This window comes from Flavobacterium xizangense, from assembly GCF_054075145.1.
This window is the reverse complement of record NZ_JBSIPG010000002.1, coordinates 978,655-1,036,325: the sequence shown is the minus strand read 5'-3', so window position 1 is coordinate 1,036,325 and position 57,671 is coordinate 978,655. Positions and strand designations below refer to the sequence as shown.

Sequence of the window (57,671 nt, the reverse complement as noted above, 5' to 3'; positions counted from 1 at the left end):
TTTGTTTTGGCTTTTTCATTTCAGGTTGATGTTTTTTGAAGTATAAATTTTATTGTTGTCATCGATAACGATACAGTATAGATCGGGTATTTGATCTATTAAAAACAAACCTGCTTTGATTCCCATAACCGCTATTGGAGTTGCCATTGCATCTGCAAATTCTGCGTTTGGAGCGATAATGGTAACACTTTTTATTCCGGTTATAGGTAGTCCTGTTTTTGGGTCAATGGTATGTGAATATTTTCTTCCGTTAATAGTTACGAATTTTTCATAGTTGCCAGAGGTTGCAACCGCTTTATTGGAGATCTCCATATACGAAAACGCCGCATTTGGGACATCAGGATTAGCCACACCGATAGTCCATTTTTTGCCATCTGGTTGTAGTCCCCACGTACAAAGATCACCACTGGCATTAATAATACCACTTTGTACATTATGTTTTATAAGAATTTGTTTTGCCATTTCTGCAGCATATCCTTTTCCGATACCTCCAAAACCAATTCGCATTCCTTTTTCTTTTAAAAATATGGTCGTATTCTCTCTGTCAAGAAGAATATTTGTGTAATCAATAAGATGCACCATTTTGAGCGCCGTTGCTGCATCAGGAAGGCTGGTCATGGATTTGTCAAAATTCCAAAGACTCTTGTCGATGCTTCCATAAGAAATATCAAACGCTCCTTGTGTAATTCTTGAGATTCCGATAGATCTTTCGATAAGATTAAAAACTTCCAAATCTACTTTGACAGGTTTAATTCCTGCATTCTGGTTGATTAGATTCGTCTGGCTGTCCTCTTTATAGGTGGTCAAAAGTTTTTCAATCCGTCTTATTTCTTCAATGGCCAGATTGATATATTCATTTCCTGTTTTTTCATTTCCGGCAACAACTGTTATAGTAAAGTTGTTCCCCATGAGTTTTAGGGATTGTGAAAATTTTTGATCTTTTAGTATGTTATTTTTTGCTATCACAGATTACTTTTATTTCGGCAGTCCATTGTTCAGGTGTAGTTTCGGGTTTGCCGTGCCATGTTTTTAGCACTTTGCCCTCAGCATCCAGAAGAAGAGTTAGTGGAAAACTTCCTTCTTTGTTGTATAATTCAGCCAAATCTTCATTTCTTTTAACCTGCTCTGGAGTTCCAATATTTTTCTTTTTTCGGGGAAAATCAGCATTTACCAGTACTAAATTGGTATTTGCCATTTCTGTGAAAACAGGATTTTCAAGATAGTCTCTGCGTAACACTATACAAGGACCGCACCAGTCAGATCCGGAGAAGTTCAATAAAATAAATTCGTGTTTTTCCTTAGCAATTTTTTTTGCATTATTAAAATCAGGTTCCCAGTTTATAGGAAACATTGTTAATAAGAGGAACAATGTAATGAGTTTCATTTCAGAGTTTTGTTTTTAGATATTTACGAAATAACGAAATGTTAGGTTTGTTATTTTTTTTAATTGCTTAAGATTCGGTTAATTTTTTATTGGAATAAAAACAAATTGTTTTTGGTATTTAATTCATTTTTAATATTGTGTAATTTCTTTTAAATAAATCAGTTTTTTTTCTCAAATATTTCTGTTAAATAGTAAATTTTTTAATTCGTGATAATGATCTAGATTACTTTTGATATTGATGAGAATCATGTGTTTTTCAATCTGTTTTTCCAATTTACTTCACTATAAGAAAACATAATGCTTTGTGTATTATGAGTTAGGATATAATTTTTTAATTTTTTTGCCATGAAAAAATGTAATGATGTTTTGCGTAAAGAAGTAATAGAGGCTATCCAATGGGAGCCTATTTTAAGTTCTAACGAAATAGATGTTAGCGTTGATGATGGTATTGTTACCTTAAGAGGAACGGTTGATAATTATACTCAGAAAAAAGAGGCAGAGCAAGCTGTTAAAAATATTGCAGGTGTAAAGGCAGTAGTAGACGATATAAAAGTTGATCTGTATTTCTCAGCTATTAAGAGCGATACTGATATAGCTGCTTCAGTTATTAAGGTATTACAAGAGAACTGAGCTGTTCCTGATCATAGGTTGAAAGTAACTGTCGAGAATGGATTGCTTACTATTGAATAGTTTTTCCATTAGAATTAAAAAGAACCAATAAGTTTAAAAAATAGCATATGGATAAAATTATTATTAATTGCTAGATTTCTTTGGCTAATCTAGTGTCTGATATTACTTCGTTTCAATAATGTTTCCTGATTCAGCCAAGCCAGATTTTACTTTTTGAAATGTTTTTCCAATTACTAGATTAATATTCGAAAAATAGGATGGAAGACCTTCAGCAGCATTAGTTATATCAGTTCTAATCTCAAAATGTAGATGTGGAAAAAAGGAGCTGCCCGAAACACCAATTTGTGCAATTTCCTCCCCAGCTTTTACCAAATCTCCCTTTTTGTACTTTAAACTATTTTCTTTTAAATGGCCATAAATACTAACTGAACCATCTTTATGTTCAATTGCAATGCAGTTTCCATATAGTTCTAAAGGATTTTCTTTAAGCTTAGGGATGTTAAAATTTTTATCGTCTTTGTGATTGCCTGTCGCATAAAGTATTTTTCCATCAGCAGCTGCATAGACTAAATTTCCAAAACCAAAATAATCAGAATTGTTTTCTCCGTTGTTTTTAAATTGATTGTTGCTAGAATCAAGTATGACAAAATCATAGGCATAACGCATGAAATTTGATTTTAAATCCAGCAATTTGATAGGCTCGAAATTGTAGTCGAATCTTCTATGATGTGAATTATAATCATGCGCATCATATACAAGGACACGACCTTTTAATGGTAATTTATAATTTATTTTTTGTTGATATTTTTTAGGTATAATAATAGTTTTTACAACAGTTTCATTCTCTTTCGGATTACTGAAAATCCATTCGAATTCTAATTTTGCCAAAGTAAATGAATTATCAAATTCTGAAAAAGGATTAAATACCAAATGGCTTTGCTTACCATTCCAGTTGCGAGTAGGTAGTAATAAAATGCTGGGAGCAGTTCCATTATTATCAAGAAATTTTGTGTGAATCAAATGATTTTGATCGTCAAAAACTAAAACTTTAATACGTTCTAAAGTCAGTGTATCTGCAGATTGATTTGAAATTAAAAAATCAAAATTTAGGATTTGTTTAGTGTCGCTTTGCTCAATAAAAATTGAGGATGGTTTTGAATCAATCAAAATTTTATTTTGAGCATAAATTGGAATTCCGAAAAAAAATAATAGAAATGCAATGTAATAAACTGTTCTCATCTTTGATAGTTTTGGTGGTTGTCTAATTTAAGACGATTATTTTTTTTTAAAGTTACATTAGATCGTACATTTACAATTAAAATATTAGATAAGAAAGTTTTAATAACTGTGTCAAACTTCTGGCATATACCAGTATCATCCAGAACCCATGCTTTAACCGCTTTATTTATGGAGGATCGCAAACTCACTAACAAAAGGGTAGCGTATAGGTTCACTTAGGAAATTTATGTTCAGTTAATAGATTTGAAACTACATCTTTTAGCACTTGATTTGCTTGCGATTTTATTTTTGCATAAAAGCTTGTGCCATGATTATGCCTCAAAACATTGCCTGGTGAGATGTTTTTAAAAACGGTCTTAAGTTTTCGCGGCACTTTTGGAGGCAACTCCACTCTTTTTTTTAGTCGTAATTTGCTCCTTAAATTCTATTTTAGTTTTTGGAACGATTTTGGCTTTATTCCGATATGTTCTTCAAAAGCTTTGGCAAAATGACTTAAATTAGAAAATCCCATCTTAAAGCCAACCTCTGAAACAGTCATTTTATTTTCTTTTAACAATCGTGAAGCTTCCTTCATTCTGAACTTTTGGTAATAGCTAAACAAACTGTCCCCAAAAATTTGTTTAAATAATCTTTTAAACTTTGATTCGCTCATCCCTACTTCTGAAGCCAGGTGTTTTATAACTGGAGGCGCAGCAATGTTATTTAAGATTGTATCTCGCACTTTATAAATTTTTTGAACATCGATTTGATTTAGTGCGTGCGTAGTTGGATTTTCTCTTTTAAAAAGCTCTTTTAAAGTCAGGCATATTAATTCCTCGGCTTTGATTTTAAAAAAGAAATCAGTCAGGGAATCCGGAACGTCAGCCTGAATAATTTCTATTGCCACCTGCTGAATTTTTGGTGAAAGCAGCTCTTCAAATAAAATCGACTGTTCGCTGGTAATAATATTTCTGAAAATTTCATTGTCAACATTCACTCCTAGAGTTTTTGCTAATTTATCAGAATCAATTCCAATGAAAATAGAATTGAACTTAGTTCTACCTGGATAGAATGTTTCAATATTAAGTTTTCCTTTAAAAATCTGAATTGAAGGGAGATTCCCTGAATATTTGTTTTTTGAATCAGCATCAGGAAAAATATTATTGAAAGAAAATAGTATTCGATTCATTGCATTTTGACCACCAAGCCTTTTCGCAAGTACATTCTCATTAAACTCATAAAAGCTGAGCAGCATATTTATGGAATTGCCTAATCGAAATCCTCTTAAGTAACCTTTTCCTTTATTATCGGGTATCACTAATATTCCATTTTTTACTTCTGTGCCTAATAAATCGGCAAAACCCGCTAAGAAACCGAATTCTTCCCTTATATGTAATTTCATTAAAATGACCTTTTAGAGCTATTATTGTACCAAATGTAGCTATTTTAATCATTATTGACTATATAACTTTGTCTGAAAATTAATTTAAATGATTCAAAATGACTAATACTAAAAGTAAAGCCATCATCAATGCCAATGTATTTGATGGCAAAAATGTAATTGGTAAAAAAACAGTTGTCTTTATTGGCGGAGTAATTACTTCAATTTTAAATGACTTACCAGCTGATATAGATGATGTGATTGACGGAGCAGGCTGTACTCTGCTGCCTGGTTTAATAGATGCCCATGTGCATACCTCTGTAGAATTTTTAAAAGATGCATTAAAATTTGGTATAACTACCGAATTGGAAATGATGGGAGGATTTACAAGTAAAGGACGGGAAAGCCAATTAAAAGGAGTTATCGGTGCTGCCGATGTACGTTCTGCTGGTATGGGCCTAACAGCTCCCGGAGGTCATCCTGACGAACTTATTCCTAAAGGTGATGGTATTCCTGAATTTGTCTTAAAAGAAATGGAGAAAATGAGTGAAGAAGAAAAGGCCATTTTTGTAGCTGCCCACCAGGCTCAAAAAGAAGAAGAAGAATTAAGTGCAGATGTTACTTCGCTTGACGGAGCGATAGATTTTGTGCGTCGTCAGGTAAATAATGGCGCAGATTATTTTAAAATAATGATTGAGGAAGGAACTGTAATGAATGCACCGGGATTACCTGTCATTGAAACTCCTGTATTAAAAGCAGCGGTAGATGAAGCCCATAAATTAGGCAAAATTGCCATAGCCCACGTTTTAACAGCAGAGGCAGCAAAAACAGCGGTTGAAATTGGTGTTGATGGTTTGGCACATTTGTTTATTGATAGACCAGATTGGACTCAAGATCTTATTGAATCCATCGCCAGTAAAGGAATTTTCGTAACACCTTGTCTGGTATTGAATTCATCGATTATAGGGAATTCTGCCTGTCATGTTGCACATGATGAAAGAGTTGAAAATAAATTGAATGAAGACTGGAAAATGACAATGTGTTCTTGTTTCAATACTTTTCCAGAAGGTAGTATGGAAGATAACTTTAATAATGTGAAGGATTTGCATGATGCTGGAGTAGATATACTTGTTGGAACAGATGTTTCAGTACCGATGCCTCATTTAGGAGGTCTTGCACATGGTGTGAGCGTTCATCATGAAATGCAGCTGTTGGTAGAAGCCGGATTAACCCCAATTGAGGCATTACGATCTGCAACATCAGTAACTTCCAAAAGATTTAATTTATCTGACAGGGGATTAATTGCTGAAGGAATGAGAGCTGATTTGTTATTAGTTAAAGGTGATCCTACTAAAAATATTTCAGATTCTCTGTCTATAATGGGTATATGGAAAGAAGGAGAATCTTATTACAGCTAGTCTTACAGGATTGCTTTATTCATAATAATCATAACGCCACTTTTGTCCACTTCATTTCTCAGTTTGTCCATCTGGACTATATTATCATTTCAATGCAAGTAATGCCATGGTACTTTTGACAAGGAAATTAATAAAACAAATAAATAAAATTAAACAATATGAAAACTTTAAATTTTGCATCAAACGCAGTTTCTGCTCTTAGCTTTTTAGCATTGATTCTTACAAGTACTGTTTCTGCCCAGCAATCAGGAATAAAACGTACAGATTTACAACGTTACGATCTTAGTGTACCCGGATACGAAACGGTTCAGGCACGCATCGATTTTGAAGCTCATACCGCTTTTGGAAAACACTCTCACCCAGGTGAGGAGGTTATTTATGTCCTTGATGGTGTATTAGAGTATGAAGTTGAAGGTCAGTCCCCTGTTACTTTAAAGGCTGGAGAAGTACTTTTTATTCCGGCTGGCGTAGTTCACTCAGCAAGAAATAACAGCCATGCAAAAGCTTCGGAACTGGCGACATATATAGTAGAAAAAGGAAAACCTGTTTTGGTAATGAAAAAGTAAAGAAATGATTATAATTAAAATTTATAACAAATTAAAATTATTAATTTGATTTATAATTAAAGAAACCGCAATTTTGTCCTGTCAATAAGAAATAAAAAAAAAACTTTAAATAATAATTAAAACACAAAAGAAATGAAAACCAATTTAAAAACAATCTTAACAACAAGCTTCGCCATTTTTTTATTAGCAGTAACAACTGCATTCTCTCAAAGCCAAAGAAAACCGGCAAGCCTTGGAAGAGAAGAATATATTGAAGTAGAAAAAAATGTAAAACTTCATGTTACTGATTTAGGAGAAGGAAAACCAGTAGTACTAATTCACGGATGGCCATTGAGCGATGCGATGTACGAATACCAATATGCAGAACTTATCCAGAAAGGATATCGCGTTATAGGAATCACCTTAAGAGGTTTTGGATTATCAGACAAACCGGGTGGTGCATACAACTATGATGTTTATGCAGATGATATCAAAGTGATTCTTGACAAACTTAAAATTGAAGATGCAACTATCGGAGGATTCTCTATGGGAGGTGCGACAGTTATTCACTATGTAGCAAAATACAATGCAGCCCACGTTTCAAAACTGGCTTTGTTTGGTGCGGCGGCTCCTTTATGGACAAAAAGAGCTGACTTTAACTTTGGTTTCTGGACAAAAGAAGATGTAAACGGTCTTATTGTACTTAATAATACCAACAGACCACAATTGTTTGAGAATTTCGGAAAAATTTTCCCGGCCAATGAAACAAGTGTATCTGCAGGACAAGGTGCATGGCTGGGAACTATTCAGGCACAGGCTTCTCCCTATGCAATGGCTGAATCTATGAAAGCACTTCGTGATACAGATTTAAGAGAAGATTTGAAAAAAATCAAAATTCCAACTCTTATTCTTCACGGAACACAGGACAAAATTTGTTCTTACGAATTGGCTGAGCAAATGCATAAATCAATTACCAATTCTACTTTGATTCCATTTGAGAAAAGCGGTCATGCCTTGTTTATTGAAGAGCTTCCAAAATTTAATGCCGAATTGATCAAATTCATAAAATAAGTAAAAACAAAAATCAGGAAAGCTGTCTTTTAAGATGGCTTTCTTTTTTTAGATAATTATAAGAGGAAAATGATGAAAAATATAGTAATGCTTGCATTAGTGCTATTGAGTTTTAATTTGTCTGCACAGACTCCAGAGAAAAAATTAAGTCAGTTAGAAATTCAATTGCCACAAATACCAGAATCCTTAGGAAGTTATGTGGATATGGTACAAGTTGGAAATCTGGTATTCCTTTCGGGAAGAGGACCGCTTAAAGCAGATGGGAAATACATTGTCGGCAAAGTAGGACAGGAACTCACTACTGATGACGGTTACCGAGCCGCCAGATTAACGGCTATAAATCAGCTAGCGATAGTTAAACGTGCTTTTGGAAGCCTCGATAAAATAAAAAGAATTGTAAAAGTAAACGGTTATGTAAATACTGCCGATTTGTTTACTGAGCAGTCAAAAGTAATGAATGGCTTTTCAGATTTATTAATTGAAGTGTTTGGTGAGCAGGGCAGGCATGCGCGTACTTCCGTTGGGGTGTATAACCTTCCACAGAACATGGCGGTTGAAGCAGAAATGATTATAGAAATGAAATAACTGCTTAAGCATAATTAATTCATATTGAAGAAATGAAGAAAGCGTTCGATCGATATAATATTAAAGCGCTTATTGTGAAAGTTTACAGATTTGAAGATGTTATTGAAGCGTATCACCATTCAGCAAAAGGAGTATCTTAGAAATAACACTTTGAAAAATAAGAGTTTAATATTTCCAAAATAGTTTTTTATTGTACCAAACTCGTCGAATATGTTGATAAAAAATTTCAAACTTAAGCTTCTTATTGTTTTTATTATTTTGAAAACAGGTATAAAAAAACCTGCAAATGGTTTGATTTGCAGGTTTTACCGAGTTTTTTTACTTTAAAAACCCTTTTTTTAAGGCTTAAGCGGAGAATTGAGAAGTTTGTCATTTATATATGGGCATGAAAAATCACCTCATTTCATAAAAACTATTCAACGAAAATTTTTTGGATTCTTGTTCTTACTGAATTTGTAGTCCTAAGGAAGTAGACTCCTTTATTTAAATTAGAAATTGGAATAGTAGTCAAGTTATCATTATTATTCAATTTAGATAATATAGTTTCACCATTCATATTGATGATATAGGCATCAAATGGGATTCCATCATTTGAAGAAATGCTGATGGAAAATCCTAATTTGACAGGATTAGGATAAGCAACAAAATTTTCTGTTGAAGCATTCACTACCTCTGAATTTGAGGTTTTTGCCTTTTTTAGAGTTAAGGTGTTTGCAGATCCAGCTGACGTCAAATAAAATTCCACATCATCATAATCCAACCATTTGTCTGCAGCACCCGTATATTGATAAAAGCCTAATTCGCAGCTGTTGTTGGTTACAAGAATATTATTGATCTGCACTTGGGTCCAATTAGGAATGCTTGTGTTCAGATTGTAATTCAATGGATTTCCCCCATAATTTTTTGCATACATAAGAGCTGTGCTTTGGCCTCCAGAACTGCGTACCCATGCTTTCATGGTATAATTTCCGTTTACAATGTAAGTCAGTGACTGAAAAACGGCAACTTCAAAAGCAGTGGCTGACGACTGAGTTCCCTTGTAAGTTCCAGAATGTGGTGAAGTTGTTGAAGTTTGCGCATTAGCGGATCCAGTGCCATATTCAGTCCAGCCTGTTGGCGTTTGCGTGACAGACGTGTTTGCTTCAAAATTCCCATTGTTCAATTTGTTAAAATTTACTAAGTCTTGCACAGATACATTACAATTAGCAGTTTTTCCGTCGGATGCAGTTGCTGTAATTGTAACCGTTCCGACACTTACTGCAGTAATTATTCCTAAATTATTTACTGTAGCTATTGCATTGTTACTGGAGGTCCATACTACATTTTGATCAGTAGCATTAACCGGAGTGAAAACGGTATTAAGAGCTCTGTTGGTCCCAATAGGCATTGTCATACTGTTTTGTGAAACTCCAAATGCTGTAATGGCAACTGGTGACAAATAAAATTCGACATCATCATAATCCAACCAATTGTTGGCTTTTGCCGATTGATAAAAGCCTACCTCGCATGTGTTATTGGTAACTTTGATATTGTTGATTTGTATCTGTGTCCAATTAGGGATACTGGCAGCAACAGAATAGTTCTGGTCTGTACCGCCGTAACCTTTTGCATACATAGTGGCCCAAGTCTGCCCGCCTGAACTTCTTACCCAGGCCTTCATTGTATAATTTCCATTTGCTATTCCTGTTAATGTTTGGGATACGGCAACTTCATAAGCCGTGGTTCCCCATTGAATGCCTTTATATGCTGGAGAGTGAGGCGTGGCTGCCGTAGTTTGTGCATTTGCAACGCTGCCCCATTCATTCCATCCTGTTGGGGTTTGGGTTGCTGTCGTGTTGGCGTCAAAATTCCCGTTTACTAATTTGTTTACGTTCGCTAGATTCTGAACAGAAACACTGCATGTAGTCGCGCTTCCATCAGATGCTGTTGCCGTTATTGCTGCCGTACCAATACCTGTTCCGGTAACCAGTCCCCAGTTGTTTACAATTGCAACAGAACTGTTGCTTGATGTCCATGATACAATCTGATTTGTTGTGTTTGCAGGCGTAAAAGTTGTATTTATTACCTGTTTACCGCCTTGGTTTAAAGTAAGCGTATTTGGAGATATTGAAAAACCTGTTGCTGGAATTTGAGTGTTATCAGTATCTTTATAAACTTTTATATAATCGCAATACATGGTGGCAGGGAGAACAGTTGTTGCATCAGGCGATCCTGGCCATGTTCCTCCAATAGGGAGATTTATAAGTATATAATGAGGTTTATGAAATTCGCCTGTAAAATTATATCCGTCTGTGAGTCTGAATTGTTTGTACAAAACATCATCAACATACCATTTTATATAGTTGGCATCCCATGTTATGGAATAAACATGCCATTGTGTGACATCAACATTGTAAGTAGAACCGTCTTGTACATGTATTTCATTTGCTCCTGCCCAATGTGTTGTTCCATGAACCATAGTTTCACTATTTAGATGCTCAAAAATGTCTATTTCACCACATTTTGGCCAACCAATCTGTGGAAAATTGGAGCCCAATGTCCAAAAACAGGCCCATAATCCTTTTCCGTTCGGCATTTTAAAACGCCCTTCAATTTTACCGTATGTTAGTGAAAATTTATTTAGAGAAATAACACTTCCAGAAGTATATTGTTTACCACCAAAGTCTTCTTTTATAACAGTAATTTCTAAGCTTCCATTGTTTTGTTTTACATTGTTGAGGCTGTTGGTATAATACTGCAACTCGCTGTTTCGGATATTACCGCCAAGTTCGTATCCCCATTTATTAGAATCTGGAGCTCCAGTCCCGTTAAAATCATCAGACCATACTAATTGATAATTCTGTGACCAAGCACTAAAATTAAAAAGTAAAAACAGCAATGAACTGTAAAATAATGCCGGATACGGCAGTGAGGTTTTAATGTTTTTCATAATAATTTGGTTTTAGTTAGTAATGATTATGCAACTTTTAATTTATTTATTGATTCGTTTATGACTTGATTTGTTTTATTTAAAAAGCAATTAATTGGTCGTAAAACAGTAAAAATGAAATTATTAATCAGCTGTAAAACAGTCAAAACTATTATAAAAAATGTTATAATTTGTGAGAATAAATGAATTTTTTTGCGCAAACGAAATTGAAATTTGCGCAAATCATTATATTTGTGAAATGAAGAAGAAAATGATTACAATAAAAGATATTTCTGAGAAAACAGGATTTTCAATTTCTACTGTTTCAAGGTCTTTAAAAGATCATTCTGATATTACAGAAAAAACAAAACAAATTATCAGAGATACAGCAAAAGATCTTGGCTATCAGCCTAATTTTTTTGCTCAGAATTTTAAAAGCAATAGAAGCAATATTATAGGAGTTCTCGTTCCCGATATTGAACGAGGTTATTATGCTTCAATTATTAGCGGTATGCAGGAAAGGGCAATTGAACAGAAGTTTTTTATTGTTACCTGCCAGTCAAAAGATTCTTTCATGGATGAGATCAAAGGAATCCAGACGCTCATTGGGCTCAATGTTGACGGCATAGCAATTGTGCATTCTAAAGAAACCAGCAATTTTGCAGAACATCATAGTATTGTCAAAAATAATATTCCGCTATTAGCTATTGACAGGGAGTTGTTAGGTCTTGATACTCATTTTGTTTCAAACGATCAATTTGTTGCCGGTTTTATGATCGGGGAGCATCTAGCGCAGGAAGGATATAAAAACATTGCCATTATTGCCGGTCCGGAACATCTTATGATGAGCAGACAACGTGTTGAAGGCTGTGTCGCCGGCGCAGATTCGGCAGGTATAAAAATTAAGAATGAAAATATTCTTTACTGTGATTTGCAGCGAGAACGAGAAATTTTTGCAGTTTCACAATTACTACATAAAAAAGAAAAACCAGATGCTGTTTTTTGTATTTATGACAAAGGAGCAATCGAAATAATACATTATTTAAACCAGCAGAAGATTAACGTGCCTAATGAACTGGCTGTAGCGGGATGTGGGAATGATTCTTTCTCGCATTATCTGAATCCTTCTTTAACAACGATAGATTTAAATCCTCATAAACTTGGAGAACTTGCGGCTGAAATACTAATTAATGATATTATTATGGATACACCTGGCCGTAAAATTAAGAATTCATTTAGGCCGAAATTGATTATTAGAGAATCTACAAGAAAGTGATTTAATGACTTTCTACTTATTGATTTTTTCGCTTAAGGCTTGATTCTCTAATTAAAAGTTCTCCGTCTATTGTCTGAATCTTTGTTTCTGTGTCAGAATCATTATTATACTGATGTAAAAACATTTGCATTGTAGTTTCGCCAATCACTGAAGTTTGTATATTATAGGTAGTAAGCGGCGGATCTATTAATTCCCCCATGAGATCATTTCCAAAACCGGCAACAGCTATATCCGCAGGCACTTTAACCTTTCTTTTTTTAAGATGTTTGATTACATATATGGCAGATCGGTCTGAAATACAGAAAATTGCATCGGGCCTTTGATCTAGATTCAGCCAGTCATCTACCACTCCGTTAATGCTTATATTCGAATAATCTGTATAAGCAATAAGTTCTTTGTCTATTTTAATTTTATTCTTTTTTAAGACATTCAAATAGCCAAGCAAACGTTCTTCTGTAATGGATAAAGATTTAGGGCCTAATATGATTCCTATACGGTTACATCCCTGCTCTAAAAGGTGATTGGTGATTTTTTCTGCTCCTTCTGTATTTTTTGCTAAAATTTTTGAAATGCTTTTTATAGGATTGATGCGGTAGAAATTGACAATAGGAATGCCTCTTTTGCTGTATGATTCGATATAATCAAATTGAGTAGTGCTGGAGGAGTGACAGATTAGAAGACCGTCAACTCGACTGTCCATCAGTACTTGTACATTTTCTAATTCGGTGTCATAATCTTCATTTGACTGGCATATGATGACCTTAAAGCCGTTTTTTGAAGCAATTTTCTGAATCCCTCCAAGCATCGAAGAAAAAAAAGTAGACTGCAAATGCGGGATAATAACACCAATTGTCTGTGATTGCTTATTTGCAAAATTTCGTGCAAGAAGGTTGGGGCGGTATTCCATTTCTATGGCTACCTGTTTTACGGCTAAAATAGTTGCAGGACTGATGTCAGGATGATTCCTTAATGCACGGCTGACAGTTGTAGCTGAGATACCCATTGCATTTCCAATATCCAGAATAGTGGTTTGATAATTTTTACGTGTCTTATTTTTGGCTTTTCTGCTCTCATGATTTAGTGTAAAGTTGTAGTTGCATTCCTTGCAATAGTACCTCTGTTTCTGTCTGATAAAGCCAGATTTTAAAACGGTTTCTACCTTGCTGCATTTTGGACATTTGACTCTAGGCATGATTTTTCTTATTTTATTTTCAAAGGTAGAAATTTTCTATCTATCGAAAACGATACTGCAAACGTTTGAGATAGAAAAAATGATTTTGCGATGACACAATACTTTGTTATGAAAGGCTTTAAATTCTACATTTGGAGCATAACTTTTAATATTAGGGCCTAATAATACAATATTGAAAATTTACTAACCAATCTAAACCAAAAGAAAACATGTACGAATTATTTCTCAAAATTCGCTGCATTTTGTGTATCATGGGACTATTGTTCTGTATGAACACTTTTGCACAAAATTCCACCATAAAAGGAATTATTAAAGATGAAGCTGGACTTATTATTCCAGGTGTAACGATCCAGATCAAAGGAACAAAAGTTGGTGCCACGACCGATTTTGATGGAAAATTTGAAATTAAGGCTGAAAAAGGAAATGTTCTGACGGTTTCGTTTATGGGATTCGAAACACAGAATATCGTATTAAGCGGACAAACTAATCTTAATATAATATTGAAAGTTTCCAGTAAAGAATTACAGGAAATTGTAGTAATTGGATATGGCTCTTCCAAAAAGAAAGATTTGACAGGTGCAATTGCATCAGTCAAGTCCCAAGAGATTACTGGAAGAAGAACAGTCCAGGTTTCTGATGCTTTGCAGGGTGCTATGGCGGGAGTAACGGTTTCCAGAAATGGTGCTGCGCCTGGTGCTCAATCAAAAATACGCTTTCGCGGGGTAACAACCTTAGGAGACACAGGCGGGAATGATCCTTTAATTATAGTAGACGGTGTGCCTTCCGGAAATATCGATTACCTAAATCCGGATGATATAGAATCGATAACTGCCTTAAAAGATGCCGCATCTACTGCAATCTATGGTTCAAGAGCAGCTGCCGGAGTACTACTGGTAACTACAAAACGAGCAAAGTCAGGAAAAGCGAGCTTGGATTATAGTTATGAATACGCGGAAGCCATGCCTGTAAACCAACCAGGTACAACTGGCGCAGTAAGATATATGCAGCTCTATAATGAATATCTAGCAAATGATGGAGCCGCTCCTTTATACTCACAGGCGACCATTAATAATTATATGGCTAATAATGCAGCGAACCCTGATTTATATCCTAATACCGATTGGCAATCTGCCATTATAAAAAATAATGCTCCAAGAATGATTCACAATCTGTCGTTTTCAGCAGGTTCAGAAAATATTAAAAGTAGAGCTACTTTAGGCTACTCTTCAAGCGAAGCATTATATGATAATCGTGGCTTTAAAAAGTTAAATGCTGGAGTTTATAATGATTTTAAATTCAACGGAAAATTGACAGCCAATTTTGATATGAGCTTTGTGAGAACTGAAAACAAAGACGTCAATATCTTCAACAATAATATTTTTCTTGATGCCAGAATAATGCCAGCTATCTATGATGATTATTATTCTGATGGAAGATATGCGCTGGGTAAGGACGGTAGAAATGCATTGGCACAAATCGGTGAAGGCGGATTTAAAAAGGATGTTGTAAATAATTTAACGGGGCGTATTGCGGTAAATTACAAGCCTTTTAAGGGACTTACATTAACGGCTCAGGCGGCACCAACGATAATTTTTTCACCAAGTAAACAATTTATTAAAGTAGTTGAATTCACAGATGTTCTAGATCCTTCAAAGAAAGTCGCAGTAGGACAGCAGCCGGCTTCTTCTTCCTTGAGAGAAGACAGACCTTACTTTTACAGATTTAATGGACAATTTGTTGCCAATTATTCTAATAGTTTTGGTGAGAAGCATAATTTGGACGCTACTGCAGGTTACGAAAGCAATTACGCATACAATGAAAGTATAACCGCTTCCCGTGCAACTTATACCTTATCTAATTTTCCATATCTTGACAACGGGCTTCCAACATTCAGGGATAACGGAGGTTCAGCTTCTGAAACGGCATTAAGTTCTTATTTCGGCAGAGTATCTTACAATTTTAAAAATAGATATTATGTGCAGGCGGGCGGGCGTTATGATGGTTCTTCAAGATTTAATACTGATCAAAGATGGGCTTTCTTTCCGTCTGTGGGTGCCGGATGGGCAGTTTCAGAAGAACCGTTTTTTAAATCAGCCAAAGAATTAGGAATTGATTTCTTAAAATTCAGAGCTTCTTGGGGACAATCTGGTAATGAGCGTATTGGAAATTATCCTTATCAGGCCAGCATCAGTTTATATAACGCCTTATTTTATCAAAATGGCGTTGTGGTTGCTCCGACTTCAGGTTCGCAGGTAAATTATGCTGTTAATGATATTACATGGGAAACACAGGAAAGTACAGATATTGGTTTGGATGCCACATTTTTAAATAATAGATTAACTTTAAGCGGGGACGTATTTTACAAACAAACTAAGGATATATTACTTAAATTGAATATTCCCCTATATCTAGGATATGATGCACCGTTTCAGAATGCAGGGAAGGTGAGTTCTAAAGGTTTTGAAGTTACAGTCGGATGGTCAGACAATATTGGAACAGATTGGAAATACAGTTTAGGTGCAAATTTAGCTGATGCTAAAACAAATATTGACGACTTAAAAGGAACATCAATACTTGGGGATACATCTAACATTGAAGGACAAGAATTTGCGGCTTGGTATGGATACAAATCAAATGGAATATTTCAAACAGCTGCAGAAGTTGCCGCTTCTCCAGTAACAAGTGCAAGCACCAAACCGGGAGATGTAAAATACGTTGATATAGATGGTGACGGAAAAATAACTCCTGATAAAGACAGGGTTATTTTAGGCGGGTCACTGCCAAGATATACATTCGGGTTCAATGGCAGATTGACATATAAAACAATGGACTTTTCATTTGTGGCCTATGGGGTAGGCAAACAACAGGTGAGATTAAGCAATTATGCGGTGCAGCCATTTCAGGAAACATTTGGAAATGTGCCAACACTGATTGACGGTAAATTTTGGAGTTCTGGCAATACGCCAGAACAAAATGCTGCCGCAGAATATCCAAGATTGTCTAATGCAAGCAGCGGAAACAACTATGCAATGTCTGATTTTTGGCTTGTTGATGGTAGTTATTTGAGAATTAAAAATATAACTTTTGGATATAATTTTAATAAAAAAATTACAGACCAGTTGGGAATACAAGGACTTCGCTTGTATGTGGCGGCTAATGATGTATTTACGATTAGCAAATTTCCAAAAGGCTCAGATCCAGAAGTAGATGCTATTTCTTATCCAATTGTTAAAACCTTTATGACCGGTTTAAATGTTAAATTTTAAAAATTAATTCTCATGAAAATCTCAATATATTTAGCAGCATTATGCTTGGTGATGTTTACCGGCTGTCAGGATTTAGATTACAATCCGTTGTCTGATCCGTCAAGTGGTAATTTCTACTCAAACGAAACCGAACTTACCATAGCGGTTAATGATCTATATCGTTTTTCATTTATCGAAAATGATAAGGAAGAGTACACTGATAATTTTTTATACAGAGCCAATCCAAATGCGGTAATAAGCGGTACAATGAACAGTGGTGATCCTGATGCCCAAAGATTATGGACCAATGCCTATAAGATAATTGCAAGGGCCAACACTATCATTGCCAGTTTAAGCAGGGCTTCAGGAAACACATCGGCAGCGGCCTTAGCTTCGTTTGAAGCGCAAGCTAAATTAGCTAGAGCCTATCAGTATTCAAGGTTGATTACTCATTTTGGTGATGTGCCTTTAATAACGAAACCTATTACTTTAGCTGAATCCTATGCTTTTACCAGATCTGATAAAAACCTTGTATTGCAGTTTATTTTTGAAGATTTGGATTTTGCAGCCGCAAACCTGCCGGCTTCATACAGTACGGGTGCAATACAACGTTTTACCAGCGGCACAGCGTTAGCAGTTAAAGCAAGAACAGCCTTATATATGGGGAAATATGATATTGCCAAGGCAGCAGCCAAAGCGGTTATAAATTCAAATGCTTATAGCTTATATCCTAGTTATCGTGATCTGTTTTTGAAAGCAGGGGAACAATGTAAAGAAAATATTTTAACGGTTGTACGAGATCAGGCTAACGGAGTTGTCTCTGATGGGTTTGTTGCCCCTGATCATATAGCCAGAAATGCAGGAGGATTTGCCGCCAAATTCCCAACATGGGAATTAGTAGATTCATACGAATGCACGGATGGTCTGCCTGTAGACAAATCTCCATTGTATAATCCGCAAAAACCTTTTGCTAACAGAGATCCTCGTTTAGGACAGACTATTGTACCATTTAGTTCCATCTGGCTAGGATATATCTATCAGCCTCATCCGGATTCACTTAAAGTTAGAAGAATTAGTGATAATGCTATGGTAACCAATAATGATAATCGTGCAAATGCTATTAATGCTAGTTTTTCAGGTTTTTTATGGAAAAAAGGTATAGATCAATCTTGGGCTGATAGGAAATTGGAAGACAATGATTTAAAAATTATCCGATATGCAGAAATGTTCTTGATTTATGCAGAGGCTGATGTTGAAATGAATACCATTGATGCAAACACATTGCTTTATCTTAATACTGTCCGAGCAAGAGCTTATGGCAAAACGGTGGGCCAGACAACATTATATCCTGCTGTTACCGTGACAGATCAAGCGCAGTTAAGAACCATCATCCGTCGTGAACGCCGTGTTGAGTTTGCATTTGAAGGTCTGAGATATATGGATCTTATCCGATGGAAAATTGCAGAAAAAGCATTAAACAAGCCTGGTGTCGGCATACCTGATCCGGTTCCGGCAAATGCTATCCATAAAGCCAAATTCCCATTCGCTGGTGCGCCGGTGATAGATGCAGACGGTATACCGGACTACACCCCGTACATTGCCACTGGAGCAGCGAAGAATTTCACGACAAGAAAATTTGATGCCAGCAGACAATACTTATGGCCGATCCCTGCTATTGAAAGAACAGTAAATCCTAATTTGACCCAAAATCCTAATTACTAATTAAGATTATAACATTATAGATTTTTATATGGAATTAACAGATTATATCATACTTATTCTATATGCTGCCGGTATTTTACTTATCGGTGGCATACTATCAAAACGCAACAAAACATCAGAGGATATGTTTGCCGTTAGAAAACAATCTCCTTGGTGGCTTTCTGGATTATCAGCTTTTATGAGTGCTTTTTCAGCCGGAACTTTTGTTGTTTGGGGTGGAATCGCTTATAAACAAGGTTTTGTAGCAGTAAGTATTTTGATGTGTTCCGGAATCGCTTCTTTTTTAGTGGGCAGATTTTTTGCTAAAAAATGGGCTTCGCTAAATATAAGTACAGTTGGAGAATATGTGTCAATTCGTTTTGGACAGGGAGCTGTTCAGTTTTATACCTGGATTGGCATGCTTTTCAAAATTATCGCTATGGGGGTTGCATTATACTCTTTTGCAGTAGTAGTGTCTTCACTAATACCTTTGTCGGCTGATAATTGGCTGGCAGATCCCGAAACGCATAAGCTGTCAATTCCATATACAATTATTATTTCAGGTTTTCTTATGCTGATGTATGCTGTCAGCGGTGGTTTGTGGGCGGTATTGATTATAGATGCTGTTCAGTTTGTGGTGCTGACCATGACTGTATTATTTGTTGTACCGCTGAGTATAGGTAAAGTTGGCGGTCTGTCTAATCTTATGACTCATCTGCCAAATGATTTTCTCTCACCAGTATCAGGCAATTTTACATGGCTGTTTCTGGTAGGATGGGTAGTCGTTCACACCTTTAAATTAGGCGGAGAATGGGTTTTTGTACAGCGTTTTTTAGCGGTAAGCAGTCCTGAAAATGCCCGAAAATCTTCTAATTTGTTTGGCTGGCTTTACATTATAAGTCCAATAATATGGATGCTTCCACCAATCATTTATCGTGTTGCACATCCTGATTCCGCTCCAGAACAAGCTTATATTCTAGCTTGTGCATGGGTACTTCCCCCAGGACTTATGGGCCTTTTAGTTGCGGCTATGTTTTCGTCTGCAGCCAGTTATATCGACGGTGAAATAAATGTTTATGCGGCCGCAATAGCCAACAGTGTATACAAAGACATTATAAATCCAGATGCAAGCGAAAAAACAATAGTTTTTGTGGGAAGATTAAGTTCAGTATTGATTGGTTTGCTTATTATGGCAATAGCAGTCTGTATACCTTATTTTGGAGGTGCTGAGCAAATTATCTTAACCATTACCGGTTTGCTTGTAGTGGCGATGGTACTTCCAATGCTGTGGGGATTGTATTTTGGGAAAATAAAGCAGAGCTCAATATGGTGGTCTACAGGAATAACTGTGATTGTTTCGGTGCTGTTGAAAATAGCAGTTTCTTTAAAACTGGATAATTTCATAATGAAGTTGTATTATACAAACAGTCCTCTTTTTGAGGTAGTAATAGGTGTTTTTGTTCCGATTATTGTTTTGGCGATAATGGAATTAACTGCTAAAAATACTTCCGAAGGATATGAGCAGATAAAACAAAAATTACTCATTAAAGAAACGGTTGCCAATGCAGCTGAAGATTTTGAACTTGCACTTTTTCCCGCTAAGCTTTTAGGCCTAAGCATTGGCGTTCTTTCGCTAATCATGTTTGGATTGATGGTCTTTACAACAGATGGATCCAAAAACCTTATCGGAGTATTTGCAGCATTTTTGCTGCTACTGAGCAGTATTATACTGTTCTCATTAAAAATTAATAAATCAAGAAAATTAACAAATCAAAAAATATAAATGCAGACTTTAAAAGAAAACTATCAAATAGTAGTTATTGGAGGCGGATTAGCGGGTTTTTGTGCAGCTGTAGCAGCGGCCCGTCTTGGCAGTAAAACATGTATCGTACAGAATCGTCCTGTTTTTGGAGGAAACAGCTCTTCAGAAATCAGAGTAACACCTCATGGCGCATGTGCTTTTCATGCTTATGGAAGAGAGACTGGTATTATTTCAGAATTGCTTATAGAGGAACGTGCAGTAAATCATGAAGAAATTTTTGAGAATGGCTGGACAAATAGTATTTGGGATTTAACCCTATACAATCTTGCGGAGTCTACTCCTAATCTTACCATTAAAGTAAATACAGATGTATACGATGTAGTTAAAGAGGGAAGAGAAATTAAAGCTGTAAAAGCAAGAATCCAAAACTCAGAAACAGAAATTCTGCTTCAGGCTGATATTTTTATCGATGCTTCAGGAGATGGAATTGTGGGTGAACTTTCAGGTTGTGAATATCGTTTGGGAAGCGAGGCCAAAAGCGAATTTAATGAGCCTCATGCCCCAGAAACAGCAAGTAAAGATGTAATGGGAAGTTCTATTCATTTTAAAACAAAATATATTGGAAAACCGTGTTCTTATAAAGCGCCTGAATGGGCTGTTAAATATGAAGATGCTAGTTTCTTTTACAAGCAGGGAAGACCTCCCAAGCAAAAAAAAGGTGGATATTGGTGGATTGAAATTGGAGTTCCGTATAATACAATCACAGATAACGAAACCATAAGACATGAACTTACGCGTCATGCGTTGGGAGTTTGGGACTGGATGAAAAATAAAGACCCTAAAATGATGGAACTCACTAAAGAGTATGCTTTAGACTGGGTTGGACAGGTTCCGGGAAAAAGAGAAAGCCGTCGTATTATGGGACAGTATTTAATGACCGAACATGATCCGCAGAACTGTACTGTTTTTAATGATGAAATTGCGTTTGGAGGCTGGTTTATTGATCTGCATACTCCGGGTGGTTTATTAGCCGCAAATAGTGAGCCTTCAAGCAACGAAAACTATTCTACATTTTCAGATTATGCTGTTAAAAGTTACGCAGGCCCTTACGGAATTCCGTTAAGAAGTTTGATCGCCAAAGATGTAGATAATCTGATGATGGCCGGAAGAAATGTAAGTGTTACTCACGCTGCTTTAGGAACGGTAAGAGTTATGAATACAACCGCTCTAATGGGGCAGGCAGCAGGAACTGCAGCAGCACTTTCACTTCAGAAAAATATTCCCGTTACAGCATCTCCAGTTGAAATTATAGAAGAAATTCAACAACAGCTGCTAAGAGATGGATGTTTTCTTCCGAATTACAAAAACAAAGACCAAAACGATATTGCATTAAGAGCAGAAATATCGGCAAGCAGTGAGGCCCTTTTATACGGTGCAGGCCCAGAAAGCAGGGGTTCACATGAGGGACTAAAAATATGGCAGGATCAGCCTCAGTATGAAATCGAGAAATTAGAATATCGAAAAGGCCAGCTTATAGCGGTTGGTTCATCCATCATAAATAAAATAGAAGTCTGTATCCGTAATAATTCGGCTGCAGAACAGAATTTTACTGTACAGTTAAGAAAGAGTGAACATATTTGGGATTACGCTGTAAATAAAGGAGAAATTTTAGCGGAAGCTTTATTAACTGTAGCATCAGGAACGCATTGGGTAGAGTGGGCAGTTAATTTAGATAATGCGCCGGTAGGAGAGTTTGTTCGTCTTGATATACTTCCAAATCCTGAACTGGAATGGCTGATTGCAGGAAAAATTGAGTCTGGACATATGTCCATGTACCAAATCAGTGCTGAGAAAATGCGCAGGTTTGGAAATGGGCAGACTTTAAGTTTTAAAATTGATCCTCCACAACCTTCCTTTGGACCAAAAAATGTGGTCAGCGGGGTAACGAGACCTCATAGATTTACTAATTTGTGGAAATCAGATCCTAATCTTCCGTTATCCCAATATTTGCAATTAGAATGGAAGGAGAATAAAATAATTAAAACGGTTGAATTGACCTTTCCCGGACATCTTTTAAGGGAATATCATGCTTATGATCCTTTTTATAGAGACCCGCAGTGTCCGAAAGATTTTGAAATTCAGATATTCAGAAATAACAAATGGGAAACTGTTTTAGATGTTAAAGATAATTATCAGCGACAGGTAAAATATAATTTTGAAGGTATTGAAACCAAGCAGCTTCGCGTGCAGGTAAATGCTACTAATGGTGATCCTTCAGCTCAGATTTATGAAATAAGATGTTATGAGTAAAACAATCAGAAAAAAGACTTTAATTCTAATTTGTATTTTATCACTTAGTCTGAAGCTCTGGGCGCAGCAGCCAGAACAAGGCAAATATATTATACGATTAGATAAACCTGAACAGACCATCTGGGGATTGGGTGTTGAGATTCAAAATGATGCCATTGGGTCCGGAAATGTCGGATTGCCTGATGAAGTTATTGCTATTCCAAACAATCTGGTTCTATCGGAAAGAAAGCGTCTTTACAAAGATATGCTCAAAGGATTTAGATATTGCAGACTAGCAATGGGGCTTTATTTCAGGGGCCTTGATAAAGAGGGCAAACGCTTTCGAGAAAGATATCCAAATCAGCTTAACGATCTTAAAGAGCTGATGAAAGGTTCTGGAATGGAAGGGATTTCTTTGGAGTATTGGTCAATCGCTCCATTTTGGAAATCTAACAATTCTTTTATCGGAGGAACATTAAAAAGCACTGATGCCAATTTTTTAAAAGATTTCGGTGATGCGCTGGTTGATGATGCTAAGTTTTTGGATAAAAATGGTTTGAAAGTAAAAATGTGGGGATTGCAGAATGAAGCCGGAATGCATGTAAAACCAAAAGGATATATTGCACCGCCTCAAAAACCAGTTGATCCGAATGATAAGATGGCGAAACAGTCTTTTTCAACAACAGATTATTTTGATGCTGAAGTCTATTATAAAGCTTTTAAAGCTGTTGCTCCTAAAATAAAAAAAGCTTTTCCAGATGCAGTTGTTATGGCAGACAGCTGGGACGGACAGCTGGGATTGATTGCCAAGGAAATCAAAAAAGATACTGCAGCATTAAAATATGTTGATGCGTGGGTATTGCACCGTATTGGAGCTGATTCAAATATCTTGATTGATGACCCAAAATATAGCAATGATACAGACAGCAAATACGTTTTTACTAATGAATTCGAATATTTTAATTATGTAAAAGATGATGAGGTAAATGATGGAAATTTTGTAAATACGGCGCAGACAATCATGAACTGGATGACTTTTGCCAATTCGCCAACTTGGTTTTGGTTGCATGCATTAAAACCAACTACAAATGAAGAAGCGGAAAGTTTTGCTTTAGGAGTTTGGCGTCCGGAAAGTGATAATAATTTTAATCATTTTGCAAGCGTTCAAAAAGGGCATTGGGATTATTTTCAAAAGAATTTTAATGCTATTGCGGGCTTTTTAAAGTATATGCCTTGGGATTCCAAAAGATATGCGGTCGATGAAAGCATCATCTTGAAGGATAACAGAATCATGGCTTTTAAAACTCCAAAAGGAAAGCAGGTGATTGTTCTGACAAATCGTTCAGGAAAGCCTTTTCAGTTTAATATTGAGACTAAATCCGATAAAAAATTCAAAGGATTTCGATATACGCCTTATCAAAGAGATATCACAGTGGGGGCATTATCAGCTAAAGCTTTTAGTCCGGTTGTTCCAGATCTTTCTGTTGAATTTTGGGTAGAGCAATAATCAGCAGCAGATATATTTTAATTTTCAATTCATAATCCAAAAAAAATCATTCCGATATTTTTTATGGATTACTAATTTCTGAAATTATGTTTATTATTCATAAAAGGGTAACATTAGCCATTGTGCTAATGTTGTCCGCAACTTCTATTGCCTTTTCGCAAAATAAAAAAGCGGTCTATCTTGATAAAAATGCCGCAATAGAAGCGCGCGTAAAAGATCTTTTAAGCCGAATGACTTTAGAAGAAAAAGCAGGCCAGCTCAATCAAATAAATTATGGAATGTTTACAGGTCCTGATAATAAGGTTGATGATGAAAAGGCAAAACTTGATCTTGTCAGACAAGGAAAGATTGGATCGTTTCTGAATACCCTTGGTGTCTCTAAAATTAAAAAGGTACAGCAGATAGCCGTAGAACAAAGCCGTTTAAAAATTCCATTATTATTTGGTTTTGATGTTATTCATGGCTACAAAACCCTGTTTCCGATTCCCCTTGCGGAAGCCTGCAGCTGGGATATGGAACAGGTTTTTCAAAATTCCAGAATAGCAGCAAAGGAATCTGCAGCCTCTGGATTAAACTGGGCTTTTGCTCCAATGTGCGACATTTCAAATGATCCCAGATGGGGACGTGTAATGGAAGGAGCGGGAGAAGATCCTTATTATGGATCAATTATAGCAGCTCAACGAGTAAAAGGTTTTCAAGGTAATCTTGATGGTGTTTTTGATATTTTGGCCTGTGTGAAACATTTTGCAGTTTATGGAGCTGTTGAAGCCGGAAGAGAATATAATAATGTAGATGTTTCCCGAACAGCATTTTATAATAAATATCTTCCTCCTTATGAAGCTGCTGTAAAATCGGGTGCTGCGACTGTAATGACCTCTTTTAATGTTTTTGATGGAGTTCCTGCGAGCGGCAACAAATTTTTACTTACTGATATTTTGCAAAACCGACTTGGTTTTAAAGGATTTGTAGTGAGTGACTGGAATGCTTTTGCAGAAATGATTGCCCACGGTTATGCTTTTGACAGAAAAGATGCTGTTTACAAAGCTTTAAAAGCTGGAAGCATGATGGACATGGAAAGCAGAACTGCAATAGAATTTATTCCAGAACTGGTGAAGGAAGGAAAAATTTCTGAAGCTGTTCTTGATAAGGCTGTAGGAGCTATTTTGTATTATAAATTTAAACTGGGACTATTTGAAAATCCCTATCGATTTTTGGATGAAAAACGCGAAAAAGAAAATGTCTTTACTGCAGAAAACCGATTAATTGCTAGAGAAGCTGCGAAAAAAAGCATCCTGCTTTTAAAAAATGAAAAGCAGCAGTTACCTATTACAAATCCGAATCAAAAAATTGCCTTGATTGGTTTTTATGCCAATAGCAAACCCGATATGGTCGATATGTGGAAAGCAAGTGCCAATGCTGATCAATGCATCACAACTTATGAAGGTTTAAAAAGGCAATTTCCAAATTTGAGTTATGCAGAAGGATATAAGAAAGACAATACGACTTCTGAAGAATTAATAGCGGAGGCAGTTAAAAATGCTCAAGCTGCAGAATCAGTAATTGTAAATATTGGTATAACAAACAATTTATCGGGAGAAGATAAATCTTTGGCAGATATCAATATTCCGCAAGGACAGATTAATCTTTTGAAAGCACTTAAGAAAACAGGAAAACCAATTATAACCCTTGTAAGTTCGGGTCGACCAATGATTTTGACAGAAATTCAAAATTTAAGCGATGCAATAGTACAATGCTGGGTTTTGGGTACCGAAACGGGAAATGCAATTGCAGAAGTACTTTCTGGGAAATATAATCCATCGGCAAAAACGGTAATGAGTTTTCCTTATGCTCTTGGGCAAATTCCTGTTTATTATAATCATTTTAATACTGGGCGTCCAGCTCCTGAAGCTAATGCAAAAGAAAAGCCGGCAGATTTTTATTCCAGATTTCATGACATTCCAAACGATCCGCTGTATCCTTTTGGATTCGGTTTAAGCTATGCCACATTTGAATACAGCAATCTTCAGTTGTCATCAAAGAATATTACCAAAAAAGACTCTTTAACGGTTACAGTCGACCTTAAAAACACAGGCAAATATGATGGAGAAGAAGTGGCACAGCTTTATATCCAAGATGTAACAGCTTCTATTGTAAGACCAGTAAAAGAATTAAAAGGATTTAAAAAACTAATGCTCAAAGCTGGTGAAAAGAAAACTTTAGAATTTAAGATCAGTGCTGATGATCTTAAATTTTATGATCATGACGGAAACAGCATTGTTGAACAAGGAATTTTTAAGATTTATGTTGGAGGAAACTCGCGTGATGTGTTAGGGTCTTCATTTGAATTAAAATAAAATTATAATTATGAAATGTATTGCAGGTTTTATTTTTTTTATGCTGAGTGTTTTCAGTTTTGCCCAGTCGGCTTCGCCTTCAATTCAAAGAGAGAAACTTTCTCTAGATAATGGCTGGAGATTTCATTTAGGAGATATTCCTTTTCCGGAAGTCAAAGGACATTTGGAAAGTTATTTTAATGCCAAAGCAGGAAAGGCAGGAGGTGCCGCGGCTTCGGATTACGACGATACCAACTGGAGAACTTTGAATCTTCCACATGACTGGGCCATTGAGGGTGCAATTGATTCTACCGCTAACCTTGCGCAGGGTTATCGCAAACGCGGATTTGGATGGTATAGGCGTAGTTTTAAGCTCGATCCGAAAGACAGAGGCAAAAATCTTGAACTTCAATTTGATGGTGTTGCAACGCACTGCACCGTTTGGCTAAATGGAAATGTCGTTCACAGAAACTGGTCGGGATACACTTCCTTTTATATTAACATAACGGATATGGTGAAATATGGCGACGAGTTAAATGTAATTTCGGTACGCGTTGATGCGGTCGATCAGGAAGGCTGGTGGTATGAAGGAGCAGGGATTTACCGTCATACTTGGCTGGTAAAGCGCTCGCCCCTCCATATTGCAACGGATGGAGTTTTTGCCAATCCTATTAAAAAGAATGATAAAGAGTGGGAAATCCCCGTTGAAGTCACGCTTCAAAACAGTGGATATCTAAACAGTAATGCTGTAATTTCCTCCACTTTGGTAGACTCAAAAGGAAATAAGATTAGCACATCTGAAACAGCAGTCAAAGCTTTACCATCCGAGAAAACAACTGTGAACTTATCCTTAAAGGTGGATAATCCTCAGCTATGGTCCGTGGATGAGCCGACATTATATAAAGTGCAGACTGTTTTGCAAGAAAAAGGACAGATAATAGATACTTTAACAACATCATGCGGATTCAGAACAATTCGTTTTACTGCCGATTCTGGATTCTATCTGAATGATAAACCGCTTAAATTATATGGGGTATGTAATCATCAGGATCATGCTGGAGTAGGGGTCGCAGTTCCTAAATCTCTGTGGGACTTTAGAATAAAAAAGCTTAAGGAAATGGGGGCCAATGCTTACCGTTGTGCCCATAATCCGCCTTCAGCTGAATTTTTGGATGCCTGCGACAGATTGGGGATTCTGGTCATGGATGAAAACAGAAATTTCAATTCGTCACCTGAGTATATGAGCCAGCTTACCTGGATGGTTCGCAGGGACAGAAATCATCCAAGCATTATTTTATGGTCTGTTTTTAATGAAGAACCAATGCAAGGAACTGAAATTGGCTTTAAAATGGTCGCACGTATGCGCGCCGAGGTAAAAAAACTCGATATGACAAGACCTGTAACAGCGGCGGCGAACGGTGGCCTGTTTGAGCCAATGAATGTTTCACAGGCAGTCGATGTGGTTGGTTTTAATTACCAAATGGAAAATTACGACAAATTTCATAAGGAGCACCCAGAAATGATATTGACTAGTTCAGAAGATGCTTCCGCATTTATGATCCGTGGGAATTATGTCACTGACTTAACAAAGCACACTTTGGATGCTTATGATACTCAAAAAGCAAGCTGGGGAGCCACACAGCGCCAAAATTGGAAAAATATTGCAGAGCGCCCTTTTTTATTAGGATGTTTTATCTGGACGGGATTTGATTATCATGGAGAGCCATCTCCTTTCGAGTGGCCAACCGCAGGTTCTAATTTTGGAATTATGGATTTATGTGGATTTCCTAAAACAGCTTTTTATATCCATCAGGCGCAATGGATAAAAGACAAACCGATTCTTCAATTAGTGCCTCATTGGAATTGGGAAGGACAGGAAGGCAAACCAATTAAGGTAATGGCAATGAGCAATGCAGAGAAGGTGAAATTGCTTTTAAATGGAAAAGTAATTGGCGAGCAGAATGTTGACAAATATGAAATGAACTCTTGGGAGGTTCCATATCAAACGGGAAAACTGGAAGCGATAGGTTATGTAAAAGGTAAAGAAGTTTCACGTTTTAGTGTAGAGACCACTGGAAAACCTTTACAAATAAGATTAACGCCGGACCGAAATAAAATAAATGGAGATGGGCGTGATGCACTTCCAATTACGGTAGATGTTTTAGATGCTAAAGGAAGACCTGTACAAACAGCTAATCTTCCTATAGATTTTGAACTTCAGGGTGACGGAGCTATTATCGGACTTGGAAATGGTGATCCAAATTCTCATGAAATGGAAAAGGGAAACAAGCGCAGCTTATTTAACGGACTTGCTCAAATCATCTTGCAGAGCAAAGCTAAAGGAAGTGGAGAATTATTTTTAAAAGCATCTTCTCCTGGTTTGAAACCTGCGTTACTGAAAATTGGTATTCAGTCTGTACAAGATGTGCCCTCTGTATCCGTAGAAACGCCATATATGATTTTAGATAAATGGCTTCTTTCTCCATCAAGCGTGGTTAAACCAGATCCAAATAAAGCCATTGATAATAATGATATGAATAGTTGGCAGCCTGTCAGCACAGGACAATTACGAGTTCTACATGATGGTAATTTTGCTATTTTCCGTACCAATTTTACTCCTTATCTCACTCAACAGAAAAATGGAGGAAAAATTATTTTGAAAAATCTTAGTGGTAAAGCAGAAATCTGGTTGGATAAAACATTACTAGCTGTGAAAAATAACGAGATTTCTAATGATTTCGAAGTCCAGATTCCTGCAGGAATAGGCAAAAGAGAACTGAGTGTTTTAGTCGAAACAAAAGATGGCAAGCCAGCTGGCCTCGGTGGATTGGTTACTATTGAATAGTTTTTCCATTAGAATTAAAAAGAACCAATAAGTTTAAAAAATAGCATATGGATAAAATTATTATTAATTGTGTTGTTTTTGGGTATGATGAAGGAGTTCTAAAAGTGCTTTTGACAAAGAATGATATTTCTTCTAATGCAAAGTGGGGTACTGTATCTGGAGCACTTAAAAATGGTGAAAATACAGATGAAGCTGCGGTACGTGTTTTAATTGAGCATGATATTGAAAAAAAACTGCTATTGAGGCAGTATAAAACGTTTGTAAATTTTGAGAGTGATCCAACAAAAAACACCGTTACGATAGGCTATTATGCGTTAATTAATATGAAAGACTATAAGATAAATTATAGTAGGATTAATACGTATAAAAAGTGGAAAGATGTGAGAGAGGTAAAAGATTTGCTATTTGGCCACAGCCAAATGTTAGATCTGGCTTTTTATCAGCTTAATAAATCACTTCGTGAATTATCAATTATGTTTTGTTTATTACCTGAAAAGTTTACTTTAAATGAACTTTCTAAACTTTGTCAGCAAATTTTCGGGCTAGAAATTGATGAAATGTTGTTATACAAAAAGATGGTACAACAGCGAGTATTGGTTAAAATAGAGGGGAATCAAAAAGTATCGATAGCAAATTTCTACAAATTTAATCAAGCGTTCTATGAAAAAAAATCATCTGAAAATTTTCTTTATTATTTATGATTATACAGATCTGAAAGTAAAAAAGGCAAAAACTAATTTAAGATTAGGATAAACAATAAAATTATAATTTTTATGGTTTTTATTTTTTAGTATTTAATTTTTGTTTGTGCATCAATTTGTTAAACATATAAAAGACAGGGGGCAAAGAGAAATAAATCACTTATTTACCTCATCAGAACAGCAAATTAATAAGTAGTTTACTAGGAAAAGCAAGCTGCAAATTCTTAAAAAAAAATACATGTTTTCTAGTTTTGAACAGGGATGTTCTGTCATCCGGACCTCAGTAGGGAAGAGTTTGATTTTAAGGAATTAAATGCCATGTGAAGAGTATGCGCAACGATTCTGCCACAAAACTTGGAATGGTCAAATATCTTTAAAAACCGCCTTAACTTTTTGTGGCAAAATTGAAGGCAACTCCAATTTTAATTAAAGGAGATAAAGAATTCGAACCTTAAGCTTGAAACCCGTATATTTCCGGCATCTTATTTTTTTTCACATAGTGCGCCACAATATTGCCACGAAACTAAAAAACATCAGTTTATAATTGTGTAATTTGTTTTAAAAGTACTATAGTTGTATTTTGAAATCGAATTTAAATAGTTCTTTTTTATAAAAACATAAAAAATAGCTTTAACTTTTTGTAGCAAAAAAGGTATCCTTTTCATTATATTTATTGTAATAAATGCAATTCTGTTAATTCTATTCTATTACTGGCTCCATTGATATATTCTGGAAATCTCAGGAACCAGTTAGATTAATTTTTGTGTAAGAAATAAGTTTTAATAGCTTGTTACAAGGAGTAGGCTTGTAATGTCTTTCTTGCCCATTTTCCCCAATCTTTCAAAGCATCCAAAAGTATTTTGTTTAGTCCTTTATTGTCAGCAGGTTTGCCTTTAATTGGTGGAGCTAAATCTTTGTCAGAAACTGGAATTTCAGTAACTTTTGTGGCAAACCACGTCATATTTTCATGTGGCATGGCCAATCCTAAAATTGTTCCGGGCAATCCTGTAAAAGATTCAGGGCCACCAGCAAATTGAATTTGAATAGTGTAATAGGCAACAACATAAACAGAATCGAGAACTATAGCATTTGCTCTGCGGCATTCATAGCCCGCAATTTCTCTGGTTTCATCGGTAATTTTCCAGTCAATTTTGCGTAAACTATCTTTGACTAAGTATAAATCATCGTAAACGTTTTTTTGGGTAATACTGGTTTGGGTATCTAAATCTGTGGCGATAACATTTTTTAAATTAGCCATTGCATCATCTGCAATCCAACTGTTGCTGCTTGGTGATTCATTGGTTTCAACCCATTTGTATAAGCTTTTGTTTTTTGAAAAGCTGAGTGTACTTTTTACAGTTTTAAATTGTGGATTGGTTTTTTTATAACTTTCAAAAGCTAATTTATAGTAACTCTCAGTTTCTCCTTTTATTTTTTTTGTAATTAAAGCGTACATATTCGATTTTTTCTCAAATTCGATTACGCCATTTTGTACAAAGTGGTCATTTTGTGCAAAAGTATTACAGCTTGTCAATACAATTATTAAAATTAAGATGTGATTTATTATTGTTTTCATGTTTTTAGTTTTGTTTAATTTCTCCTCCGCCCATTTTGCTGAAATCCCAGCTTACAGAGAACATAAAATATCTTTGGATAGTTGTATAAGTACTTTGGTTGATATTTCCATTGAATGCAGAACGGTTAAATCCTACATTTTGGTTCAAAAGATCTCGTCCCGTTATAGAAACTCTTAAATTATCTGATTTAAAGAATTTTTTGGTGATAGATGCATTCCAAATAAAACGTTCAAAACTTTCCTGAATTACTTGCGTTTTTCCATTATATTGATAATTACCATCTGAGCTAATTTCTAGTTTAAAAGGTAATTGTACACTGGTCCAGAAATTTCCATTAACCCCCCAACCATTACTATCACTATTTTCGTTAATGCTTGCATCAGCAACGTTGTAAGTAGGTCCGAAGCTAGCATTCAAATTATATTTTTTTTCTTTATTCTTTGATAAGTTTAAATTAAAGGAATAAGTTGAATTTTTAGTTTCATTCAGTTTTGCATTGATGTAATTATAGTTTACATTTTTGTTAGCGCTTAAACCAATCCCTGCGTTCATGTTTATGGCTTTGATTGTTTTGCCAAAATTACTATTCAAATAATAACTTGTTGCTGCTTTGTCTTTTAGATTTACAAATTGAGAAATACTTTGTCCTCTATCATTTGTAACCACATTACTTATTATTGGATTTAGTGTAAAATTATACGATCCATTGACCGAAAAATATTGATTGCTAAGTACTTTATACGAATAATAATTTCCTCTAAAACTGTTTTTAAAAGAAGGATCTAAATTTGGATTACCCAAAATCGTATTTAATGGGTTTTGATTATTTGGTATTGGTTGTATTTGTTCTAATGTTGGCTGATCGTTGTTTCCGTTATACGACAAACGTAGTGATTCCCTTTGTTTAAAATTATATTGATAGCTTATTTGAGGCATGTAGTTGACAAATTTTCGATCAAAAGAACTATCTCTATAAACATCATATTGCTTAAAGTTTACACCACTAAATTTAGAACCAATAGTAAAAACAGTTTTGTTTTTTTTGTAATTAAAAATCGCTCCAAGTTGGTTTATCGTTTGGTCTAATTGATAATTATTACTAAAGATGGAATCCAAAACATTATAATCGCCATTTGGAGATTGATTAAAAGATTTACGATCAGCTTTTCCGTTACTAATGTTAAATCCATAATTAAGAATTACAGATAGACTTTTGGATAACGGTTCGGTATAGATTAAATTTGATTTAAAAGCGGTATTGCTAATATTGTTGACTTTGTTTTGATCGACTACTTTAGTACTATCTGGGCTGATTATGGATGGTGTAAAAAATTCTGCTCTAGAATTTAAATAACCATCACTTTTGCTATCTGTATTTGACTGGCTTAAATTAAGAGATAATGTTCGTCCCGTTTTTTTAAGTCTTTTGGTTACTAAAGCATTAAAATTAAATGTTTTATCATCAACTTCGTTTGTAGTTGTCTGTTTCAAATTATTCAATTGGTTACCTTGTTCGTCAGTACCTTTTCGCATTTCTGCTTCACTTGAATTACTATTTTTAAATAATCCATCTACATTTAATTTTAAAGTTAAAGTAGTATCAATTTTAATTTCATAAGCTAGATCAAGTTTATTTTTAGTCATGTTTTTCTCAAAACTCTTGTCTGAAGTATTATAAATACTGCTAGAACTTAAATTTTGCTGATTAATATCATTACGATCTCCTGAAAGTTTAATATCGCCAATTTTATAATTTACATTGATAGATTCTTTATCGTTGTTCCATTTATTGTCAAAATGTATTCCGCCAGTTTGAGCTACTGGAATTCCTTCACCATTAAATTGTCCATCCCAACTGTCAAATTCATCATTTCCAGTGTTTGTAAAATAAATACCGCCGTCATCACTTACTTGATAACTGTTTTGCCCATATTTATCTTTATCTCCCCATCCTAATCCTACTTGTCCTGTGTTGCCTAAAATGCCATAAGCTGCTAGTTTTTTCTTATCCCAAAACTTATTAAACATGGCTTGACCTTTGTAAAAATCATTAGTTCCTACTCCGAGTTCTACTTTCCCGAAATAACCATTTTTTTTGTCTTCTTTAAGTTTAACATTCAGCGTTTTGGTTTTTTGACCATCATCAATTCCTGTAAAAGCGGCTTGATCACTTTTTTTGTCGTACAATTGTACTTTATCAACCATGTCCGCACGTAGATTTTTTGTAACTAAAGTGGGATCATCACCAAAAAATTCTTCACCATCGACCAAAACTTTGGTTACAGTTTCGCCTTGAGCGGTAATTTTTCCATCCTTATCAATTTGTATCCCAGGGAATTGTTTTATCAGATCTTCTACTTTTGCATTAGGTTCTATTTTAAATGCTTTTGGATCAAATTCTAACGTATCTCCTTTGATTTTTATGGCGGCTCTGTTGCCTTTGATGATTATTTCGGATAGTATTTTTCCTCTATCTTCCAAATTAATTTTACCATAATCCTTGATTAACTTTGTGGAATCAACAGAAAATTGATCTACAAAATCAGCATATTTAGGATAAGAAACCAGTAAAATAAATTTACCGGGTTTAATATTATTCAGCTCAAAATAACCATTTTCTTTGGCTCGGGTAAATTTTACTAAAATGGAATCTTTTGCTCTTAACAAAGAGACTGATGCTTTCGTTAAAGTAGAATGGTTTATGGTATCTGTTACATATCCTTTAACTGTGCCTGATGTTTGTGCCTGTAAAATAGTTGATAAAAATAGAAAGCAACATAATAATAGAATTGTTTGTCTCATTAATTGGTTATGGTTTTTTAAAAAAGAGGCATAATAATTCTATTCTATTTTTTGAGAAATAGAAATAAAATGCACTTGTTTTGTGATTTGTTTTGGTTATGGAGTTAGAAGATTGTAGATTCTATAATAGAAATTGAAATAGCACTTTTTTATAAAGGTTTGCTGAAGAATAGTGATTTGGTTTTATGAAATTCATAATTTTTTTGTGAGGTTTTGATTGTTGATGGCTTAAATTTTAACGATTTTAATTGTCAATCGTTGGTGTAATAGTTAAATGTTAACATGGTTCAAATCTAAATAAAAATACTACAATGTAAGAAAGGACTTTGCTTTTTTTTAACATAATTACTTGTTAACAATCTTGTTTTTTTGCTGCTTGTGGTAAGATATAAATCAATTTCTTGCCTTAGTGGAACAATAATCAATGACTACGGATATGGAATGTGTTTTCTAAGAAAAAATTCTTATTGTGTATTGAGAAATAAACGACTCTTATATACTCAAAACCTAAATCTTGTAGATCCTTATTTACTGGATTTTAAATTTTTCATAATGCACTGCGCCATAATTCTGACACAAAACTTAGACACTTAAAATATCTTTAAAAAGTACCTTAACTTGCTGTGGCAAAAAAGATATCCCTTCCATTTTATGTAAATTTTAATTTTACTATGATTTGCTAAAATTTAAATAAATTTTATCTTTGGCTTTGAAATGCTCCAACAGAAACTTAAGAAATGGCTCAATCAATTTAAGCAGTACTTTTTTACGTACAGCAACGGTTTCTATCATCTTCCGTACAGCAGTAAAACTCCAGAAGATCTTGTGGAGAGTTTAGCTAATTACCCCTTTATGAAGCATGATAGAGTAAAACAGAGTGTTTATGCTAATACGCCATTTTGTTCAGGAGGCTTCAATTATCAAAAAATAGAAGAAGGACTTTGGGTTATTTATTCTAAAATGAAGTATAAAACTAATGTAGCTTTTGACCTTGTTTATGATGACCCGGCAGAAATGAAAATTGAGGATAAAGGTTACTATATGCTTAGTCTTAATAATGTTACAAGTCAGCCAATAATCGATCTGAAAATTTGTGAAAAGCAATTATGTTTTGCAAATTATAGTTGGACATTCTTTAAGCCGAAAGAACGTAATTGCGATGTAAATTTTAAAGGAGCAAATAACAAATACATCACTTTGTATTTTAATGAAGAATGGCTACAAAAAAACTTGCTTCAAAATAGTTTATTCTCAGAAGCTGGATTGGATAAATTTATAACATCTGATCAGCCTTATATTGCTTGGCCGGTTGAGGAGAAGGATGAGCTGGTGAAAAACTTCGGTATTTTTGATGAAGTTATGAATATGAATAATGAAGCCAGTCATATCGATTTTCTTCAGTTTAAACTCTGTACATTAAATCTTATTTTCGGTTTTTTAAGAACTTGTAGAGATCAGCGCGTGTTCGAAAATCACTTTGCAATTGATTACGAGGATAAATTCAGCATCAATAAAGTTGAGAATTATTTGACGAGCCATCTTTATGATAAATTTCCTGGAATTGATTTTCTAGCTGAAAAATTTAAAATTTCAGAAAGTAAGCTTAAGTCTGAATTTAAACAGTTTTTTGGAAAACCAATCTACAAGTATTTTCAGGAAAAACAGATGGTACTGGCTAAAGAACTTATTATCGAAAACAAACTTTTGATAAAAGAGATTTCGTATAAGTTCGGTTACGAAAATACCAGTAAATTTACAGCAGCTTTTAAAAAATACCATAATATCCTTCCATCAGAACTGCAAAAACAGGAATTTGATATTGCAGTTTAGAATCTAATTTTTTCTTTTCCTATTTTTTTCTTCCCAAAAAAAAACTTTTTGGGCTATAGATTTTCTTGATCAAAACTTTTTGGAGTGCTTTTGAGCTTGTTCGCTTATCTAATTTTGTGTACAAATTAAACTAGCCCCAAAATATGAAGAAAAAATTACTTTTAATTTTCACATTTTCAATTATTCTTTTTGTTTCATCCAGTATGTTTGGACAAATGAGAGTTGATTTAACTAAGACAGACATAACTTCTCTTTCGCCAACTGGTTCGATTACTGCTAATATTGTTGATGAACTTTATCCTCCTTACACTTATTTATGGTCAAATGGAGAAGCTACTCAAACAATATCTAATTTAAGTGCAGGATATTATTCAGTAACTGTAATAGATTCACATTATAATATTGCTTATGCAAATATATCCATAGGACAATGTTCTGGGAGAGAAAAAGCAATAGCAGTACAAACAAATGCCTCTTGCGCAGGAGCAACAACTGGATCGGCAACTGTCGCAGTTAAAGGAGGCTCAGGAAATTATAGTTATAAATGGAACACACCAACAGTACAAACCACACAATCGGTAACTGGGCTTTTAGCAGGAACCTATACGGTAACTGTAACAGACAATCAAACACAATGCGCAACGTCAGGCAGTGTAGATATTATTTTAGGAGCTACAACTCCAGTAGGTGATGCTTCCGTTTATGGTAATAACATTTGGAATGTGTATGCTTGGAATAAGGGAGTTGTTAGTAGAAGTGCATGGGGACAGGATTATTCGGGTTATTTTACAGCTAATACTTTAAGTTTTAATTCTGAAGATTATTTTGAAGATTATGATGTCCCATCTTCAGTTACGGGTTATCAAGGTTGCAGGGTAAATGGTGATGATCATTCTTGGAGTGCAAAAAGACAAGGATTTCCATGCGGATATTATAAAATCGATATACCAATGCATGATGATTGGGTGAGATTATATATTGATGGTGTTTTAGTTTTTGGTGATGACAATTGTTGTGAATCGCATGCAAAGGTTTGGGAAGGATTTTTAGATAGTAACAGTAGAGTTGAATTCCAAATTGCTGAAGATAAAGGTCAGTCTAGAGGAAATATTCAATTCACTATGATTCAACCTACAGCAGTCATTACCAATGTATCATGCAATGGTGAAAGTAATGGCGCGATCACTTTACCAAGTCAAACAAATGGAACATATACCTATAATTGGGGTAACGGCATAACGACAAAAGATAGGACAGGACTAGTAGCGGGAGATTATACGTTAACTATTACCAGTCCAAATGGTTGCGCAAAAACTAGTACATATACAATTTCGCAGCCCGATCCTATTGCCATTGTTCCATCGCAATCCAATATATCTCACATTGGTGGAAGAGATGGTTATGCTCGTGCGGTGGTAACCGGAGGAATGGGGCCGTATTCTTATTCATGGTCACCATCTGTACCAATTGGAATTGGTGGAGAAGCTTATTATCTTGGTGCGGGAACGTATACAGTAACCGTCACGGATGCAAATAATTGTACAGCTACACATAGTTTTACTATTATAGAACCAGAAGTACTTGAAGCAACATTAGTTTCGCAACATAATATTGACTGTAATGGAGCAAATACAGGATCAATAACAATAAACGCAACTGGTGGAACAGCCCCATATTCATATTATTGGTATCCTTCAGGCGAAACTGGTACAACAGCCTCTGGTCTTTATGCTGGAACCTACACAGTATATGTTTACGATGCAAATTATAATTCAATAACTAAAAGCTTTACAATTACAGAACCAAATCTTCTAACTGCAACATCAGCAGCTCAAACAAATGTTGCTTGTCATGGAGCATTGACGGGATCAGCAACTGTAAGTGCAAACGGAGGAATAGGTCCTTACAGATATTCATGGTCGCCTTCTGGCGGAAGTGATGCAACAGCTTCAGGACTTTCTGCAGGGAATTATACCGTAACTGTGACTGATGATAACAATTGTACAGCTACGCAGAGTTTCATTATTACAGAACCCGATGCTATCGTTATTACTCCGTCACAAACGAATGCATCCTGCAAGGGAACAGCCAATGGTTCAGCTAGTGCATCTGTAACAGGCGGCACAGGAAGCTATACCTATCAATGGTCTCCTTCGGGTGGAAGAAATGCCTCAGCAACAGGGCTTACTGCAGGCACCTACACGGTTACAGTGACCGATGCAAATGCATGCACTGCAACGCAGAGTTTTACTATTACAGAACCAGATAAACTTGTAGCATCAAAAGGTTCTCAGACAAATATTGTTAGTCGCGGAGCAGCGACAGGATCGGCAACAGTAAATGTGACCGGAGGAACAGGCCCATATTATTATTCGTGGACGCCATCTGGCGGAACTTCAGCAACAGCAACAGGTCTTAGCGCAGGAACTTATACAGTAACAGTGACCGATGATAATGCATGTACTGCAACGCAAAGTTTTACCATTACAGAACCAGATGAACTTATAGCATCGAAAGTTTCTCAGACAAATATTGCCTGTCATGGAGAAGCTACAGGATCAGCAACAGTGAGTGTAACTGGAGGAACAGGTTCATATTCTTATTCTTGGTCACCTTCTGGCGGAATTTCAGCAACAGCAACAGGTCTCAGCGCAGGAACATATACAGTAACAGTGACCGATGCCAATGCATATACCGCAACGCAGAGCTTTATTATTACAGAACCTTCAAATGCATTAACCGCTTCTCAAGGAACAATTGTGAATGTAAATTGTCACGGAGAAGCAACCGGCTCAGCTACTGTAAATGTAACTGGAGGAACTGGTTCTTACTTTTATTCTTGGGCGCCTTCTGGAGGAACAGGAGCTACAGCTTCAGGATTAGCTTCAGGAACTTATACAGTAACTGTAATCGACAGTAATGGATGTGCAACAACCCAAGGTTTCACTATCAATCAGCCAGCGTCAGGTCTTTCAGCAACAACGGCATCAGTTGGAGTTAGTTGTTTTGGTGGAGGAAATGGGAGCGCGAGTGTAAGCGTATCGGGAGGAAGTCCAAATTATTCATATTCATGGTCTCCATCTGGTGGAACTTCAGCAACAGCAATAGGACTTAGTGCCGGAGATTATACTTGTACAATAACAGATTCAAAAGGATGTACATTGACAAAAACTGTTACTGTAGCAACCCCAGCTAAAATATCTGGTACGATAACAAAAGTAGATGTTTCATGTAATGGAGGAACAAATGGTTTGGCAACTGTAACCGCTTCTGGTGGAGCTGGTTCATATTCTTATTCTTGGTCACCTACTGGAGGTAATGCCGCTACTGCATCAGGACTTTCTAAGGGAAATTATACTGTAACAATTCAAGATGGAAATGCATGTGTATACATAGCTAGCGTTACGATAGACGAGCCATCTGTTTTAACAGCATCAATTTCTCATACAGATGCATTATGTAATGGTGGAGCAACCGGAACAGCAACAGTAGTTCCTTCAGGCGGTACTGGTACATATTCTTATTTATGGTCACCTTCAGGTGGTACGGCAGCAACTGCAACTGGTCTGGCAACGGGAACCTATAACTGTAAAATTACAGATTCTAATGGTTGTTTCGTAACTAGATCAATCAGAATTGATGAGCCTACAGTATTAAGCGCTACAACAAGTCAAAGAGATGCAACTTGTATGTCAGGTGGACAAGCAGCTGTTAATGTTAGTGGAGGTGTAGGTCCTTATACTTATTTATGGTCACCTTCTGGCCAAACAACAGCAATAGTAACGGGATTAAATAATGGCAGCCATTCATGCTTAATTGCAGATAGTAATGGATGTACAATTACTAAAACCTTTTTAATTAATACAACCAATACCTTAATTGCTACAACAAGTAAAAACGATATTTTATGTAATGGCACCAACACAGGTTTTGCTTCGGTAGTTCCATCTGGAGCACCAGGTCCTTTTACTTATGTTTGGGCACCGACTGGTGGATCAAGCAATACTGCAAGCAATCTTGCAGCAGGTAATTATAGTGTTACGATAACTTCTGCGAATGGCTGTTCGATTGTGAAAAACTTTACAATTACAGAACCTTCTGCATTAACAGTTACTCCATCTCAAACTAACTTATTATGTAATGGAGTAAATACAGGATCAGCAAGTGTAAGTGTAAGCGGAGGAACGGGTTCTTATACTTATGCATGGTCTCCTTCTGGCGGAAGTTCAGCAACCGCAACAGGGCTTAGTAGCGGAACTTATACAGTAATCGTTACCGATGCAAATTCTTGTACATCAACGCAGCGTTTTACAATTACAGAGCCAAATGTTCTTACAGCAACTGCAGTTTCTCAAACAAATATCGCTTGTCACGGAGCAAATACAGGATCAGCTACAGTTGGCGTAAGCGGAGGAAAATCGGGGTACAGTTATTCGTGGGCTCCTTCTGGAGGAAATTCAGCAACGGCAACAGGACTTAGTGCCGGAACTTACACAGTGACCGTTACCGATGCAAATTCTTGCACGGCAATACAGAGTTTTACAATAACTGAACCAGCATTACTTGAAGCTGTAACTTCAAAAACGGATATAACTTGCTATAGTGGGAATGATGGAACTGCATCAGTAAATGTTAGCGGAGGAAAAGGAGCTTATACTTATTTATGGTCACCGAAAGGAGGAAACGAAGCCACTGCAAGCGGACTTACAGCTGGAACCTATTTTGTAACCATTACTGATGCAAATTCTTGCTCGATCTCAAAAACGGTAGTAATTGAAGAACCTGCGCCTTTTGTAGCAAATACTTTGGCTGCAACAAATATAACTGTATCCGGAGCGGTAATTTCGGGAACAATTTCTTCGGAAAATAATGATGGAAAATGTTTAACAGAAACAGGATTTGTTTATTCGCTTAAATCAAATCCGCTGCTAACAGATAATAAAATTATTGTTGGCAGATCATTAGGATCAATTACTTCAACGCTGACTAATTTAAAAGGAAATGCAATTTATTATGTAAAAGCCTATACGATAAACAGTAATGGCTTTGTAGCCTACGGAAATGAAGTTAGTTTTACCACAGATAAATACACTCTTACTATTACTGCTTCAGCGGAACAACAGAAAGTTTTTGGTACAACTGACCCAGTTTTTAAATATACCGTTTCAGGACTTGCAAATGGTGATACAAATGCAATTATAAGAGGAAATCTTTCAAGAGAAGTTGGAGAAAATGTTGGAAAGTACAAAATTAATGCTGGGACAATTGATGCTGGCAACAATTATAAAATTGTTTTTGAAAGTGCCGTTTTTGAAATTACTAAAGCCGACCAAGTAATTACTTGGAATCAAGATTTGGAATTTGGCTGTGAAACCGAAAATAATATAGATCTGAATGCGGTTTCAAACAGTGGATTGTCAATAACTTATTCGGTTGTGAATAGTAATATCGCTGAAGTTTTAGGCAATAATTTAGCGATAAAAAATTCGGGAAGCACTTCAATTACAGCATCTCAGATTGGAGATCAAAATCATCATCCAGCGGTGGCGGTTATAAAACCTATTGAAGTTACGCAAAGTGGGCTTATAACACAGCATTGGTCTGATGTTCTTTTCTTTGATAATAAAAATAAAGATTTTGTTTCTTGGCAATGGTATAAAAATGGAACAGCGATCTCGGGTGCAACTCGACAGTATTTCAACGAAAATCAAGCTTTAAATGGCACTTACTATGTTATTGCTACAGATAAAGACGGAAACAAAATTAAGTCTTGTTTGTTTGAAATAACTGGGAAAGTATTTTCAAATAATATCAAAATATATCCGAATCCGGTAAAAGCGTCTACTGAATTTACTTTAGAATGTAATTTTAAGGAAGCACAACTAAAAGGTGCTACTATTGATATTTTTGATATAAACGGAAAATTGATTCAGACTGTTTCTAACATAAAAACTCAGAATCAAATAATTGCGCCTTCTCAAACCGCTATTTACGTTGTATTGCTTACTTTATCAAATGGTGAGAAAAAGACAATTAATGTATTGGTAAAGTAAAATGAGGTTTAATTTAAAGTCAATGAAAATCAAAATCAAAATGAAAATCAAAATAGCAATCGCAATATTTCTATTGTCTAGTTCAATACAAGCACAAGAAATCAGTATAAAACTTAGCGGTGGCCCATCAGGGATTCTTTATGAGAGTTCTGAAAGAAATGGAAATTTAAAAGCTGACGGAGGTTTAGGAATTGGATATACTTATTTATTAAATAATCATTGGGGAATTAATACAGGTATAGATATTTTCTACAATCAAAATACGTTTAAGCTGAATGAAGGAACAACTATAAAATCTTATGAAGTTGATGATCAAATGACGGCATTCGAATACAGGGTTGCGCCGAAAAATTATCAGGAAAAACAACATTTTGTTTCTTTGGCAATTCCAGTTCTTTTACAGTACAGAACTCCAATTTCAAACCAATCACAATGGTATTTGGGTTTTGGCGGAAAAGTTTTATTTCCAGGAAAACAAACCATAAAAGCTTCTGCTGATGAATTACAGTTAAGCGGTTATTACCCAGATATCAATCTGCTTATCGATGATTTGCCTTCACACGGATTTGGAAAAGTCAACAATTGGCAGGACAAAACTTCGGCAGATCTTAAAACTTCATTATTAGTAAGTTTAGAAACAGGTTTAACTTTCAAGCTAAAAGAGAATTTACAGCTTTATACTGGTATTTTTGCTGATTATGGTTTTTCAGATTTAGTAGAAAATACAGAAAACGCAAACATCGTTTTGTATGATCCAAACGGGATTGAAAATACGCAGGCAAATGGTGTTTCGGGAAATAAAATGATAGTACAAAAGAGCAATTTTTTTTCTGCTGGTTTACAAATCAAATTAGGTTTTTTACTTAAAAAAGCGAAAGGGAATTAACAAAAGCCGAACGATTAAAATACCGATAAATTAGATTTTAAAATAAGAAATAAATCACTTATTAGTCTCATCTGCACAGCAAATTAATAAGTAGTTTATTAGGAAGAGCAATCCGTCAACTCATTTAAAAAATACATGTTTTCTAGTTTTGAACAGGGAAGCTCCGCCATTCGAACCTCAGTAGAGAAAAGTTTGATTTTGATGAATTGAGTACCAGGTGAAGATTTACGCGCCACAATTCTGCCACAAAACTTGGTATGGTGAAATATCTTAAAAAAACCGCCTTAACTTTTTGTGGCAAAAAAGGTATCACATCCACTTTAAAAATGCGCCACGAATGTGCCACAAAGTTTTTGTTCGATTTTATAAATATTGAAAAGTGGTATAAAAGAAAAAACCCTGCAAATCATTTGATTTGCAGGGTTTACCGCTTTTTTCCGGCTTTTTTATGAACTTTGAAAAGTTTGCTATCCTTTCGTTTAAAGCCTTCAGCGGAGAAAGAGGGATTCGAACCCCCGGACCTGTTACAGTCAACAGTTTTCAAGACTGCCGCATTCGACCGCTCTGCCATTTCTCCAGTATGTTGCTATCATTTCCTGATTGCGAGTGCAAATATAGGACGCTTTTCTGATTATAAAAACTTTTTTGGTTATTTTTTTTAAGTAATTTTCAAGTGCTTAATTATCAGTGTTTACAAAATGATGTTTTTATAATTTTTATTCTAAATCGTCTAAAATTGGCACCGGTTTTTTGTTTTCATCGACGGCGACAAAGGAAAAAGTTCCTGAAACTACAGTTTCACGAAGTTCAGAATACATTTGTTCCATGAAAATATCAACATGAATTTTACAACTTGTTCTTCCAACACTAATTACTTTTGCAACTAATTCGATTAAAGTTCCTGCTGGAATCGCTTTTTTAAAGTCAATTTGTCCCGTTGAAATGGTTACCACTTTTTTTCGGCTGAATCGTGTTGCACAAATAAAAGCAACTTCGTCCATCAAATGAAGTGCAGTTCCTCCAAATAAAGTGTCATAATGATTGGTAGTACTCGGGAAAACGGCTTTAAAAATTCTTGTTTCCGATTTTATAATTCTTTCTTCTACTGTACCCATAAATTAGTAATTTACGTACTCAGTTATTTCCAAACCGTATCCTATCATTCCAACACGTTTTGTTTGCTGTGTATTTGAAACTAATCTAATTTTTGAAATATCAATATCATGAAGAATTTGAGCTCCAATTCCGTAATCTTTACTGTCGATAATTATTTTTGGTGCTTTTAATGTTCCTTCTGATTGTAAAGCTTTGAGTTCAGAAATTCTATTTAATAGATTAACCGCAGTCATGTCCTGATTAATAAAAATAATAGCTCCTTTACCATCTTCATTAATAACTTTAAACATATCGTCTAATTGCTGTTCGGCATTGTTTGTTAAAGTACCTAGCAGATCATTGTTAACTTGTGACGAGTGGATTCGGGTTAAAATTGGTTCACCTAAATTCCATGTTCCTTTTGTTAAAGCAATATGTATTTGTTTATTTGTAGTTTGCTCGTACGCTCTTAATCTAAAAGTTCCAAAACGGGTTTCAATATCAAAATCTTCTTTTTTAACAATCAGACTGTCATGTTGCATTCTATAAGCAACCAAATCTTCAATTGAAACTAATTTTAAATTGAATTTTTTTGCTACTTCAATAAGCTGAGGTAAACGCGACATTGTACCGTCTTCATTCAAAATTTCGCAGATAACACCAGCAGGTTTAAATCCCGCTAGTCTTGCAAAATCAATTGCAGCTTCAGTATGTCCAGTTCTTCTTAAAACGCCACCTTGTTTTGCAATTAATGGAAAAATATGTCCAGGACGAGCTAAATCATGAGGTTTTGTATTAGCATCAACTAGAGCTTGAACTGTTTTTGATCTGTCTGCTGCAGAAATACCAGTTGTAACTCCGTGGCCTTTTAAATCCACAGAAACTGTAAAAGCAGTTTCCATATGATCTGTATTATTGGTTACCATCGCACGTAAATCAAGCTCTTTACAACGGCTTTCTGTCAGTGGTGTACAAATTAATCCACGTCCGTGTGTAGCCATAAAGTTGATCATTTCAGGAGTCACTTTTTCGGCTGCAGCCAAAAAATCACCTTCATTTTCACGATCTTCATCATCGACTACAATGATAACTTTACCTTGACGAATATCTTCTATAGCTTCTTCAATGGTATTGAGTTGTATTTTTGTTGACATAATTATTGTTTGTTTTTAGCAGTAAAAAACCGCTCGGAAATTTTTTGAAATAGTTGTGATACTGGCGTTGTAATTGCGTCAAAATTTATTAAACCGTTATCGTTGGTTGCACGATAGGTCAATAAAATAGCCAATGGGGATAATATAAAAGATGACATCCATGATCCTAAAAAAGGAGTCATACCGCCTTCTTGCGAAAGTCTTTTTCCAAAAGTATTAATGAAGTGGAAAGTAATAAAAATTAATACTGCAAATACAATAGGTAATCCTAATCCACCTTTACGGATAATTGCTCCTAATGGGGCTCCAATAAAAAACATTAAAAAACAGGCAAAAGCAATCACAAATTTCTCATATAATGCGCTGAGATGTTTGTTGATTTCACGTTGCTTGTCTTTTAAATCTTTTTGTGTTGCTTCAATAGAATAAACGTTGCTGGTTACATTGCTGCTGGCCATTTTTAGAATATCCAATTTTTGCTTATTTGTATATAATGATAAAAGATTGTTAGGTAATTGCTTTTTCTTTATATTGTTTTTGACTGGAATTGGGATTTTTTTGATTCCCACGCGCTGATTGATATTTTCTGAAAAAGAAATAATTTCATTATCCAGATTTTTATTTAAAGAGTCCAGTGTATAGCGTAGTTCATTAACATTCAGCATTCCGTTAGTGCTGTTTACACTTTCTTTATCTTCATCAACTTTATTCAGTTCCGACAAATCAATATTGATGATTTGCTTTTTAAAGGCTGCTTTAACAAATGGAAGTTTAGCACGGTCCTCATATTTTTTTGGTGTAACATCTTGATAATAATAACCATCATTCAGGACCAGTTTCAAAATACTGGATTTTTCATTACTGATTAATTTACCATTTTTAGCTTTAATAACGGTTTTGTTTTCACCGACATTATTATTTTTCTCATGGATCGTAACGCCAGTCAGGATATTTCCGTTTTCGCCTGATTTTTTATTTACCTTAATATTATAAGTGCCAACATCATTAAACTGACCTTCAGCAATTGCCATGGCAGGTTTTGCTTGTGCTATATTTTTTCGGAAATTAACAAATTTATACTCTGCATACGGAATTACATTATTGGCAAACCAAAAGGCAACAATGCTTAAAACACATATAAATGCAATTAAAATACGCATTGCTCTCTGAAGTGATATTCCAGAAGATTTCATAGCTGCAAATTCATAATTTTCAGCAAGGTTTCCGAAAGTCATAATAGAGGCCAATAAAACGGAAAGCGGTAAAACCAATGGAATAATTCGTGGCATTGAAAACAATAGAAATTTTACAACCAGTATCAAATCCAGGTCTTTACCTGCAAGCTCTGAGATAAAAAGCCAAACCGTTTGAAGTATGAATATAAAAAAAAGGATTACGAATACCGTAGTAAACGTAATCAGAAATGTTTTTAGTAAGTATTTGTCTAAAATTTTCAACCTTGTAATTTAATCTAATTTGTTGATGTAGTATTTTGGATATTTGCTCGCTACAAAGGTAAATTGATTTTTTGATAAAGGCTGATTGGTTTTAAAAGAATTAACGGTTAAAGTTGTTTTTGTTCCGTTTTTTCCAGTTTCAATCAAATTATAAATGTGTTTTGTCTGAACATCAACACCTAACAAAATTTCTTTTCTTTGGTCTTTTCCGCTAGTTGGTACTAATTTGATGTATTGGATTTTTCTTCCTTTCACATTCTGCACAATATCCATATTGTATTTGTATCCGGAATTAAAGAAAGTCAGCATTTTTGAAGGCGTAATTGCGTTGTCATCTTTTTCATTTACTTTAGAAACGGTAACTTCTTCGTCTTCAGGAACAATTGTGTATGTTTTTTGTCCGTCAAATATTTTTGTAACACCCATAAAGTTCAAAACATATTGGTTTCCTTTCATGGTTACATTTCCTTTGCTGTCTTGATTAATGTTTTCTTTCGCATTATTCAAAGAATACTTAAAATCGATAACAATATTGTCGTAACTTTTTATTTTAGCCGTTACTTCGTTCAATAAATCTTTGGCTTTTTTATCCTGAGCCTGAGTAGAAGTGAAGCTCAAAAGCAATATTGCAGCGATTTGAAAACACTTTTTAGTCATGTTAGTGATAGAATTGTTTCTGATTTCCTGAATTTTTGTTTTCATGATGGGGTTAATTTTGTTCATTATTAAAAAATTGATCAAGAGCACTTAAGTCTAAAATGTTCACACTTCGAGCTTTACTGCCTTCAAATGGGCCAACAATTCCGGCTGCTTCCAATTGATCAATCAATCGCCCGGCTCTGTTGTAGCCTAATTTTAATTTTCTTTGCAGTAATGAAGCAGAACCTTGCTGTGCATTGACAATAATCTCTGCGGCTTCTCTAAATAAGGTGTCTCTTTCGGAAATATCTATATCAAGATTGATGCCACTTTCTTCTCCAATGAACTCCGGAAGCAAATATGCTGTGGCATACGCTTTTTGTCCGCCAATAAAATCTGTAATTTTTTCAACTTCAGGAGTGTCAATAAATGCGCACTGTACACGCACAACATCGTTTCCATTTGTGTATAATAAATCTCCTCGTCCAATCAATTGATCTGCACCTTGAGTATCTAAAATCGTTCTTGAGTCAATTTTTGAAGTTACTCTAAAGGCAATTCTGGCAGGGAAATTGGCTTTAATTAAACCTGTAATTACGTTTACAGATGGTCTTTGTGTAGCAATAATCAAGTGAATACCAATAGCACGAGCCAGCTGAGCCAGACGTGCAATCGGAATTTCGACTTCTTTTCCGGCAGTCATAATCAAATCTGCGAACTCATCGACAACCAAAACGATGTAAGGTAAAAATCGGTGGCCAGCTTCTGGATTTAGTTTTCTTGCTTTGAATTTATCGTTGTATTCTTTGATATTACGAACCATCGCATCTTTTAATAAAGAATAACGATTGTCCATTTCTGTACAAAGCGAGTTTAATGTATTGACAACTTTTGCGTTATCTGTAATGATAGCGTCTTCTGTATCAGGAAGTTTGGCTAAATAATGTCTTTCAATTTTATTGAAAAGCGTAAGCTCCACTTTTTTCGGGTCAACCAAAACAAATTTTACTTCTGCTGGATGTTTTTTGTATAAAAGAGAAGTCAATACCGCATTCAATCCAACCGATTTTCCTTGTCCTGTAGCACCCGCCATCAATAAGTGAGGCATTTTGGCTAAATCGACAACAAAAGTTTCGTTTGAAATGGTTTTTCCTAAAGCAATTGGCAATTCCATTTCAGCTTCTTGGAATTTCGCAGCTCCAATAACACTTTTCATAGAAACCATAGTTGGGTTCTTGTTTGGGACTTCGATACCAATTGTTCCTTTTCCTGGAATTGGCGCAATAATACGAATTCCTAAAGCAGACAATGATAAAGCAATATCATCTTCTAAACTTTTAATTTTAGAAATTCTGATTCCCGCTTCCGGTACAATTTCATATAAAGTTACCGATGGTCCAACGGTTGCTTTAATTTGTGCAATTTCAATTTTGTAGTTACGCAATGTATCTACAATCTTGTTTTTGTTTTCTTCTAATTCTTCCTGGTTGATCGTAATTCCGCCAGTCGAATATTCTTTTAATAAATCGATGGTTGGGAATTTATAATTCGAAAGATCTAAAGTAGGATCAAATAAACCAAAATCAGCAACTAGGCGTGAAGCTAGATTTTCTTCAATAATATCTTCTTCTTCTGCTTTTTCAATTACAAACTCTTCAGTATGAGCTGGAGCTGAAACGGTTGCGGGATTGATGTTCATTTGAACGGGTTTTAAAACCGGATTTAAATCAATTTCAGAGGAATGATTAATAGTTGGTTTTAAAGCTTCTTTGTTGATTTCGAATTGAGAATCAATCGTTTTTAGGTGAATATTATCCAGTTCGGGATCTTCTTCTTCCTCAATTGCAAATTCCTCTAAATTATAAGCACTTTCAGGTTGTAGCGGTTGTTGTTGAGTTGGTTTTATAGATTCTAATTCCGATTTGAATTCTTTTTTAGTAGAATCGAAATAAGACTGAATTTTTTCAGGAGATACTTTTATTTTGAAAATCAAATAAACGATCAGTCCAAAAAGCAAGCTAAGTAAAGTTCCTGTTTTTCCAATGTAATCTTGAAGAAAAAGGTTAAGTTCATAACCAATTGTTCCCCCTAATTCTGGTGCTGATGTAGCGAAAAAACCAAAAAGAACTGAAACAACAATCATAGCAAATAAATCCCAAAACCAGGTATTTTTTAGTTTTTTGGTCGAAAGTTCCAATGCTAAAAACAATCCAGTTAAGAAAAATAAACGGACAAAAATAAAAGATGCAATCCCGAAACCTCTGTAAACAATTAAGTCAGCAAGATAAGCTCCGAATTTTCCGAGCCAGTTCTGTACTACTTCGTCTCGGTCACCAAGACTATTGACAGCACTTTGGTCTGTCTGCCATTGTCCGTTAACGTAAAACGAAATAAACGCAACCAATAATGCGATTGAAAAGAGCACCAAAAGGCATCCCAAAACAAACTTTTGTTGTTTGGTTAATTTCCAAGACCTAATACTCTCTACTTTTGATTCGGTTTTTTTCTCTGCAGTTTCTTTTTTTGTTTTTGCCATTCTTGCGTTCCTTGCCTATATAAATTTTGGGATATAAATAATTAAGCCAATCGCTATTGCTGTCATTGCTGCAAAAAATACCGCTCCAGCAGCAATATCTTTAATAAAACCGATTCGTCTGCTGTAATCTGGATGAATAAAATCAGCAATTTTTTCAACTGCTGTATTCAATCCTTCAACACTTAAGACTAAGCCAATCGCTAATGTCTGGCAAAGCCATTCGGTTTGTGAAATATGAAAATAAAAACCAGCTATGGTCATGATAATTCCCAATGAGAATTGAACCATAACACTGTGTTCTGTTTTAATCAATTTTACAGCTCCTTTAAAAGCATAAGTAACACTTTTTAAGCGACCTGTAACAAATGTATTATCTTTTTGAAACTCCATTTAAAGGAAAATATTATAGTGCTGCTAAAGCCGCTTCGTAATTTGGTTCGTTTGCAATTTCTGCTACTTGTTCTGTGTGAAGAACTTTTCCATCAGCATCAACAACAATGATTGCTCTTGAGTGTAAACCTGCTAATGGTCCATCAAGGATTTCTAATCCGTTTGCTTTACCGAAAGCGCCAGTTTGGAAATCTGATAAGTTTACTACATTTTCTAAACCTTCAGCGCCACAAAAACGTTTTTGAGCAAAAGGTAAATCTCTTGAAATACATAAAACAGTCGTGTTTTCTAATCCGCTTGCACTTGCATTGAATTTTCTAACAGATGTTGCACAAGTTCCTGTATCAACACTTGGAAAAATATTTAAAACTAATTTTTTTCCAGCAAAATTGCTTAATGAAGCAACTGATAAATCGTTTTGTACTAATTTGAAATCAGCTAATTGTGATCCAACTGCTGGTAATTCGCCCGATGTATGAACTGGATTTCCTCCTAAAGTTATTGAAGCCATGATTTTTGTTTAAATTAATGAGGTTCAAAAGTAAGGATTAATATTTGAATCTAAAAGTATTTGTTAAGCGTTTAAGGATAGATTAAGGTTGGTTTTTGGATGGCCACAAATTCACGAATTTATCTAATTATTTTAGATTTATTACGTTTGTCGATAACCATAAAAGTCAATTGAAACCGTTTGCCTGCGAGAGGGATAGGAGCTGGCTACCAAAGTAGCGCGGATAGCCCGACAGCATTAGGGAAAGGGGCTAATGTAGGCAAAGCATGTTTAGCCCCTTTTTCTAATGGTGTCTCGCCCAAATTATTTTAGATTTTAGAAGGTAGATTTTAGATTTGCTTTACACTTGTCGGGCTGAGCGGAGTGGAAGCCCGCGCAAGTAGCTCCGCAATCTAAATTGATAATCTTTGTCGATTTGCTTTGCGTGGGCTTCGACTCCGCTCAGCCTGACAAAGATGGCCTGAAAACTGCGACTGAATACTGAAAAAAAAAAAAGCGTCTCCAAATAGAAACGCTTTCTCAGTCATGTTTTTTTTGTTTTTTATTTGAAAAAGAGGCCGATTATTTATCGATTGAACCTAAAACACGTTTCATGAACGTATTTAAAGCTTCTTTTTTATCTGTTCCTTGAGCTACAAGTTTCTGTACTTCAAGTGCGCCGTACATGTTAGAAATCAATTCTCCGATAACATCTAATTCTTCATCTTTTAGAGAAGGAATTTCAGTCATTGCTTCCAAAACTTCGATCGTTTCAATGATATAATCCTGATCGTTTTCTTCGATGAATTGTGTTAAATGCTTAATTACTGGTAATTTCATAATTTTAGACTTCTTAGATTTTTAGACATTCTTAGACTTCTTAGACTTTTTTAAATTGTAGACCACTCTAAGAAGTCTAAAAATCTAAGTCAGTCTAACTGGTCTAAATTTATGCAATTGCGTTTACAAGATCGATCAAAACTTCTTGTTTGTTAGTTTGCGTTTCGCCAACTAATTGTCCGTTTACGAAAGTTGCGAATGTTGGCAGGTTGCTCACATTAGCTAATTTTCTTGATTCAGGAGAATTTTCTGCATCAACCAAAACAAAAGTAATAGCTTCATTTTCTGTTGCTAATTTTTTGAATTTTGGTTTCATAATACGGCAATTTCCACACCATGAAGCTGAATATTGTACTACTACTTTTTCGTTTTTAGCAACTAAATCTGCTAACGTATCTTCGTTTAAGTCGATTAACATAATTTTTATTTTTTAGACACTAAGTTACTAAGGTTCTAAGATGCTAAGTTTTGCTTCTTGAACCGTATAACTTTATGTGGATTTTTGATGGATTTTTAAGTCGTTGAGATTCTAAGATCTAAGTTTAATCTTAGAATCTCTCGACTTTTATTGTAGAATTTTATCTAAGATTCAAAAGTTAAGTTACAAAACTTAGCATCTTGGAACCTTAGTATCTTAGAAGCTTAATTAGCGCTTAAGTATTCAGCAGTACTTAGTCTGTCAGCAGACATTGCTTCTTTACCAGCTTCCCAGTTTGCTGGACAAACTTCACCTTTAGTTTGGATGTGTGTGTAAGCGTCAACCATTCTTAAGTATTCGTTTACGTTACGTCCTAATGGCATATCGTTTACACTTTCGTGGAAGATTTTTCCAGTTTCGTCAATTAGGTAAGTAGCTCTGAAAGTTACATTTGAACCTTCGATGATAACTGAATCCGTTTCTTCGCTGTATTCTGTAGAATCAATATCTAAAATTCCTAAAATGTTAGATAAGTTACGGTTTGTATCCGCTAAGATTGGGTAAGTTACACCTTCAATTCCACCATTGTTTTTTGGTGTGTTCAACCAAGCAAAGTGAACTTCGTTAGTATCGCAAGAAGCACCAATTACGATAGTATTTCTTTTTTCGAATTCTGGTAATGCAGCTTGAAAGGCGTGTAATTCAGTTGGGCAAACAAAAGTGAAATCTTTTGGGTACCAAAACAATAATACTTTTTTGTTGTTGTTTACTGCTTCTTCAAAAATGTTGATTTTTAAATTATCACCCATTTCTGAGATAGCATCTACTGCAATACTTGGGAATTTTTTTCCTACTAAAGACATATTTTTCGTTTTACGTTAAAAATTTATTTCTGGTGCAAAAGTAGTCTATAAGTAAGGTTGCTTACAATAAGATGTGATTATAAAAATTTATAAGTTGATAAATTTTGACTATTTAATGTTTTAACTTATTGGATATCAATATTTACTGGGAGAATTCCGTTTGAAGAAATTTTTTCTAAAAATTGGATTCCCGCAGTTTTTTGAAACTCCTCAAAATCCTGATACGCCTGAATTAATCCTGAAGCCTTTTTAAGATTCGGAATTATTGGTAAAACGTATGGATTTCCGAAAACGTAAACAATGCATTTTTTGGATTGAAGTAAATCAGAAAGCAGTTTTAGAACTTCATTATCAATTTCGAAATTATTCATTGGTTTTGCCTTTGGAACAAACAATGAAATGATAATCGTTTCAAAATTTTCTAATTCCTTTTTGATAGATGAAATATCTGAAACTTCTAAATTTTCAAAAGCAAATTCAGGTGAAGATAATTTTGCATTTAAAGTTTTAAAGAAAGTGTTTTCGGTGTTTTTATATAAACTCAGTTTGGCAAGTTTGTTCTTTTTCTGCGCTTCAAAAGCTAATTCTGAACTCGAATTACCAATGATTTTAGTAATTGAATTTTGAGCAATTTCCAGATTTAATTCTGATGTTTTTTTGAAATCTAATTCGCCCGAAGCAGAAGTGTTTCCAGAAAGAATCCCGGCTTTTTCTTTCGCTTTCATGATTCGGTTAAAGCTTTCTTCGATTCGTTCTGGTGAAGCATTTTTTAGAATTTCTTCAATTCCTTCTGGAACATTTTCGGCGAAGCATAAAACATCGTTTCCAGCGTTGAAAGCCTCCCATTCTAAATGTCCTTTGATTTCATAAAGTTTAGAAACGCTGTGCATATTTAAAGCATCAGAAATTACCAAACCGTCATAACCCAATTTATCACGTAATAAATCCTGAATAACAGCTTTTGATAAAGTGGCTGATGTGTCTTTCCCATCATTTAAACTCGGAACTGCCAAATGTCCGATCATAATCGAATCAACATTGTTTTCAATTCCTTTAATGAAGGGATATAATTCGTTTTCCATTAATTCTTCTAAAGTTTCCTTTAAAACCGGCAATCCTAAATGTGAATCAACATTCGTATTTCCGTGTCCGGGAAAATGTTTCAGGCAACCTAAAACCCCGACTTCCGACATTCCTTTTAGATATTCAACAGAAAAATCGGCTACTTTTTCTTTGTTTTCGCCAAAAGAACGATAACCGATAACGGGATTATTTGGATTATTATTGATATCCGCCAAAGGCGATAAATTATACTGAATTCCGGCTGCTTTTAAATCTAAACCGATTTGTTTTCCAACTTCAAAAACCAAATCTGATTTATTCTCTGGCAAAGCGCCAAGCGTAATCGCGTACGGATATTGCGGTGTTTTTTCGATTCGCATTGCCAAACCCCATTCCGCATCAATACTGATTAAAAGTGGAGTAGAAGCTGCCTTTTGATAACGAACAATTAATGCTTTGATTTTTTCGTAACTATCATCATTAAAAACAACTTTTTTCTTACTTTCATAATTCGTCGCAGCGCTCGCACGACTGTGGAAAAAGGTCAGTCCACCAATGTTATGTTCTTTGATTAAACGCTCGGTTTCCTGAATATTTTCTTCGGTATCGTTTATAAAAACAGCAGGAAAAAAGAATTGTCCCACTTTTTGGCGTAATGCTTCGGCAGTAATTTTCATTATTATAAAGTCTTTTTCATACAGACACTATTATCCATCTTTTCATAAGGCGGATAATTTGGAATGATGGTATAATTTAATTTTTGATATAAGTTGATGGCTTCTGGCTGATTTTTTCCTGTTTCCAGAATGGTATAAGTATAACCCACTTCTTTGGCCCAGATTTCCAATTCGGCTAAAATTTTTGATGCAATTCCTTTTTTTCGAAAATCAGGATGAACGTACATTCTTTTGATTTCGGTTTTATCGCTTTCTTTTTCGCGAAAAGCGCCGCAACCTACAGGAATGTCATTTTCGTAATAAACAATCGTATGTTTTATTTTATCGGTTTTGTTAAACTGATTGTAAAATGCATGATCGTCTCCGTCTCTAATTGCCAGATCTTTATCTAATAAAGCAACGAGATTTATAAAATCGATATCATCTGAATTGGTTCGTTTTAAAGTACTCATTTCGATTTTTTTACCATTAAGATATTGAGCTCATAAAGCTTGGCTTAAATTACTTAATCTCTTAATGGTTAAAGAAAATTAAGATTCATTTAAATTTACTTACTTTAATTTCGCCTTTTTTTGTTTAGCCAATTGTTTTTTGGTTTCAATTGCCTTTTCCAACCGGTTTTTAAAGCGGAAAAGTTTTGGCAAACCTTCTAATCGGTCTACGAGTGTGATTTCTTCGTAAACCAAAATAGCTTTTTCTAAAACTCTGATTTCGTTTTCAAGATCAAGCTGGTTTTTGTAGATCGTTGCTAATCTATCGTAAGGATGATTTCCTTTAAAGCTTTCTGCGACATTTTCCTCATACAATTCAATTGCTTTTTCAAGATTTCCGTTTTTTTCGAACTCAGCTCCTTTCAAGTTGCGTTCGGCCTGCAAATTTTCATTGATTTCCATAGGTAAAAGTTTGATTTGGGGTTAAACTTCTTCTGATTTTTTCCCAAAATCTTTCGGGAAAGTTAAAAAACGTGATAAAATAAGACCTGGAATTGTAGCTATAAGAACCCATATAAAGAAGTTGTCATAGCCTAAATATTTCCAAATATAACCGCTCAGCATTCCCGGAAGCATCATTCCTAATGCCATAAAACCAGTTGCAAGTGCATAATGCGCTGTTTTTGATTCTCCTTCGGCAACGTGAATTAAATACATCATGAAAGCTGTAAAACCAAAACCGTAGCCAAATTGTTCTAAAATAACAACGATATAAATGTAATAAATTGATGTTGGGTGAAAAAATGCCAATAAAATAAATCCGATAATAGGTAAATGCATCGTTAAAAACATCGGAAACATCCATTTAGTAAGACCTTGTTTCGAAATAGCGATTCCGCCTAAAATTCCGCCTAGAGTCAAAGCTCCAACGCCAAAAGTTCCATAAATAATTCCAACAGCTTCGGTGTCTAATCCCATTCCGCCTAATTCTTTTCCATCCAATAAAAATGGAGTAAGCATTTTAAGTAATTGCGATTCTCCTAATCTGAAAACCAGAATAAAAGCCAAAATTAATCCGATTTGTTTTTTCTTAAAGAAACTGATAAAAACCGTGATGAAGTTTTGATTTTGATGTTTTTCTTTAGTGTCAGCAACAGCGTTTATTTCATTTTTTGGAGTAAAAATAAAATTGTAAGCTGTAATGAAAGTCATTAATAAACCAACACAAATCATAGTATATGACCAAGCTTTTGTGTTGTCACCATATTTATGTTCTAAATATCCAGCAAAAAGTACTACTAATCCATTTCCGGCAAGCATTGAAAGTCTATAGAAAGTGCTTCTAATTCCGATAAAGAAAGATTGTTTGTCTTCTGGCAAAACCAATAAATAGAAGCCGTCAGTTGCAATATCATTTGAAGCTGAAGCAAAAGCGGCAACCCAGAATATAGATAATGATAGTATGAAAAAGCCATTGAATGGAATCGTGAATCCGACCAATAAAAAGGCTATTGAAATTAATAACTGCATGGATAAAAACCATTTTCTTTTGGTTCCAACCAATTCGATAAGCGGACTCCAAAGCGGTTTTACCACCCACGGAAGATATAACAAACTGGTATAAACTCCAATGTCTTCATTTGAAATTCCCAGATTTTTGTACATAATTACCGAAACTGAAATAATTATGGCATAAGGCAATCCAGATGCAAAATTAAGAAACGGAATCCAGAACCAAGGTTTATTATCTATTTTCATTAGGTTGATTTGGTGTATAGTTTTTAAATGGCTTTTTTAAATCTAATGCAGTTGGTGTACTTTCGTTGGCAAAATAATCAATAAAAGTGAAAGCACAGGCTTTAAAAAGATTTAGTTTTCCTCCAGCAATTGAAAAAGTGATTTTTCCGTCAACTTCTTTTACAGTAACTTTTTCAACGATTTTTGTTGCATCGTTAATATCGATTTTTGAAACATTATCACCACCATAAAGTACCATATAACGTACTTTTGTATTTAGCGGACTTTTGATTGTAAAGGTATATTTTATGCTGTCTTTTGTATATTCAAGAACTTGAGGTGTATCAATAATAACACGTTTTAAATTTGGAACAGCTGCAGGAAGCGCCGGATATTTATATTGATTTTCTTCAAGATGGCGAACTACATCAAAATTTTTATTCATGAACCATTTTGAGCTGAAATAAGCACTTCCGGAAACATTTTTAAACGTTCTTAAGAAGTCAATTTGAGTTGGAATTTCCTGCATAAAATTCCAGCTTTTGTCACCATCGCCTCTAATTTTATAAGATGCGTGACCAATGTAAATTGCAGTATTATTGGAGTTTTCAGACCACCATTTTACTAATTTCGAATAAGACGCTCTCGGATTATTCATGCTCCAATACAATTGTGGCAGAATGTAATCGATCCATTTCTGATCCATCCATAACATTGGATCTGCATACAAATCATCATAATTT

The 57,671-nt window shown here is 35.1% G+C and carries 41 protein-coding genes and 1 tRNA gene (2 of these 42 only partly in view); 17 read left to right on the top strand and 25 right to left on the bottom strand.

Going from position 1 to position 57,671, the window contains the following annotated elements; genetic code table 11:
* The 3 genes in view from ACWA1B_RS10120 to ACWA1B_RS10110 are tightly spaced (at most 40 nt apart) and all read right to left on the bottom strand, a layout consistent with a single transcriptional unit that may run on beyond the window.
* A protein-coding gene (locus ACWA1B_RS10120) for a DUF4266 domain-containing protein (RefSeq protein WP_456906484.1) crosses the window boundary here: on the bottom strand, positions 1-19 show its 5' portion. Its footprint begins 215 nt before the window's first position; the window shows 19 of its 234 coding nt (coding positions 1-19); its start codon is at positions 17-19; its stop codon lies off the left edge, out of view.
* Positions 16-909 carry an FAD:protein FMN transferase gene (locus tag ACWA1B_RS10115; RefSeq protein WP_456906482.1) on the bottom strand — a complete coding sequence of 298 codons (894 nt, stop codon included), beginning with the start codon at positions 907-909 and terminating at the stop codon, positions 16-18. The genes ACWA1B_RS10120 and ACWA1B_RS10115 overlap by 4 nt, the downstream gene beginning before the upstream one ends.
* A gap of 40 nt (positions 910-949) precedes the next feature.
* Complete coding sequence (locus tag ACWA1B_RS10110) at positions 950-1,384, bottom strand: thioredoxin family protein (RefSeq protein WP_456906480.1); 435 nt, start codon at positions 1,382-1,384, stop codon at positions 950-952.
* 345 nt (positions 1,385-1,729) lie between these two features.
* Between ACWA1B_RS10110 and ACWA1B_RS10105 the strand changes: the two genes are divergently transcribed.
* Positions 1,730-2,014 (top strand): BON domain-containing protein, encoded by a 285-nt coding sequence (locus ACWA1B_RS10105; RefSeq protein WP_456906478.1) that lies wholly within the window; start codon positions 1,730-1,732, stop codon positions 2,012-2,014.
* A gap of 162 nt (positions 2,015-2,176) precedes the next feature.
* Here ACWA1B_RS10105 and ACWA1B_RS10100 read toward each other — a convergent pair whose 3' ends face one another.
* Entirely contained in the window at positions 2,177-3,253 is a 1,077-nt protein-coding gene (locus ACWA1B_RS10100) for a M23 family metallopeptidase (protein ID WP_456906476.1), read from the bottom strand.
* A gap of 424 nt (positions 3,254-3,677) precedes the next feature.
* Positions 3,678-4,634 carry an AraC family transcriptional regulator gene (locus ACWA1B_RS10095; RefSeq protein ID WP_456906474.1) on the bottom strand — a complete coding sequence of 319 codons (957 nt, stop codon included), beginning with the start codon at positions 4,632-4,634 and terminating at the stop codon, positions 3,678-3,680.
* 236 nt (positions 4,635-4,870) lie between these two features.
* On the opposite strand from ACWA1B_RS10095, the gene ACWA1B_RS10090 reads away from it, so the two are divergent.
* The 4 genes from ACWA1B_RS10090 to ACWA1B_RS10075 all read left to right on the top strand — a co-directional run bounded on the left by ACWA1B_RS10090 (position 4,871) and on the right by ACWA1B_RS10075 (position 8,232).
* Entirely contained in the window at positions 4,871-6,031 is a 1,161-nt protein-coding gene (locus tag ACWA1B_RS10090; RefSeq protein WP_456906472.1) for an amidohydrolase family protein, read from the top strand.
* Between the two features lie 158 nt (positions 6,032-6,189).
* Positions 6,190-6,597: a cupin domain-containing protein gene (locus ACWA1B_RS10085; RefSeq protein WP_456906470.1), complete on the top strand. Its 408-nt coding sequence runs from the start codon at positions 6,190-6,192 to the stop codon at positions 6,595-6,597.
* 132 nt (positions 6,598-6,729) lie between these two features.
* The gene (locus ACWA1B_RS10080; RefSeq protein ID WP_456906469.1) at positions 6,730-7,647 is read left to right on the top strand and encodes an alpha/beta fold hydrolase; all 918 of its coding nucleotides are present in this window, start codon (positions 6,730-6,732) and stop codon (positions 7,645-7,647) included.
* Positions 7,648-7,764: 117 nt separating this feature from the next.
* Positions 7,765-8,232 (top strand): RidA family protein, encoded by a 468-nt coding sequence (locus ACWA1B_RS10075; protein WP_456906467.1) that lies wholly within the window; start codon positions 7,765-7,767, stop codon positions 8,230-8,232.
* Between the two features lie 412 nt (positions 8,233-8,644).
* On the opposite strand, the gene ACWA1B_RS10070 is transcribed toward ACWA1B_RS10075, so the two are convergent.
* The gene (locus ACWA1B_RS10070) at positions 8,645-11,161 is read right to left on the bottom strand and encodes an Ig-like domain-containing protein (RefSeq protein ID WP_456906465.1); all 2,517 of its coding nucleotides are present in this window, start codon (positions 11,159-11,161) and stop codon (positions 8,645-8,647) included.
* A gap of 250 nt (positions 11,162-11,411) precedes the next feature.
* Here ACWA1B_RS10070 and ACWA1B_RS10065 point away from each other — a divergent pair, with 250 nt between their 5' ends.
* A complete protein-coding gene (locus ACWA1B_RS10065; protein WP_456906463.1) occupies positions 11,412-12,416 on the top strand; it encodes a LacI family DNA-binding transcriptional regulator in 1,005 nt (334 codons plus the stop codon).
* A gap of 16 nt (positions 12,417-12,432) precedes the next feature.
* On the opposite strand, the gene ACWA1B_RS10060 is transcribed toward ACWA1B_RS10065, so the two are convergent.
* Entirely contained in the window at positions 12,433-13,608 is a 1,176-nt protein-coding gene (locus ACWA1B_RS10060) for a LacI family DNA-binding transcriptional regulator (RefSeq protein ID WP_456906461.1), read from the bottom strand.
* A 209-nt stretch (positions 13,609-13,817) separates the two neighbouring features.
* On the opposite strand from ACWA1B_RS10060, the gene ACWA1B_RS10055 reads away from it, so the two are divergent.
* From ACWA1B_RS10055 to ACWA1B_RS10020, 8 genes are all read left to right on the top strand, one after another.
* Positions 13,818-16,874, top strand: a complete 3,057-nt coding sequence (locus ACWA1B_RS10055) for a SusC/RagA family TonB-linked outer membrane protein (RefSeq protein ID WP_456906459.1) — start codon at positions 13,818-13,820, stop codon at positions 16,872-16,874.
* Between the two features lie 12 nt (positions 16,875-16,886).
* Entirely contained in the window at positions 16,887-18,575 is a 1,689-nt protein-coding gene (locus tag ACWA1B_RS10050) for a RagB/SusD family nutrient uptake outer membrane protein (RefSeq protein ID WP_456906457.1), read from the top strand.
* A gap of 28 nt (positions 18,576-18,603) precedes the next feature.
* Positions 18,604-20,337, top strand: a complete 1,734-nt coding sequence (locus tag ACWA1B_RS10045) for a sodium:solute symporter family transporter (RefSeq protein ID WP_456906455.1) — start codon at positions 18,604-18,606, stop codon at positions 20,335-20,337.
* Complete coding sequence (locus ACWA1B_RS10040) at positions 20,338-22,626, top strand: FAD-dependent oxidoreductase (RefSeq protein WP_456906453.1); 2,289 nt, start codon at positions 20,338-20,340, stop codon at positions 22,624-22,626.
* Positions 22,619-24,112, top strand: a complete 1,494-nt coding sequence (locus ACWA1B_RS10035) for a glycoside hydrolase family 30 beta sandwich domain-containing protein (RefSeq protein ID WP_456906451.1) — start codon at positions 22,619-22,621, stop codon at positions 24,110-24,112. Before ACWA1B_RS10040 ends, ACWA1B_RS10035 begins: the two co-directional genes overlap by 8 nt.
* 86 nt (positions 24,113-24,198) lie before the next feature.
* Positions 24,199-26,466 carry a glycoside hydrolase family 3 N-terminal domain-containing protein gene (locus tag ACWA1B_RS10030; protein WP_456906449.1) on the top strand — a complete coding sequence of 756 codons (2,268 nt, stop codon included), beginning with the start codon at positions 24,199-24,201 and terminating at the stop codon, positions 26,464-26,466.
* Positions 26,467-26,476: 10 nt separating this feature from the next.
* Positions 26,477-29,290, top strand: a complete 2,814-nt coding sequence (gene galA / locus ACWA1B_RS10025) for a beta-galactosidase GalA (RefSeq protein WP_456906447.1) — start codon at positions 26,477-26,479, stop codon at positions 29,288-29,290.
* Between the two features lie 47 nt (positions 29,291-29,337).
* Positions 29,338-29,991, top strand: a complete 654-nt coding sequence (locus tag ACWA1B_RS10020) for an NrtR DNA-binding winged helix domain-containing protein (protein ID WP_456906445.1) — start codon at positions 29,338-29,340, stop codon at positions 29,989-29,991.
* A gap of 790 nt (positions 29,992-30,781) precedes the next feature.
* Here ACWA1B_RS10020 and ACWA1B_RS10015 read toward each other — a convergent pair.
* The gene (locus tag ACWA1B_RS10015) at positions 30,782-31,567 is read right to left on the bottom strand and encodes a GLPGLI family protein (RefSeq protein ID WP_456906443.1); all 786 of its coding nucleotides are present in this window, start codon (positions 31,565-31,567) and stop codon (positions 30,782-30,784) included.
* Positions 31,568-31,571: 4 nt separating this feature from the next.
* Entirely contained in the window at positions 31,572-34,370 is a 2,799-nt protein-coding gene (locus ACWA1B_RS10010; RefSeq protein ID WP_456906441.1) for an outer membrane beta-barrel family protein, read from the bottom strand.
* A 714-nt stretch (positions 34,371-35,084) separates the two neighbouring features.
* Here ACWA1B_RS10010 and ACWA1B_RS10005 point away from each other — a divergent pair.
* From ACWA1B_RS10005 to ACWA1B_RS09995, 3 genes are all read left to right on the top strand, one after another.
* Positions 35,085-36,200 (top strand): helix-turn-helix domain-containing protein, encoded by a 1,116-nt coding sequence (locus tag ACWA1B_RS10005; protein ID WP_456906439.1) that lies wholly within the window; start codon positions 35,085-35,087, stop codon positions 36,198-36,200.
* A gap of 143 nt (positions 36,201-36,343) precedes the next feature.
* Positions 36,344-42,253, top strand: coding sequence for an MBG domain-containing protein (locus ACWA1B_RS10000; RefSeq protein WP_456906437.1), 5,910 nt, complete (start codon positions 36,344-36,346; stop codon positions 42,251-42,253).
* A 40-nt stretch (positions 42,254-42,293) separates the two neighbouring features.
* Positions 42,294-43,139, top strand: coding sequence for an outer membrane beta-barrel protein (locus ACWA1B_RS09995; RefSeq protein WP_456906435.1), 846 nt, complete (start codon positions 42,294-42,296; stop codon positions 43,137-43,139).
* A gap of 492 nt (positions 43,140-43,631) precedes the next feature.
* Here the strand turns inward: ACWA1B_RS09995 and ACWA1B_RS09990 are convergent.
* From ACWA1B_RS09990 to ACWA1B_RS09915, 16 genes are all read right to left on the bottom strand, one after another.
* Positions 43,632-43,716: transfer RNA gene (locus ACWA1B_RS09990), tRNA-Ser, on the bottom strand.
* A 139-nt stretch (positions 43,717-43,855) separates the two neighbouring features.
* The gene (locus ACWA1B_RS09985; protein ID WP_456906434.1) at positions 43,856-44,254 is read right to left on the bottom strand and encodes an acyl-CoA thioesterase; all 399 of its coding nucleotides are present in this window, start codon (positions 44,252-44,254) and stop codon (positions 43,856-43,858) included.
* A gap of 3 nt (positions 44,255-44,257) precedes the next feature.
* Positions 44,258-45,388, bottom strand: coding sequence for a 3,4-dihydroxy-2-butanone-4-phosphate synthase (ribB, locus tag ACWA1B_RS09980; RefSeq protein WP_456906432.1), 1,131 nt, complete (start codon positions 45,386-45,388; stop codon positions 44,258-44,260).
* A 2-nt stretch (positions 45,389-45,390) separates the two neighbouring features.
* Positions 45,391-46,845, bottom strand: coding sequence for an LptF/LptG family permease (locus ACWA1B_RS09975; RefSeq protein ID WP_456906430.1), 1,455 nt, complete (start codon positions 46,843-46,845; stop codon positions 45,391-45,393).
* 9 nt (positions 46,846-46,854) lie between these two features.
* Positions 46,855-47,547, bottom strand: a complete 693-nt coding sequence (locus ACWA1B_RS09970) for an outer membrane lipoprotein periplasmic chaperone LolA1 (RefSeq protein WP_456906428.1) — start codon at positions 47,545-47,547, stop codon at positions 46,855-46,857.
* 7 nt (positions 47,548-47,554) lie between these two features.
* Positions 47,555-50,020 carry a DNA translocase FtsK gene (locus ACWA1B_RS09965; RefSeq protein WP_456906426.1) on the bottom strand — a complete coding sequence of 822 codons (2,466 nt, stop codon included), beginning with the start codon at positions 50,018-50,020 and terminating at the stop codon, positions 47,555-47,557.
* 15 nt (positions 50,021-50,035) lie between these two features.
* Positions 50,036-50,410: a diacylglycerol kinase gene (locus ACWA1B_RS09960; RefSeq protein ID WP_012024181.1), complete on the bottom strand. Its 375-nt coding sequence runs from the start codon at positions 50,408-50,410 to the stop codon at positions 50,036-50,038.
* Positions 50,411-50,423: 13 nt separating this feature from the next.
* The gene (tpx, locus tag ACWA1B_RS09955) at positions 50,424-50,921 is read right to left on the bottom strand and encodes a thiol peroxidase (RefSeq protein WP_456906424.1); all 498 of its coding nucleotides are present in this window, start codon (positions 50,919-50,921) and stop codon (positions 50,424-50,426) included.
* A 561-nt stretch (positions 50,922-51,482) separates the two neighbouring features.
* Complete coding sequence (locus ACWA1B_RS09950; RefSeq protein ID WP_008462029.1) at positions 51,483-51,740, bottom strand: DUF6952 family protein; 258 nt, start codon at positions 51,738-51,740, stop codon at positions 51,483-51,485.
* A 109-nt stretch (positions 51,741-51,849) separates the two neighbouring features.
* Positions 51,850-52,158: a thioredoxin family protein gene (locus ACWA1B_RS09945; protein ID WP_007805605.1), complete on the bottom strand. Its 309-nt coding sequence runs from the start codon at positions 52,156-52,158 to the stop codon at positions 51,850-51,852.
* 224 nt (positions 52,159-52,382) lie between these two features.
* The gene (locus tag ACWA1B_RS09940; RefSeq protein WP_035649265.1) at positions 52,383-53,021 is read right to left on the bottom strand and encodes a peroxiredoxin; all 639 of its coding nucleotides are present in this window, start codon (positions 53,019-53,021) and stop codon (positions 52,383-52,385) included.
* 125 nt (positions 53,022-53,146) lie between these two features.
* The gene (locus tag ACWA1B_RS09935) at positions 53,147-54,760 is read right to left on the bottom strand and encodes a glycoside hydrolase family 3 protein (protein WP_456906422.1); all 1,614 of its coding nucleotides are present in this window, start codon (positions 54,758-54,760) and stop codon (positions 53,147-53,149) included.
* Positions 54,761-54,762: 2 nt separating this feature from the next.
* Positions 54,763-55,212 (bottom strand): GNAT family N-acetyltransferase, encoded by a 450-nt coding sequence (locus tag ACWA1B_RS09930; RefSeq protein WP_456906420.1) that lies wholly within the window; start codon positions 55,210-55,212, stop codon positions 54,763-54,765.
* 99 nt (positions 55,213-55,311) lie between these two features.
* On the bottom strand, positions 55,312-55,653 hold the full coding sequence (locus ACWA1B_RS09925; RefSeq protein ID WP_308092541.1) for a hypothetical protein: 342 nt from the start codon (positions 55,651-55,653) through the stop codon (positions 55,312-55,314).
* A 21-nt stretch (positions 55,654-55,674) separates the two neighbouring features.
* Entirely contained in the window at positions 55,675-56,949 is a 1,275-nt protein-coding gene (locus ACWA1B_RS09920; protein ID WP_456906418.1) for an MFS transporter, read from the bottom strand.
* A protein-coding gene (locus ACWA1B_RS09915; RefSeq protein ID WP_456906416.1) for a glycoside hydrolase family 10 protein crosses the window boundary here: on the bottom strand, positions 56,936-57,671 show its 3' portion. The gene runs 836 nt beyond the window's last position; the window shows 736 of its 1,572 coding nt (coding positions 837-1,572); the start codon falls outside the window, past its right edge; it ends in the stop codon at positions 56,936-56,938. Before ACWA1B_RS09915 ends, ACWA1B_RS09920 begins: the two co-directional genes overlap by 14 nt.

What these genes read in the sequence shown, in the direction of transcription:
- ACWA1B_RS10115 (WP_456906482.1), bottom strand. Translation starts at nt 909, where the DNA reads ATGGGGAACAACTTTACTATAACAGTTGTTGCCGGAAATGAAAAAACA.
- ACWA1B_RS10110 (WP_456906480.1), bottom strand. Translation starts at nt 1,384, where the DNA reads ATGAAACTCATTACATTGTTCCTCTTATTAACAATGTTTCCTATAAAC.
- ACWA1B_RS10105 (WP_456906478.1), top strand. Translation starts at nt 1,730, where the DNA reads ATGAAAAAATGTAATGATGTTTTGCGTAAAGAAGTAATAGAGGCTATC.
- ACWA1B_RS10100 (WP_456906476.1), bottom strand. Translation starts at nt 3,253, where the DNA reads ATGAGAACAGTTTATTACATTGCATTTCTATTATTTTTTTTCGGAATT.
- ACWA1B_RS10095 (WP_456906474.1), bottom strand. Translation starts at nt 4,634, where the DNA reads ATGAAATTACATATAAGGGAAGAATTCGGTTTCTTAGCGGGTTTTGCC.
- ACWA1B_RS10085 (WP_456906470.1), top strand. Translation starts at nt 6,190, where the DNA reads ATGAAAACTTTAAATTTTGCATCAAACGCAGTTTCTGCTCTTAGCTTT.
- ACWA1B_RS10080 (WP_456906469.1), top strand. Translation starts at nt 6,730, where the DNA reads ATGAAAACCAATTTAAAAACAATCTTAACAACAAGCTTCGCCATTTTT.
- ACWA1B_RS10070 (WP_456906465.1), bottom strand. Translation starts at nt 11,161, where the DNA reads ATGAAAAACATTAAAACCTCACTGCCGTATCCGGCATTATTTTACAGT.
- ACWA1B_RS10065 (WP_456906463.1), top strand. Translation starts at nt 11,412, where the DNA reads ATGATTACAATAAAAGATATTTCTGAGAAAACAGGATTTTCAATTTCT.
- ACWA1B_RS10060 (WP_456906461.1), bottom strand. Translation starts at nt 13,608, where the DNA reads ATGCCTAGAGTCAAATGTCCAAAATGCAGCAAGGTAGAAACCGTTTTA.
- ACWA1B_RS10055 (WP_456906459.1), top strand. Translation starts at nt 13,818, where the DNA reads ATGTACGAATTATTTCTCAAAATTCGCTGCATTTTGTGTATCATGGGA.
- ACWA1B_RS10050 (WP_456906457.1), top strand. Translation starts at nt 16,887, where the DNA reads ATGAAAATCTCAATATATTTAGCAGCATTATGCTTGGTGATGTTTACC.
- ACWA1B_RS10045 (WP_456906455.1), top strand. Translation starts at nt 18,604, where the DNA reads ATGGAATTAACAGATTATATCATACTTATTCTATATGCTGCCGGTATT.
- ACWA1B_RS10040 (WP_456906453.1), top strand. Translation starts at nt 20,338, where the DNA reads ATGCAGACTTTAAAAGAAAACTATCAAATAGTAGTTATTGGAGGCGGA.
- ACWA1B_RS10035 (WP_456906451.1), top strand. Translation starts at nt 22,619, where the DNA reads ATGAGTAAAACAATCAGAAAAAAGACTTTAATTCTAATTTGTATTTTA.
- ACWA1B_RS10030 (WP_456906449.1), top strand. Translation starts at nt 24,199, where the DNA reads ATGTTTATTATTCATAAAAGGGTAACATTAGCCATTGTGCTAATGTTG.
- galA (WP_456906447.1), top strand. Translation starts at nt 26,477, where the DNA reads ATGAAATGTATTGCAGGTTTTATTTTTTTTATGCTGAGTGTTTTCAGT.
- ACWA1B_RS10020 (WP_456906445.1), top strand. Translation starts at nt 29,338, where the DNA reads ATGGATAAAATTATTATTAATTGTGTTGTTTTTGGGTATGATGAAGGA.
- ACWA1B_RS10015 (WP_456906443.1), bottom strand. Translation starts at nt 31,567, where the DNA reads ATGAAAACAATAATAAATCACATCTTAATTTTAATAATTGTATTGACA.
- ACWA1B_RS10010 (WP_456906441.1), bottom strand. Translation starts at nt 34,370, where the DNA reads ATGAGACAAACAATTCTATTATTATGTTGCTTTCTATTTTTATCAACT.
- ACWA1B_RS10005 (WP_456906439.1), top strand. Translation starts at nt 35,085, where the DNA reads ATGCTCCAACAGAAACTTAAGAAATGGCTCAATCAATTTAAGCAGTAC.
- ACWA1B_RS10000 (WP_456906437.1), top strand. Translation starts at nt 36,344, where the DNA reads ATGAAGAAAAAATTACTTTTAATTTTCACATTTTCAATTATTCTTTTT.
- ACWA1B_RS09995 (WP_456906435.1), top strand. Translation starts at nt 42,294, where the DNA reads ATGAAAATCAAAATAGCAATCGCAATATTTCTATTGTCTAGTTCAATA.
- ACWA1B_RS09985 (WP_456906434.1), bottom strand. Translation starts at nt 44,254, where the DNA reads ATGGGTACAGTAGAAGAAAGAATTATAAAATCGGAAACAAGAATTTTT.
- ribB (WP_456906432.1), bottom strand. Translation starts at nt 45,388, where the DNA reads ATGTCAACAAAAATACAACTCAATACCATTGAAGAAGCTATAGAAGAT.
- ACWA1B_RS09970 (WP_456906428.1), bottom strand. Translation starts at nt 47,547, where the DNA reads ATGAAAACAAAAATTCAGGAAATCAGAAACAATTCTATCACTAACATG.
- ACWA1B_RS09965 (WP_456906426.1), bottom strand. Translation starts at nt 50,020, where the DNA reads ATGGCAAAAACAAAAAAAGAAACTGCAGAGAAAAAAACCGAATCAAAA.
- ACWA1B_RS09960 (WP_012024181.1), bottom strand. Translation starts at nt 50,410, where the DNA reads ATGGAGTTTCAAAAAGATAATACATTTGTTACAGGTCGCTTAAAAAGT.
- tpx (WP_456906424.1), bottom strand. Translation starts at nt 50,921, where the DNA reads ATGGCTTCAATAACTTTAGGAGGAAATCCAGTTCATACATCGGGCGAA.
- ACWA1B_RS09950 (WP_008462029.1), bottom strand. Translation starts at nt 51,740, where the DNA reads ATGAAATTACCAGTAATTAAGCATTTAACACAATTCATCGAAGAAAAC.
- ACWA1B_RS09945 (WP_007805605.1), bottom strand. Translation starts at nt 52,158, where the DNA reads ATGTTAATCGACTTAAACGAAGATACGTTAGCAGATTTAGTTGCTAAA.
- ACWA1B_RS09940 (WP_035649265.1), bottom strand. Translation starts at nt 53,021, where the DNA reads ATGTCTTTAGTAGGAAAAAAATTCCCAAGTATTGCAGTAGATGCTATC.
- ACWA1B_RS09935 (WP_456906422.1), bottom strand. Translation starts at nt 54,760, where the DNA reads ATGAAAATTACTGCCGAAGCATTACGCCAAAAAGTGGGACAATTCTTT.
- ACWA1B_RS09930 (WP_456906420.1), bottom strand. Translation starts at nt 55,212, where the DNA reads ATGAGTACTTTAAAACGAACCAATTCAGATGATATCGATTTTATAAAT.
- ACWA1B_RS09925 (WP_308092541.1), bottom strand. Translation starts at nt 55,653, where the DNA reads ATGGAAATCAATGAAAATTTGCAGGCCGAACGCAACTTGAAAGGAGCT.
- ACWA1B_RS09920 (WP_456906418.1), bottom strand. Translation starts at nt 56,949, where the DNA reads ATGAAAATAGATAATAAACCTTGGTTCTGGATTCCGTTTCTTAATTTT.